Here is a 57,671-nt window from a genome sequence, read left to right as displayed (position 1 = left end):
CGCCTTGTCATTGGTGGTTACCATGCCACCTTCGCCACCAGTGGTCATGATTTTGTCCTGGCAGAACGACCAGGCGCCTACGTGACCAATGGAGCCGACCGAGCGCCCCTTGTACAACGCGCCGTGGGCCTGGGCGCAATCCTCGATGACCTTGAGCCCCTTTTCCGTGGCCAGCGCCATGATAGGGTCCATGTCACATGGCCAACCGGCCAGATGCACGCAGATGACCGCGCGAGTACGCTCAGTCAGTACAGCATGAATCGTCTCGGCGGTGATGTTCTGCGAATCGTGATCGACATCGGCAAACACCGGCACGGCACCGGCATTGACGATCGACGAGACCGAGGCCAGGAAGGTACGGGAAGTGACGATCACTTCGTCACCAGCGCCGATACCCAGAGCCTTGAGCGCAAGGTCCAGTGCGACCGTGCCATTGGCGACGGCAACGGCATGCTCACACTGCGCCCACTTGGCGAATTCCCGTTCGAACTCCCGACACTCCTGCCCGGTCCAGTAGTTGACCTTGTTGGAGAGAATCACGTCACGAACAGCATTGGCCTCTTCTTCGGTGAAGGATGGCCACGGAGAAAAAGCGGTATTCAACATAGCAATAAGTCCATTATTCGGTCAGCACCGGCACGCTCAGCCCGAGCTGGCCAGCGAACGTGCGGGAACGCCCACGGCAGTGATGCCGTCGGCTACAGGTTTGACGACTACGGCACCGGCACCTATCACCACGCGTGATCCGACCTGGATCATCTGACGGATGCAGGCACCAATGCCAACCCAAGTGAGATCGCCTATGGTCACACCACCAGCCAGGCGAGCACCGGGGCTCAAGTGAACGAAATCGCCCAGCAGATTATCATGATCGACGCTACAGCCTGTATTCAGGATGGCGCCATCGCCTATACGCGAATCGATGTTGACCACGACACCGCCCATTACCACGCTACCGATCCCTATCGCACTGCGCGGGCTGATTACAGCCTGCGGGTGGATCAACGAAACAATCGGCGCATCGACCGCAGCGAGCTGGCGCTGCTTGTCGTGGCGAACCTGATTGTTGCCGATGCCGACAATGACCCCCTCGACACTCGACAGCTGCGCGAGTAGCGCAGCGCTGTCACCGACAATGGGCCAATGGCCGTTAACCTGCCGCGCCGGCCAGGCATCGTCGTAGAACACGACTTCAGGCCAACCACACAGCTCGGCGATGTCGGCCAGTACCTTGCCATGCCCGCTGGCCCCCAGGATCGCCAGACGCTTCATGGCCGGTTCCCGGTGAACTTGCTCATGGTCACTTCGCCATCACCACTGATGCCGTCCTTCTTCACGACTTTCTTCACCGTGAGGAAAAGAATCTTGAGGTCAAGCCAGAAGTTTCGGTTATCTACATACCAGACGTCGAGCTTGAACTTGTCCTCCCAGCCAAGGGCATTTCTGCCATTGATCTGCGCCCACCCTGTCACCCCTGGGCGCACTTCATGGCGGCGGTACTGTTCAGGCGAATACAGTGGCAGGTATTCCATCAACAGCGGCCGGGGGCCGACCAGGCTCATCTCGCCCTTGAGCACATTCCACAGCTCTGGCAATTCGTCGAGGCTTGACGACCTCAGGAAGCCACCGAACGGCGTCATGCGCTGGGCATCAGGCAAAACATTCCCCTGCGCATCGACGGCATCGCGCATGGTACGGAACTTGACCATCTCGAACGGTTTGCCATCAAGCCCGGGGCGTTGCTGGCGGAACAGCACGGGCGCCCCCAGGTTCTTGCGTACCTTCCACGCCACCAAGGCGATGACAGGCGAAAGCAACAGCAAGGCAACGGCAGCGGCTGTGAGGTCGAAAAGACGTTTCAACATTACTTGACTCCTTCCAGCCACTGGACAAACTGCCCGGCCAGCAGTTTGCGATCGAAGCTGCGCGCCGCCAGCTGTCGGCCTCGTTCGCCCTTGGCCTTGAGTGCCGCGCGATCTGATGCTGCCTGCTCCAGGGCATCGGCGAACGCATCCGGATCTTCGGGCGCCACTGCAAATCCACAGTCCTCGCTGACGATCATCTCAGCGAGCCAACCTGGATAATTGTTGAGCACCGGCAGGCCCGAGGCAATGTAGTCGAAGAATTTGTTTGGCGAAGTCCCGAAGTAGAACGCCTTCACGTTGGCCAGTACCTGTAGCCCCAGATCGGCGCTGGCCATCAACCCGGCCAGCCGCTCCTTGTTCACCGGGTCATGGAAGACCACGTTGTCCAGGCCTTCGGCCTTGGCTCGGCTCACCAGCGCCGGCTTGAGCTTGCCCTGGCCAATCAGTACCAGGCGGATATCGTCACGGCCGCGGGCTTTCAACCGTGCAGCAGCATCCAGCACCGCATCGAGCTTGTTGGCCATGCCATGGGTACCGGCAAAAACCGCCATGAGATGGCTGTCGTCAACACCTTGCGGACGCCATGGCTGGGCCGGGGCATCGAAGATTTCAAGGTCACAGCCGTTGGGTATCATCGCCACTTTGGCAGGGTCGACCCCCCGCGAAACGATGCCTTCGACAATGCCGGGCGACAAGCCGACCAGGCGATGTGCCGAGCGATAGCTGGCCCACTCAAGTAACGACATGCCCCAGAGCACCAGGGGATTGCGGATCACACCCATGGCCTTTGGCAATTCAGGCCACAGGTCGCGCACTTCGAAGACAAAGGGCTTGTTGCGCAGCCAGCGTGCGAAGATACCTGGAATACCCGCCGTCAGTGGCGTAGTGGTCGCGAAGACCAGGTCATATTTGGCAGTCAGCGCCACCCCGATGCTGCGCAGGGCAAATTTGAGGAAACTGACAGCACGCTTGAGGAAACCATCACTGTTGGCGTAAGCGAGGTCGAACTCGATGACATCGATGCCTTCAACCTGGCCTTGACGCTTACCGGACAGGAAAGGCCCACTGAGCCCGGTATTACCGCCACCATAGCTGCCGCAGACCATGGTCACCTGATGACCCTGGGCAACCAGGCGTCGGGCCATCTCGTAGGAGCGAATTCCCGTGGCGCCCTTGGGGGTCGAGAAATGCTGATGAAAATAGAGAATTCTCATGGTTACCAGTGATACTCCGTAATCAAGACTCCAGCTGTTGCCACTTCGACTTCAAGCACTGGTACACGTGTTTTCTCAAGGTAGTAACGGGACTCCCACCCTTCCACCAGTTCACAGCGCACGATAGGCACGTCACTGGTCACCGATAGCCGCTGCGAACCGTTACTTACAGCGTTTTCCTGCAGCACCCAGTCGCCCGGTTCCAGCCTCCAGCGCAAGACGGCCCTGGAAGCGAAACCAGCCACCCGATCACGCACCTGCAAGCCGTCATCTCCCAGACTGACATGGCGTGAATGCTCGGCGCCCTTGCCATCCCGGTAGGCGGCAGTGCAGGTCGTAAAGCCATCCCCGCGGGCCAGCGGGTCAAGGCGACAGGTCTGCAGCCAGTCACCGAACAGGAACCGGCTGAGCTTGGGCATCTGGTCACGGTCATCGAACTGCACCGTGTTATGACTTCCAGTGCCTGGGAAGTAACGTAGCCACTTGGCCTCGACGTTGTAGCTGAAACTGCCAGCATCGCGCAGCAGGTTTCGCCCGTTGCGCCAAAGGTCCAAGTGCAGGGCGTCAGCCTGGCCAGGCCGGAAGCGAAAACGCGGATAACGCAACACTGCTGTACTGCCGCCTTGGCGCAGCACGGCATAGCCGCCCTGGTCGAATTGCTGGCTACCTGGTCGCTCGGCTTGCGCCAACGGTGCCTGCAGGCCTAGCCATTGCAGCGGGAGGTCCCAAGGCCCGGCCTCGGCATAGGCACGCTGACCGCAGAACAGCGCCATTGCCAATTGCACCGAAGGGCGGAAGTCGCGGTAGTCAGTGTCGGTCAAAGGCAGCAAGCGTGCGCCATCATTCGCCCCGATGTTGGGAGCGTCACCGCTAGCCTCGTCGACAAAGGTGAACAGCCAGTTCGCCGCAGCCCGCGCCTTTGCTTGAAAATCAGCGCTGAAAGCCGGAAGTTCGAGCTTGCGTCGCCAAACCTCGACCATTGAAAAGGTATCGAGCATCACCCGGTGGTAATTGACCGAATACTGGCTGAAACTGCCATCGCGCTCGATCAGGCGCGCAGCCCGATTCTCCAGCCAGCGGCGCCCGGCCAGGTACCAACGCTCACCGGCGGGGTGATTGTTCTTCATCAACCAACTACCACCGACGTACAACGCCGCTGCCTCTGAGGTTCCGTGGTTGTTGTCCTGGGCCATGGCGTAGCTGATGGTGGGCTTGATCCGCTTCAGATGCACTTCGATCATGGCCGCCAGGCCCGGCTGAATCTGCTCGTGCTGATCAAGCATGACAGCGCTCATGGCCAAGTGCAGGACACGAATGGACGCCTCCTGCCCGCACTTCCAGTTCGGCCCATGATAAGGCGGATTGTGCTCGCACCAATGCGCAAGCCATTGGTTCAACTGTGCAATGGCTGCATTGTCACCGTTGCAAGCGCGCTGGGTAAAAGCCAGTACCCAGTCGAGTCGCGAAGCTTCCCAGATGCTTTTGATGTCGCCGACAGCGGGATCGAAATCAGCGATACGCCACCACTCACGTTCCGGGGAAGGTACCCGAACCCCGGTCAGGGGGTTCAGGTGCCAGTCTGGCGGAGCCTCGCCCACGGTGACGGGCCACAGGCCATAGTAGCGGACCTCGCGCGCCCACTGGCCACTGCCCGGCAGGTTTTCTACCTGGCGCAAGGGCTGAGCGAAGAATGGCCCCGAGGGCACTTCGGCGGTAAGCCGGCGCACAGGGTTGAGCCCGGTCTTCACGCCCAGACGGTAACCCAGCGCCCGGCAAAGGTTGCCGGGGCCAAGCGCCAGCGCGGTTCTGGCTTTTACGATGAACAGACTCATTGCGCGCGAAGCATCCGCGCTACTTCGACACTCACCCGCGCCACTTCGAAGATTTCATCGCTCGGGATTGGCGTTGCCTTGCCCTGCCCTACCGCCGCGAGGAACGCTGCGGCACATTCGGATTGGCCCTTGTTCTGCTTCCACAGATTGAGCTTGCTGAACCCTGGCCAGCCAAAGCCCTTGAGTTTTCGGAAGTTGTCCAGTTGCAGCACGCGTCCGGCAGCGAACACCTCTACGCGCTCCTTGGGGAAGCTCGCAGCGCCGTTTGCCAGATAATGGATGGTGCCAAACGAGCCATCCTCGAAACCTAGCGTGATCGATGCCTTGTCTTCGGTGACGGCCACTGCGGGCGAGTCGCCCATGCGGCGTGCCTGGATCGAAACGATCGGGCTGCCCACCAGGAAGCGCATCAGATCGATGAAATGGCAGGCTTCGCCTATGATCCGCCCGCCGCCCACAGCTTCGTCCTGAGTCCAGTGATCCGCAGGAATGGCACCCGCGTTCATGGTCATTATCAGCGACTTGGGCTCTTTTACCGCAGTCAGAAGCGCCTTCATTTTTTGCACCTGAGGCGAGAAGCGGCGATTGAAGCCCACCATCAGGTGCGGCTTGAGCCCCTTCTGCACAGCCAGGTCGTACGCGGCCTGCACATCAGCCAAGCCCTGCTCATCGATTGCCAGAGGCTTCTCGACGAACACGTGCTTGCCGGCTTCCAGCACTTGGGACACGAAGCGTGCATGGCTGTCGTGCCGGGTGACGATAGCCACGGTGTTGATGGTCTGGTCGGCCAACACCGCGCCGACATCCGTGGAGGCATGGGCGAAACCGGCCTTGCTGCCGTGAATGACGCCATTGAGGCCACCGGCGGTGACAATGGTATGGAATTGTGCACCGGCGGCCTTGAACGCCGGAATCAGCATCCGCGATGCATAGTTGCCAGCACCGATGAATCCGACCACTGGTTTGACCGGGTCGAAAGCGATGTTCGACTGAGGCACCAGGGTGACATCTTTTACGTGCCGTTCCTGGGGAGCCGAGTGATACTCGAGTACGATACCCAGGGCCGAGTTATCGCTGGTCAGCGTCTGGTATGCATCCGCCGCATCTTCAAAGGCAAAGCGGTGGGAAATCAGTTGCCCGACATCCAGTTGGCCACTGGCAAGCATGTCCAGAACGGCCTCGAAATTGCGCTGTTCGGTCCAACGTACGAAGCCGATGGGGAAGTCGTTACCCTGCTCCTCGTAAGTAGGGTCGTAGCGGCCCGGACCGTAGGAGCACGAAACCTGGAAAGTCAGCTCCTTCTCGTAGAAGTCAGCTCGATTCAACTCCAGCCCAGTAACCCCTACCAAGACGATGCGGCCGCGCTTGCGGCACATGTTCGCCGCTTGGGTAACCGGGTCCGACGATTTCGTGGAGGCCGTGATGATGACGCCATCAACCCCTCGTGCCCGGCTGAAAGCCATGCCTGCAGCTACCGGATCTTCGCCCTTGCCTGGGTTGCAGGTCTCGGCGCCGTAGCTGCGCGCCAGCGCCAGCTTCTGTTCATCGAAATCGATGGCCAGCACGCGGCAACCTTGCGCCCGCAGCAGTTGCACGGTGACCAGGCCGATCAAGCCAACGCCGGTGACGACGAACGCCTCCCCCAAGGTCGGCTGTGCCAGCCGGATCCCTTGCAGGCCGATGCTGGCAAGGACTGTGAACGATGCAGCCTCATCGCTGACGGAATCCGGAATCAGCGCGCAAAGGTTCTTCGGCACCACCACGACATCAGCGTGCGGCCCATTGGAAACGACCCGGTCACCTGCCTTGAAGCCTGAAACACCCGCTCCGGTCGCCGCAACGACACCGACGTTGCAGTAGCCCAGTGGCAGCGGCTGGGCGAGCTTGGACTGCACCGCTTCGATAGTCGTGGCCAGGCCATCGGTCTGCACTTTTTGCAGCACCATGCGCACCTTGTCGGGTTGCTGGCGCGCTTTTTCTATCCAGTTGGCCTTGCCGAAACCTACCAGCATCCGCTCGGTACCGGCTGAAATCAGCGTGCGGCTGGTATTGATCTGCAACGCACCACTGCGCGCACCAGGCGCCGGGGCCTGAACCAGTGATGTCTCGCCGCTCGCCATGTTCTGAACAACTTGCTTCATGAAATGCCACCAATAAAGTTGAAATAACAGCACCTGAGGCCATGGCCGTCGGCAGGGCGCACGAACGTGCTCAACCTACCTGGGCCTGGCGCGACTACCTTAGCCGTCAAGCGCGAAATTGCCGTCCAGGTACTGCTTGCACCACAGCTCCATGCAGACGATGCCGAACAAGGTGTAGGCCGCGTCGATGCGCCCGGCACGGTCGGCGGCGATCAGCCGGGCAACCGCTTCTGGGTCGAAAATGCCACGTTTGCGCAGCGATGCAGGCGATAAGACTTCGTCGACCAGCGGTTTCAGGCGCCCTTGCAGCCAGTTGCGCAGTGGCACGCCAAACCCGGTTTTTGGGCGGTAGATAATGTCGTGTGGCAGGTAGGGTTCCATGGCCTTCTTGAAGATCCACTTGCCTTCTCGCCCTTTCTGCTTGACCTCGGACGGCAGCTTGCCAGCCAGGCGCACCAGATCCATGTCCAGCAGGGGCACCCGTACCTCAACACCAGTGGCCATGCCCATCTTGTCGGTGTAATTGAGGTTGTGGTCAGTCAGGAAATGCTTGCATTCAAGCGTCAGCATCTTGTCCAGCGGTGTTGCGCCTGCCGGCACGCGTGACAGGGTCTCGCGCAATGGTGCGAACAGTTCGTCCGCAGCTAACTGGCGACGCAGTTCCGGCGCCAGCAGGCCGTGAGCTTGTTCCGGCTCGAGCCAGAAAAAATAGCTGATCAGGCGGTCGTCTGCGGGCAGGTCGGCGTAGCGGAACGCCTTGCCCAGCCGGCGAGACAGCGGCGATGACGCCGGAAGAAGGTTGGCGCTGCTGGCCAGAACACTGCGCAAAGGTGTGGGCAAGCCACCCCACCAGCGCTCCTGGGACAACGCGAAGTGACGGCGGTAGCCAGTGAAAATGTCATCGCCACCAGCGCCCGATAGCAATACCTTGATACCATTCTGACTCGCCAGCTCGGATATGAACAATGCATTGAGGGCCGCCGGGTCCGGAGTAGGTTCATCCAGCAGGTAGACCATTTCCGGCAGGCGGTCCATCATCTCGTCGCCTACGCCAACCACATGCAGATCGACGCCCAAGTGCTTGGCTACTCGCTCGGCATAGGGCAAGTCGTCGGCGAAGCCTTCATTGGCGGTGGAACCATTGTCCACACGGATGCTGAAACACTGCAGCCGCTCCTTATCGCGCATTTCCTCGGCGGCGAAAGCAACGATCGCACTCGAATCAAGCCCCCCCGACAGGAACGAGCCCAGTGGAACGTCGGACACCAGCTGACGTTTGACAGCAGTGCGTACCGCATCGGCTACCGCATCTGCAGTCTGTTCGACCGTCTCAGTCAATGGCTGCTCACTGATCGGCAACTGGTAGTAGAACGATTTTTCCTCTACGCGGCCGTTGCGCACGCGCAGTACCTGACCCGGCAGCACCTTGCTGATGTCGCGCACGATGGTGCGCTCGCCCGGCGACCACAGGTAGCCCAAATGCGCCAAAACAGCATGTGGATCGATCTCGGGAGTGCTGAAACCGCCTCTGATCAAGCCTTTCATTTCGCTGGAAAATGCGAAACAGCCTCCATCATTGTACACATAGAGCGGCTTGACCCCGAGCTGGTCGCGCGCCACCCAGAGCGTCTGGGTATCACGTTCCCAGAACACCACGGCGAAAATACCGTTGAGGCGGTTGAGGCAGTCGATGCCCTCTCGGCAGAACAGTGCCAGCAGCACTTCCGAGTCGGACTGGCTGGTGAAGGTTTCGCCTTGAGCCTCGAGTTCGGCACGCAGTTCGCGGAAATTGTAGATTTCGCCATTGAAAACCATCACCACCCGGCCATCGCGGGACAGCATGGGCTGGTGCCCGGCCGATGTGGTGTCGAGGATGGACAGGCGAACCTGCCCCAACCATACGCCTACGTCGGTATCGGACCATATTCCCTGGTCATCCGGCCCGCGACGTCGAATGAATGAAAGCGCCGACGAAAAATCGATCGACGTCTTCGTTCCATTATGTAAATAACCCAAAATTCCGCACATGCCTGTATCTCTAGTTCGGGTGATTGACAGGCGCCGTGCGCCTGGAGCTCAAAAGCAGGAAGGGCAACCAGATGGAGGCCACCAATAGCAGCACGGAGGAAAGTTCCCCGCGGAACAGATGCAGCATGGAGGCGATTGCCAACGCATAGGCGCCCAACGCCCGGTCGTTATGCGGGTTGTTTATGACCGCCCCATACAGGCGTCCCCAGACGAAACCGAGTACCAGACCACCCAGCAGAACCCCGACAATACCGAAGTTCATGTAAAATTCGCCAAATACTCCCGGCGGCAACGTCGTGCCTTCCAGCAACCACTTGTCGGGCCAGAACGCCCCTGTGAACACACCCGCCGCAGTCAACGGTTTATCTGGAAACAGCGTCGACGGAATCAGGATCAGCACGATCATGAGCAAGGTCGATCCATTCTGCCAAGGCAGGCCATCAGGCATGGCGTCCACCAGCACGGTCATGGTCTGCAGCTGCATCAGGTTGCCGGTGAACTGGGTGATCAGGAAGTTGAAGAACGACAGCAACACACCTTGGTCGTCCTTGAGGAAAAAGAACTTGCCAGTGGCCAGGTATTCTTGCTTGAACACGTGGTATGCCATCAAGGAGACAAACATTACCACACCCAGAATCGCACCCTTGATCAGGTTGATTCGCTTGACCCGGTAATGCCGAATGACCATCAACGACAACACAGCAATGAATATCGTCGATTTCTGTCCTTGCAACGCACAGACAAACAATGCGCCGAGAAAATAGACCCAGAACATCAGTCGCTCGCCGTGGGCTCTTTTCTGTTCGCCAGTAAGGCGGATGTACCATGCCAACGAAACCGACAACAGAAGGTTCTGCAGCAGGAACAGGCCGTTGAGCCCGGCAAACGCCCTGATCCTGTCACTGGCGCCTTGGAGCAGCCCCGAAAGACCACCCAGCACGACCAGGATCATCCCGAACGCCAGCAGCCCCGCGAGCGTCAGGAGCAGCGAACGTTGCATGAGAAAGCGCGGCCTTACGATAAGCCTTGAACGGCTGGGGAAGTTGAGCTGAGACCTGCGTCCCAGGCTGGCACCCGCAAGCACGAACAGCAAGGCTGCGCCATAGATCAGCAGTGCCTCATTGACCGCACTATCCTTGTCGACGAAGCTGAAGTCCCAGAACAAGCTGAAACCGTCAATCGACATCAGGAACGGGTACAGCGGTACCAGCACACCCACACACCAGATGACGAAGAAAAAAAAGCTGGCCGAAAAACAATCAAAGCCTGTTTTCTTCCTTGCCGGTGTCACCTGCCATTGTTCCGAGCCATTACCTGCCTGCATCGTCGCCGTCTCCCTGGAGGTTGGCCACACGAATCTTCACCGCTGACAGCAGCAACGTCAGGGACAGCACCGTTCCCGCCACGTAAGCGACGACGCCAGCCCACCCACCGAATTCAGGGATGCCGAAGTAAAGGACCAGTAATACGAGTATCCCCTCGACGATATTGACCTTCAGACTTAGACCAAAGACCCTAAGCGCGACCAGCATGGTACCGCACGCCAGCACGACTGCCTTCAACGGCAGGCTTAGCGCCAGAACGACAACATACTTGGCTGCCATTTCATATTGACCACCAATCAGCAACAACCAGCCACCCGCTGCGATCACCAGGGCCGCAGCCATTGCCGATGAGACAAGCAACATCGACTTGATGAACGAATTGAATTTGGCAGACAGCGCTACCGGGTCATCCAGCAGTTCGACCAGATCGGGTATCGCGCGCTGGGCAATGATCGCCAGAGGCAGAAGGCCCAGAACCAGGCTGAGGTTCGCAAGACCAAAGAAACCAATCTCTTCGGTTCTGACATGGAGCGCCGTCAACATCAATATTGGCAGGCTGTCCACCAACAATCGCACGAACAGGCTGGCATTGATGGTCACCCCGGAGCCTGCCGTGGCAAGCAACTCGCTGCGGTTGACTTTGAACACCTGCAAGGCGGGCCCGACATGGCCCCGCAGGCGCCACCAGACAGCCGCCAAGCATACTGCCTCGGTGATATAGCGCGCAGCCATCCAGCCCTGTATTCCGTATTGCCGGGTCAATGCAACGGTCAGTATCACACCCGCGCCGGTCGCGAACATCAGCGCGAAGTAGATCTCGTTGATTACTTTCGCCCCTTGCGCATAACCCGTCGTGACACGTAGCAGGTTGGTTATCAGCACCAGCCCGCATGTCACGAACACATAGGAGCTGATGGCCGTCGTGAGCACGAACTCGTGCGCCAGAAAGATACCCAGTATGACCACTGCGGACGTGATACCGACCAGCATGAACACCCCGCGCAGCACCGCTTGCTGCGCGGACGGTTCAGCACAGGCGGCAGTATCGCGGATGGCGATGCTTTGCATACCGAGGCTACCGGCCAGCACGACCAATGCCACAATGGTTTCCAACGATCGGACAACACCGACTACAGCAGGCTCGACAAACGGTGCGATGAGAAACTGACTGATGATCACACCACCCTGGATGCAGGCGGTGACAACGAACAGCTGCAACAACCTCGAGCTCTCGAAAATTCTGATGAGGCGAGCTAACACACGGTTCCACCTTGTCTAATTGTTTTTTCGCTCAACACCGTTCTCGGGTCAGGCCAGAGAATCGAGAATGCGCTTGAGTGCCTGGCGGCGCGCGTTGATCGAGTAGTTCCCGGAAATCCAGCGGTGTCGGTCCATGGCGTCTTCGTGGCTCGACGGCGTGCTCAACACCTGCTTCATTGCAGCGGCGATATCCGCCGGGCTGTCGGGCTCGACCCAGTTGGCGAATGCACCCGCTACTTCCGGCACTGCCCCGCGTGGTGAGGTGATCACCCGTGCGCCGCATGCCAAGGCCTCACCTATGGCATGTCCAAACCCCTCATAAAGAGTCGGTTGCACATAAGCCAGGCAATTGCGGTAGTGATTGAGCTTTTCCTCATCGGAAATCATCCCGACGAACTGGACCTTTTCAGCCACACCCAAGCGTTGAGCAAGCTCCTGCAGTTGAGGCAGGTAGTCCCCATGTTTCCCCGCAATGACAAAACGAATCGTTGGGTTATCCTTGGCGAAGCGGGCGAACGCCTCAATGCTCGGGATCAATCCTTTACGAATCGCATTGGTGCGGCTGGTCCAGGTTACCGTGAAGAAGTAGTCAGATGGCTCCTGCGCCTGCACCACCGGCGAGTAGTAATCGGTGTCCACGGCCAAGGTGGCGTAAACAGGGTTACGAACCCCAAGGTTGCCGGTGACCTCGTCATACTCGGACCGGGAAATGAACAGGTTCCGGTCAGCCATCCGCAACGACGCCCGCAGCACCAGCTTCTGCCAAAGCGGCCGGTCCAGGTAGCACATACCTGGAATTTCCTTGCGGCATGTCGAATAGTCGAACGCACCTGTCACTACTACCGGCTTGCGCCGCAACTTGCCGGCCAGCAATGGGAAAGGCGAATGCCCCCACCACCAGCAGTAGTAGAGGTCTGCCTTCCAGTCGAGTGTCGAGGGAGACCCGGAAAGCACCACTTCGTGCCCCAGTTCTTTGAGAATCCGGATATCGACGCGATAGAACTCGACTTTGTCGAACATCTCACGCCAGTTGGCGTGAGCAGACATATTGGCAAAGAAACAAATGCGCACAGTTATACCAATCCGTTGAAAGTCACTTAGCTGGAGCCTGAAGGTTCCGTTCGTACATGGACAGCAGCGTTTCTCGCAAGTCGGGCACTGCGATGTCCCCTACGAGGTCGTACAGCCTGGCAGGGCTGCCATAAAGCTCCTTGACCTCGTCAGCCCGAACGAACGCAGGATCCACCTGCACTTGCGGGCGATAACCGGCAATATCGGCCATCACATCAATGACCTGGAGCAGGGACACACTACGGCCCGAACAGACATTCACAAACTGCCCTTCAGACTCGCACTCCAACAACCGTGCATAGGCTTCAGCGACGTAACGCACATCGGAAAGGTCGCGCGATACGTCCAGGTTGCCGAGCCTCAACTCATCCTGCCGGCGAGCAAATGCCGCGACGATCTTGGCGAAGACAAATGATTCCGATTGCCCAGGGCCTGTGTAGTTGAACGGCCTGGTCACCAGTATCGGGAAGCGTGCGAACCACTTGCGTACCAGCGCTTCCATGGTCAACTTGCTCAGCGCGTAGTGGTTCATCGGCCGAGGTTCGCTACTCTCGACGATTGGCGAAGCCAAGGCATTGCCATAGATGTTGGCGCTGCTGGCAATGATCACCTTCTGCACCGCAACGCCGCTGTCCTGCAGCGCCGTGAGCAAGCTTTCAGTACCGAGTACGTTCACTCGATAGTAGGAAAGTGCATCGCTACCCGTGACATGCGCCAAGGCTGCAAGATGGATCACATGGGTCGGCTCGACTTCACGGATCCATTCGGTCAGGCGCGCGGTATCGTTGAGATCCGCCTCTAGGTGCGCCACCTCGCAGTCCAGGCGACGACCGCCGAGCCCGGCGATACACCAGCCGTCGCTGGCAAGCCGGTGCGCAAGATGCGCACCAGTGAAACCCGAAAGGCCAGTGATCAGGACAGTCTTGTCAGAACGACGTGCCATGCTTGGCCCTCTTCAGATCGGCCTCGACCATCAACTGGCACAGTTGTTCAAGGGTGGTATCAGGCTGCCAGCCAAGACGTTCCTTGGCCAGAGAGGCATCACCGATCAGCAGCTCGACCTCTGCCGGGCGGTAGAACTGCGGGTTGACCTTGACGCGGGTCACTCCCGTACGTCGATCTACACCAAACTCCTTCTCGCCGGTTTCGCGCCACTCAATGTCGACGCCCACCGCCTTGAAGCTCATGCTGACAAAGTCTCGGACAGTTTCGGTGCGGTTGGTCGCCAGCACGAACGTATCCGGCTTATCGACCTGCAGCATCCGGTGCATACCGTCGACATACTCACGGGCATAACCCCAGTCACGCTTGGCATCCATGTTGCCGAGCTCGATCACCTGCTGGTTACCGACCTCGATGTTGGCCACCGCGTCGGTGATCTTGCGCGTGACGAACTCTTTGCCGCGCAGCGGAGACTCGTGGTTGAACAAGATGCCGCTGGTAGCAAAGATATTGTAGGACTCTCGGTAGTTGATCGTCGTCCAGTGCGCGAAGAGCTTGGCAACGCCATAGGGGCTGCGCGGATAGAACGGCGTGGATTCGGATTGAGGCACAGCCTGTACCAAGCCGAACATCTCAGACGTGGATGCCTGATAGAAGCGAATGCCCGGATTCACAAGGCGAATGGCTTCCAACAGGTTCAGCGCCCCCACACCAGTAATCTGTGCCGTGGTGATCGGTTGATCGAAGGAAACACCGACGAAGCTCTGCGCGGCAAGATTGTAGACCTCGTCCGGCTGAGCCTTCTGCAACAGCCGGATGGTACCCGCCAGGTCCGTCAGGTCGAACTCGACCAGGTGCAGGTTCTCGTGACCCAGCACGCCCAGCTCCTGCAAGCGCCAGAAGTTCACCGAACTGGTCCGGCGATAAGTGCCGTAGACCTTGTAACCCTTGCCGAGCAGCAACTCGACGAGATAAGCCCCGTCCTGCCCCGTGATACCCGTAATCAGCGCACTCTTTTGCATTTGCCACTCCACAATTCAAGCCTTAAACACGGCCATAGGTGTCATCGAACCTGACAATATCGTCTTCGCCCAGATAGCTCCCCGACTGTACCTCGATGATTTCAAGAGGGATGGTGCCAGGATTTGCCAGCCGATGGACATGGCCTACCGGTATGTAGGTACTTTGGTTCTCGTTCAACTGAAAAACCTGGTCTTCGCACGTCACCTCAGCTGTGCCGGATACGACGATCCAGTGCTCGGCCCGGTGATAATGCTTCTGCAAGCTAAGGGTTGCCTTAGGCTTGACCAGGATCCGCTTCACCTGAAAACGCGAGCCGCTATCAATGCTGTCATACCATCCCCAAGGCCTATGGACGCGCCGGTGAAGCCTCGACTCGCTGCGCGTATCACGACCCAGCGCTTCCACGATAGCCTTGACCCCTTGGCATTTCGCCTTGTCGGCAACCAATACGGCGTCAGGTGTCTCGACAATGACCATGTTATCCAGGCCCACGGCCGTCACCAGGCGATGGGAGGCGTACACCAGCGTGTCATTGCTGGAGTCGAGGATAACGTCACCGTGGGTGCTGTTATGATTGGCATCCTTGTCACCGGACCGCCAAACTGCATCCCATGCCCCAAGGTCGGACCAGCCAGCATCCATCGCCAGCATTTTCAGCTCCAACCCTTCCAGAGGCGAACGGGTGCAATGCTCGATTACTGCATAATCGATGGACTCCGCCGGAATGGCCTCAAAGGACTGTACCTGCGGCCGTACGAAACCATTGTCGGCAGTTCGTTCGGCCCAGGCCTTCTCGGTAGCCTCGAGGATGTCGCTACGATATTGCCCCAGAGCACGCAGCCAAACCGAAGCGCGCAGGATGAAGATGCCGCTGTTCCAGTAATAGCTGCCAGCCGCCAAGTATCGCTCGGCAGTGGCCAGGTCCGGTTTTTCAACGAATGAATCAACGCTTTTGACTTCGGCGGCATCCGTTGAATGAATGTAGCCATACCCGGTTTCCGGGCGGTCTGGCTGAATACCGAGGGTGACAATCGCACCTTGGCTGGCCGCTTCCACCGCCTTTTCCACCACTTTGGTGAAAGTCCCTACATCATGGATGGTCTGGTCCGCAGGAATGACCACCAGCACCGGATCAGACCCAGGCTCGACCGAATCCCGAGCATGCAGTGCTGCCAGTGTCAATGCCGGCGCGGTATTACGGCCTGCCGGCTCGAGAATCAGGGCGCCCTGCTCGACCTTGATCTCACGCAGTTGATCCAGGCACAGAAAACGATGCTCGTCATTGGCGACAATACATGGCGCCAACAGCTTGCAACCTGGCGGCTCGATCTTCATCAAACGATCGATAGCCTGCTGAAACAGGGTTTCCCGGCCGAAGATAGCCAGGAACTGCTTCGGATAGAGCGTCCTACTGAGTGGCCAGAGACGCGTCCCCGAACCCCCGGACATGATTACCGGGAGAATATTCATACGCGCCAGATTCCGCGGGTATCGACTATTTGCCGGCCCTGCAGCGCTTGCACCGGGACTTCCTTGAACGGCTTGTGATCTACCAGCAGCAACAGGATATCAGCCCGCTCGATTGCCTGACTCACGGAGCAAAGCTCGGCAGCCTCCAACGCGCTAGGAAGTGCCTTGATGTTCGGCTCGACCACAATCACTTTGCCAGCGTGGCGCTTGCTGACTTCCTTGGCAATCTCCAGCGCCGGGCTCTCGCGCAAGTCGTCGATATCTGGCTTGAAAGCCAGGCCAAAGCACGCGACGACGACATCCTTGGCGGTTTTACCGGGATTCTTGCTCAGATGCTCACCGATGGCAGCATGGAGCTTGTCGATAACCCAGGCTGGTTTGGAGTCGTTAACTTCGCGGGCGGTGCGGATGATTCGCGCCTGTTCAGGGGCGGAGTCAACAATGAACCACGGATCGACAGCGATGCAATGCCCGCCTACGCCAGGGCCAGGCTGGAGGATGTTTACACGGGGATGACGATTGGCCAGCTGAATCAGCTCCCAGACATCGACCTTGAGCTCCTCGCAGATGATCGACAGTTCGTTGGCAAATGCGATATTGACATCCCGGAAGCTGTTTTCGGTCAGCTTGCACATTTCGGCTGTACGGGCGGTGGTCAGTACACACTCGCCTTCCACGAACGTCTTGTACAGCGCGCGTGCCGCCAGCGAGCAGCGCTCGGTCATGCCACCAATGACCCGGTCATTCTGTACCAGCTCTCGCAGAACATGGCCAGGAAGCACTCGCTCCGGACAATGCGCAACGCGAATGTCAGACCCTTCACCGGCCTGCTGCGGGAAGCTGAGATCAGGACGGGCCTCGGCCAACCAGGCGGCCATCTGTTCAGTCGCACCCACTGGAGAAGTGGACTCAAGGATGACCAGATCGCCGGCCTTGAGCACGGGCGCAATCGCTTCGCTTGCCGACTTGATATAACTGAGGTCCGGCTTGAAGCCTTCCTTGAAAGGTGTCGGCACTGCAATGAGAAACGCATCTGCAGGCTCCGGGATGGTACTGGCTCGCAAGTACCCCTCTGTCACTGCAGCATGCACGACCATATCCAGATCGGGCTCGACGATATGGATTTGACCTCGATTGATGGTATCAACGCAGTGCTGGTTGACATCGATGCCAATGACTTCAATCTTGCGGGAGGCAAATACAGCGGCGGTAGGAAGGCCGATATAACCCAACCCAACGACGGACACCTTGGAAATACTCATAGCACTACCTTGTTTTGAAATTGGCAAGAACTTCAATAATACGGGCACACGCCTGCCCGTCTCCATACGGGTTGTGAGCAATGCTCATGCACTGGTAGGCGTCCTGATTCCCAAGCAATTCCTCAACATTGTCGATGATGGCCTGCAAGTCCGTGCCTACCAGACGTACAGTCCCGGCCTTGACCGCCTCAGGGCGTTCCGTCGTGTCACGCATGACCAGCACTGGCTTGCCCAGGGAGGGCGCTTCTTCTTGCACCCCCCCCGAATCGGTGAGAATCAGATAGGAGCGATTCATGAGATAGACAAAGGGCAGATAGTCCAGCGGCTCGATCAAATGAATGTTCTTGACGTTTTTAAGCAAGCGATTGACCGGTTCACGCACATTGGGATTCAAATGCACGGGATAGACAATCTCCACATCTGAACAGTCATTGGCAATTTGCACCAACGCTTGGCAGATCCTCTCGAATCCATCACCGAAGCTTTCACGGCGATGCCCAGTGACAAGCACCAGTCGCCGGGAGGGGTCGAGGTAGGAGAACTGCTCCGCCAGGGTGTTCGCCAAATCGGGTCGTTGCAACTTGCGCACGACTTCGAGCAAGGCATCAATGACCGTATTGCCGGTGACGTGAATCTGCGCCTCTGGCACCCCCTCAGCCAGGAGGTTGGCCTGCGACTGGCTGGTCGGGGCAAAGTGCAAATGGGCCAATGCCCCAGTCAGCTTGCGGTTTGCTTCTTCAGGCCATGGCGAGTAAAGATTACCCGTCCGCAGCCCTGCCTCCACATGGCCAACGGGAATCTGCTGATAGTAGGCTGCCAGCGACGCAGCAAAAGTTGTTGCCGTATCGCCGTGAACAAGCACGATATCCGGCTTGAATTCAGCCAGCACGACCTTCAACTTTTGCAGGATCGCCACGGTCACGTCGGTAAGATCCTGACCCGGCCGCATGATTTCGAGATCGTAATCGGGAGTAAGCTCGAACAGGTCAAGCACTTGATCCAGCATCTGCCGGTGCTGGCCGGTCACGCAGATTTTCGCCTCGAAGCGGTCATCAGCCTGCAACCCCAAAGCCAACGAAGCCATTTTGATGGCTTCGGGTCGAGTACCAAATACGCTTAATACTTTGAGCGCCATGCAACTACCATTTTTAAATAGAATGAATTTCGACAATTGGCGTGAGCGTTAGCAACACCGGATCAAAAAGCCATGAAAATCGGGATTCACCACAGACCTCGCCAATCCACACCGAACCCACCGACTCTAAAAACTTCTGCCCTGCGAACTAAACAACTTAGCTTGCATGAAGCTCAAGCGGCACCCCACTAGCCGAAGCATTTACCGTAGCATCAAGTTGGCAATTCCTATTATGAGACCGCCTCTACCCCTACCGCCGGCTACACGACCTGGAAACACCACCTTATTCGAATTCGACAGCCGCCTCAAACCCACCTGATCGGCGCTACGCATTCTAATGCCCTTGCTTGGCGCGCCCATCCCGGCCCTCAGGCAAGCTAATATTTGCCAGCCAGGAACGAGCGGCGCCACAATCATAGGCCGTTCAGCTGTGACACACCATAAGAGTTTTCAGCTGATATCAGCCCTAAACGCCATCAAAACAATATCACTCTCTTGCTACCTTGATCTGCGTCTCTGGTAACAGAACATTTACCTGGCGCGAGAGGTCCTCTGGCAAAACAGGCGCCACCCCACCTCCAACCTCAAGAACCCGCGAACGCCGCAGATGCTTCTTGAAAGCAGTACGCAGGAGCGCGACGATGACCCCTAGCAGCAGGCCGGCAACCAATGCGGCCATCACTATCAATGCTTTGCGCGGCTTCACTGGCTTGGTGGCCGGTACCGCCCGCTGGTCGATACTGACCAACTGCAAGCCTTGCAATTGGGTATCAATGGATCGCAAGCGCTCACGCTCAACCCGCAGTGCTTCAACACCCTCCAGGAAAGCCTGATCATTGGCCCGAGCCTTGATTGCTTCCACACTGCGGTTATTGGAAAGCAGCACAAGCTCTTTACGAATCTGGCCAATTCTTGGCTCTACAAAATCATCAGAGGTACGCTTGCGCAAGGCTGTACGCTCTGCCTCGAGCACCTCAGTCCCCATGAAGTAAAGCGGTACGGGCCTGCCGTTTACCTCAGTGCGAATGATGTTGCCATTGCCCGAGACTTCATCTGCCATCTGCGATGGCGTCGATGGCTTTTTCAATCCCAGGCTACGGGCAATTGCGATCGCCTCATCAAGCTCTGCCATGCGTGCCTCACGCTGCAACTTCAATTGCACCCGCAATGCCTTGAGCTCATCACTCAACTGCGCCCGCTTGATGGCGTCATCTTCTTCAAGGCGTGCAATACGCCCCTCGTTCCCTGCACGATATTCGGTGAGTGCCGAGTTCAGTTTCGTATCCACTTCAGCCAAGCGGTTTGCCAGGATAATTTGCATATCCTTTGATATCTGGGCACGCTCCCGCTCCATCGCATAATCAACGAAGTCATTAAGCACAGCCGCTCCGTCGACATCTTTCCCATAGCGCATCTTCAAACCAATGAAGTCGCTTAACAGATTGGTCTTCTTGGGGTCAGACTGAACGACACTAAGTGCAGTATTGTTGAAATCCTGAAAAGCCTGCTCGAAACTCTGCCCTTCACCCCGGAAGGCCTCAACAAGTTCGGGCCTGGAACGAAAATACTCCAGCCGCGCGCTGTAGGAATCCAACCTTGCGCCCACTCTTTTCAGCGCTTCTGCCGGAGGGAGGGAATAGATTTTAGTGCGATTCAAAGCATCCAGCTGATTGACCTCAACAGGTCGCAAGGTAGTGGAGGCTTCATATTCAGGGGGGATCAGGTAGGCAATCACGACACCAAAAATCGCAAAAATGGCGCCCACGACAGCGATGAACGCGCGCCTGCGCCAGATAGCCCGAAAAAGATCGAAGAGGTCTACTTCGGAGGTTGCGGCCATGTAGTGGCCGCGAGGATCAATGTTCACTATGTTTGCCTGCCTGCTAGCGGGGAGTCACCCAAGACAGGCAGGGTCGGCAAGCGCTTCGTGCACCTTCTTCCAGCTATCCATGTCATCGGCGTAGGGGGTGCATTGTTACACCTTCCGAACTCGACAACAACGCCTGTCGACCAGCCTTGGACAGCAAAGACCCTTCAAATGGTGCTTCGACGCCTCAGCCACAGATCACGACCTATGGCTACACATACACCTAACGCCACGCCAGCCAGCACTGAAAGCGCCATTATCATTAACTTGCGCGGCCTGACCGGCTTGTCAGGCGGGGAAACGGCCCCGTCCTGCTGATACATCGCGACCAGCGAGGGGTCAATTTTCAGATTGCGCAGAAAATTGAGCCGCTCCTGCTGCTCACGAAGTCTCGGAATGTACGGGTCATTCGATGGACGGGCTTCAAGGTTGGCTATTTCGGCCTCCAGTGCCTTGGTGCCGCGCATATAGGTGAGGGCCCCACCCATACCGGCAGACACTTCACTCGATAAGGTATTGGAGATGATTGGCGGCTTTTCCAGGCCTATGGACTTTGCGATGCGCAAAGCCTCGTTGAGCTGGGCAATCTGGTCTGAACGCTGATTGTTCGCACTGGCACGCGAGGCCCGAATCTGTTGCTCAAGGTTATCCGCCATGATCGTTAAGTCGCTACGCGTACCATCAAGCAGTTCGTCCTTCGCCCGCCCCGCAGCCATTTCCGCATAATTTGAGACCCAGACCGCTGCAAGCCGGGGATCTCCGACACTTGCGGTAATGACATATCGATCAGGCATTTCCTTGGACGCCTGAGCAATACTGAGCATGCCATTGAATTTGGCGTACAAGGCATCACGCGAGCCCTTGCGATCATCTTCGGTCAAGGCTGGCAGGAAGGTTTCTCGGAAAAACTTGTCACGCACCGCCTCGGACTGAAGCGAGCGGAGATAAACACTGTAAACATCCTTTGCACTCAACGCCGGGAGCCCCGTGTCTTTTCCACGACCAAAATTGAGCTGCGCAATCTCATTCTGGGTGGGGGGCTGGATGAAGAGTTTCGCCTCATACACAGGTGCAGCAAGCATTACATAAGCCAACCCTAAACCAATAACCGGCACCGCAACCAGCACCATCCAAAGCCTTTGCCGCCAAACCCCCTGTACAAGCTCAAACAAGTCAATCTCATCGCCACCACTCAGGCGCTCGCGTTCATTGCGCATTTAGTCTTTTTTTCCTTGGGTCCGTCTGATCACGTCAAAACAGGGGGGCCTCTTTGGGCCAAACAGCCCTACCAACCCCTCTCGAATCAAGCGTAGCGGCAATTTGCCAATCTGCTTGTCATCTTTCACTCACTTCGCGTTAACCAGCAGTAGAGAGGCCCCACCCGAGGAAGTTCCTCTCTTCTTTTCCAGACCCGACACCTTCCGCCTAACGGTCATTCTGCAATTGTGACACTCAGCGCATTTCCCGCCCGCGCGAACGCCTCCCTCAGCACTCGAGCCAGCACTTGTTTTGCCCGCCCCTCTCCATGCACCAACACTATCTGCCGCGCATTACAACCCTGCGCAAACCTCACCAACCCTGCCTGATCCGCATGCCCCGAATACCCACTCAGCGTTACCACCTTCGCCCGGACCTCGTACATATCCCCATCCAGATCAATCCGCACAAAACCTTCCGCCCCTTCGCTAGCCTGGATCACTGCACCTGGGGTGCCTTTGGCCTGGTAACCAACAAACACCACCTCATGCCGCAGCTCCGCCAGCATTGACTTGAGGTAACCGACAATCCGCCCACCTGAACACATGCCATTACCAGCAATGACAATCGCCGGCCGAACCGTGCTTTTCAGGTAATTGACCACTTGCCGATGGCGGGCATGAGTATCGATGCACACCAGCTGACTGAACCCCATCGGGTCGCGCCCCTGACTCAACCGCACCCTGGCTTCATCATTCCAGTAATCATGCAACTGTCTGTATGCACCGGTAATGCGTTGCGCCAGCGGAGAGTCGAGGATGATGGGTAGCTGCGACCACGCAAAGGTGTCATCGCCGGGCACCACAGCGGGGTCGCCAAGTAATGCCTTGCGGTAGAGGATATCTTCGAGTTCGAACAATAATTCCTGGGTGCGACCCAGGCTGAATGCGGGAATGAGTATGGTGCCGCGATCCTGCAGAGCGCGATCGATAACCCGCTCGAGCTGCTGCTGGCGATCACTGCGATCAGGGTGAAGACGGTCACCGTAGGTGCTCTCCAGCACCAGTACATCTGCCCGCTCCGGAGGCTGCACCTGGCGAAGCAGTGGATTACCTTCGTGACCAAGGTCACCAGAGAAGACGATACGCTGATTGACGCCCGCCATCTGGACATCACATTCCACGTATGCGGAGCCCAGTAAATGCCCTGCACGCTGCAAGCGGATCATGCACTTGAGCCCTGATTTTTCGACCACTGAGTGCCAGCGCCCAAAGGGAACGGGCACTACCAGGCCATCGATAATCTCAAGGTATCGCGCCACCTGACCAGGCTCGCTGCTGATGGTCAGCTTGTAGGCATCTTCCAGGACAAGCGGCAGCAACTTTGCCGATGGCTCGCTGCAAAGGATCGGGCCACGGTAACCCGCAGCAAGCAGTGCCGGGATTCGCCCGACATGGTCGAGATGCACGTGCGTGATCACCAGGGCCTGAATACCCTGAACTGCAAAATCGGGAGACAACAAGCCGGCACCCGGAGCTGCATCGGTGCCCTGCTCCACACCGCAATCAACCAGCAGACTGGTAGCTGAATCCAGATGAAGCCGGTGGCAAGACCCGGTTACGCCGCGGGTGCCACCGTGATGGGAAATACTGGGGAATTGCATAATGCAGCACGCTCGCCTGGGCTACTGAATGGATGCCTATTACTCCATTTCACCGGCTGCGTGCATAGGTGACGCCTTCCTACAAAGCTGTAGGCGCCTTCATCAATTGCTGCTCAGTACCGCCTGGCGTGCCGACTCGCGTATCTTGCGCTTGCTGCGCTGTACACCGTAAGCGCCGAGCAGCGGACCTACAGCGAGCCCCACAACCAGGGCAGCAAGCACAGGCACAGCCACCGGCAAGGCAGGGGCCGACCAACCGAAGAGCACCAGCGATACGGCCTGCTGGTTCTCCAATACGAAAAACAGCACCACAGCCGCCAACAGCAGCACGAACAACGCCGCCAGGGCGCGCTTCAGGTTACGCATCAGACTGCTCCTTCTGACTCAAGTGTGCTCGTGCTCTTCTTCATTGACCCGGTCACGTAACTCTTTGCCGGGCTTGAAGTGCGGCACGAACTTGCCTTCGAGCTCTACCGACTGACCGGTCTTGGGGTTGCGACCTACCCGCGGAGCGCGATAGTGCAGGGAGAAACTGCCGAAACCGCGGATCTCGATGCGATCTCCGGTGGCCAGGCATTGAGACATCTGCTCAAGCATGGTCTTGATGGCCAACTCCACGTCCTTGGACGAGAGCAGCCCCTGATGGGTGACAATACGTTCGATCAGCTCCGACTTCGTCATATTTTTCCCTTCGTTATCAAGCAGCTAGATCATTGCTTAATCAGTTTGTAGCACGCTCGGAGGGATTTGAACAGGGTGGTTCTTGACTTAATAAAAAAATTCAAGATTGGAGTGTTCGGAAATAAGCCCCCTGTGAACAGGGGCTGCTTCGCAGCCCATCGCAGGCAAGCCAGCTCCCACAGGGGTTGCGTATGCCAGGGATAGAATTGCAGGCATAAAAAAAGGGTGGCCCGAAGGCCACCCCTTTTTACCGATCAAACAGAACTCAGTTCTGCTTGGCCATTGCTTCGCGCAGCAGCGCAGCCATGGTGGTGTCGGCAGCCGCTTCCGGAGCGTTTTTCAGGCTCTGGATGGCTTCACGCTCTTCAGCGTCGTCTTTCGACTTGATCGACAGGCTGATGACGCGCGATTTGCGGTCAACGCTGATGATCTTGGCTTCGATCTCTTCGCCTTCTTTCAGGACGTTACGCGCGTCTTCAACGCGGTCACGGCTGATTTCGGAAGCTTTCAGAGTGGCTTCGATGTCGTCGGCCAGGGTGACGATGGCGCCCTTGGCGTCAACTTCTTTCACGATGCCCTTGACGATAGCGCCCTTGTCGTTGACAGCAACGAAGTTGGAGAACGGATCGTCTTCCAGCTGCTTGATGCCCAGGGAGATGCGCTCGCGCTCTGGGTCAACCGACAGGATGACGGTTTCCAGCTCGTCGCCCTTCTTGAAACGACGTACGGCTTCTTCGCCGGTTTCGTTCCAGGAGATGTCGGACAGGTGAACCAGGCCGTCGATGCCGCCGTCCAGACCAATGAAGATACCGAAGTCGGTGATCGACTTGATGGTACCGGTGATCTTGTCACCCTTGTTGAACTGGCCGGAGAAGTCTTCCCATGGGTTGGACTTGCACTGCTTGATGCCCAGGGAGATACGACGACGCTCTTCGTCGATGTCCAGAACCATGACTTCCACTTCGTCGCCAACCTGAACGACTTTCGACGGGTGGATGTTCTTGTTGGTCCAGTCCATTTCGGAAACGTGTACCAGACCTTCAACGCCTTCTTCCAGCTCAGCGAAGCAGCCGTAGTCGGTCAGGTTGGTAACGCGAGCCTGTACACGGGTACCTTCTGGGTAACGTGCAGTGATAGCTACCCACGGATCTTCGCCCATCTGCTTCAGACCCAGCGAAACGCGGTTGCGCTCACGGTCGAACTTCAGAACGCGTACGTCGACTTCGTCGCCAACGTTAACGATTTCCGATGGGTGCTTGATGCGCTTCCAGGCCATGTCGGTGATGTGCAGCAGGCCGTCGATACCGCCCAGGTCCACGAATGCGCCGTAGTCGGTGAGGTTCTTGACGATACCTTTGACTTGCTGGCCTTCCTGCAGGGTTTCCAGCAGGGCTTCGCGCTCGGCGGAGTTCTCGGCTTCCAGCACGCTGCGACGGGAAACGACAACGTTGTTGCGCTTCTGGTCCAGCTTGATGACCTTGAATTCCAGCTCTTTGCCTTCCAGGTGGGTGGTGTCGCGCACTGGGCGGACATCAACCAGGGAGCCCGGCAGGAACGCACGGATGCCGTTAACGTCGACAGTGAAGCCGCCCTTAACCTTACCGTTGATAACGCCCTTGACCACTTCTTCGGCGGCGAAAGCTGCTTCCAGAACAATCCAGCACTCGGCGCGCTTGGCTTTTTCACGGGACAGTTTGGTTTCGCCAAAGCCGTCTTCGACCGCGTCCAGCGCAACGTGAACTTCGTCACCGACCTTGATGGTCAGCTCGCCAGCTTCGTTGTAGAACTGCTCGAGCGGGATGACGCCCTCGGACTTCAGGCCAGCGTGTACGGTAACCCAGTCGCCGTCGATGTCGACAACGATACCGGAGATGATGGCACCCGGCTGAAGATTGAGGGTTTTCAGGCTTTCTTCAAAGAGTTCTGCAAAGCTTTCGCTCATTTTAATTCCTGTAGATTCGGGCGAAACAGACGCCCATCGCCACATTCCAGACAATGTGGGTTTGTTTTAAGTAAAGGAAAGCCGGCAGGACGTTGACTGGTGCCCCTGCCTGCTCTCCTGGCTATCAGACCAAGTCGCGCTGGGCGAGCTCGCTCCTGATACGTTGCAGCACCTGCTCGATGGACAACTCGGTAGAGTCCAGCTGAATGGCATCGACCGCTGGTTTCAGCGGGGCCACTGCACGCTGGGTGTCACGTTCATCACGCGCACGAATCTCATCTAGCAGACTCGACAGACTAACATCTTCACCCTTGCCCTTCAACTGCAGGTAGCGGCGACGGGCACGCTCCTCGGCACTGGCGGTGAGGAAAACCTTCAGCGGCGCGTCCGGAAACACCACGGTGCCCATGTCGCGACCATCGGCGATCAGGCCCGGCGCCTCACGGAAGGCGCGCTGACGCTGCAGCAACGCTTCACGCACCGCTGGCAGCGAGGCGACCATCGAGGCGCCGGCACCGACCGTTTCGGTACGGATGACGTTACTGACGTCCTCGCCTTCGAGGATGATTTGCTGAAGCTTACCCGGCTCGGCAGCGATGAACTGCACATCCAGATGGGCGGCCAACGCCTTGAGCAGTTCTTCGTTGGTCAGGTCGACGCCGTGGTTGCTGGCATTGAACGCCAGCAAGCGGTACAGCGCGCCGGAATCCAGCAGCTTCCAGCCCAGCTCGCGAGCGAGGATGCCGGCAACGGTACCCTTGCCCGAGCCGCTTGGGCCGTCGATGGTGATGACCGGTGCCTGCGAATTCACGACTTGCCCTCTTCGGCGACGCGGATACCGACATCGGCGCACAGCTTGAGGAAGTTCGGGAACGACGTGGCGACGTTGGCGCAATCATGGATGCGGATCGGCGCGCTGGCACGCAGCGAGGCAACGCTGAAGGCCATGGCGATACGGTGATCCCCGTGACCATGCACTTCGCCACCGCCGAGCTGGCCGCCGTCGATGATGATGCCGTCCGGGGTCGGCTCGCATTTGATGCCCAGGGTGATCAGGCCGTCGGCCATGACCTGGATGCGGTCGGACTCCTTCACCCGCAGCTCTTCGGCACCACGCAGCACGGTACGCCCTTCGGCGCAGGCAGCGGCAACGAACAGTACCGGGAACTCGTCGATCGCCAGCGGCACCAGCTCTTCAGGGATGTCGATGCCCTTGAGCTTGGCGCCACGCACGCGCAGGTCGGCCACTGGCTCGCCGCCGACTTCACGCTGGTTCTCCAGGGTGATGTCTCCGCCCATCAGGCGCAGGATGTCGATCACGCCGGTGCGGGTCGGGTTGATGCCGACGTGCTCGAGCACCAATTCGGAGCCTTCGGCAATCGATGCGGCCACCAGGAAGAACGCCGCCGAGGAGATATCTGCCGGCACTTCGATACGGGTGGCGGTGAGCTTGCCACCGGACTGCAGCGAAGCGACCGGGCCGTTGCTTTCGACCGAGTAACCGAAGCCGCGCAGCATGCGCTCGGTGTGGTCACGGGTCGGGGCTGGCTCGGTGACGGTGGTCTTGCCTTCGGCGTACAGGCCGGCCAGCAAGATGCAGGATTTGACCTGGGCGCTGGCCATCGGCAGCGTGTAGGTCAGCGCCTTCAGCTTGCTACCACCGCGAATGGTCAGCGGCGGACGGCCGTCCGGGCCAGTCTCGACCACCGCGCCCATCTCGCGCAGCGGGTTGGCCACGCGGTTCATCGGGCGCTTGGAAAGCGAGGCGTCGCCGGTCATGGTGACATCGAACGGCTGGCCGGCCAGCAGGCCGGAAAGCAGGCGCATCGAGGTGCCGGAGTTGCCGACGTAAAGCGGGCCAGGTGGCGGCTTGAGGCCGTGCAGGCCGACACCATGGATGGTCACGCGACCATGGTTCGGGCCTTCGATGACCACACCCATGTCGCGGAATGCCTGCAGGGTCGCCAGGGCGTCCTCGCCTTCAAGGAAACCTTCGACTTCGGTCGTGCCCTCGGCCAGCGAGCCGAGCATGATCGAACGGTGGGAAATCGACTTGTCGCCCGGTACGCGGATTCGCCCGGTCAGGCGGCCACCCGGTTGGGCCAGGAAAATCAGATCGTTGGCGTTCATAGCGTCCACATAGGCCCGGCGGGCCAGGATTTTACTGAAATGCTCGCGGGCAACGCGTGCACGGGTGAATACACCCAGCAGCTGGTGCCCGTCCCCAGCATCGACCGCGTCGCGCAAGGCGTCGAGGTCGCTGCGAAATGTGTCCAGGGTGCGCAGGACTGCCTCGCGGTTGGCGAGGAAGATGTCGTGCCACATGGTCGGGTCGCTACCGGCGATTCGCGTGAAATCGCGGAACCCTCCCGCAGCGTACCGGAAGATGTCGAGGTTTTCATTGCGCTTGGCAAGCGAATCGACCAGGCCAAAGGCCAGCAGGTGCGGCAGGTGGCTGGTGGCAGCCAGCACTTCGTCATGGCGCTCCACCGGCATGTGCTCGACATCGGCGCCCAACGCACGCCACAAACGGTCGACCAGCGCCAGTGCAGCCGGGTCGGTCTCTTCCAGCGGCGTGAGGATGACCTTGTGCCGACGGAACAGGGCGGCGTTGGAAGCCTCTACCCCGCTCTGCTCGGAGCCGGCGATGGGGTGGCCGGGAACGAAGCGCGGCAGGCGCTCTGCGAAGACGGCGCGCGCTTCACGCACGACATTGCCCTTGGCGCTGCCAACGTCGGTAATCACGGCAGTGCCGAGGTCGAGCAGAGCCAGGCGTGCCAGGACCTTTTCCATGGCCAGGATCGGCACGGCGAGCTGGATGACGTCGGCGCCGATGCAGGCGGCAGCGAGGTCTTCTTCGCACCGGTCGACCACGCCCAGCTCGACAGCCAGCTTGCGCGACGGGGCATCCAGGTCGACGCCGACCACTTCGCGGCACAGGCCGCTTTCACGCAAGCCCTTGGCAAAGGAGCCACCGATCAGGCCGAGGCCTACCACCACCAGGCGATTGATGATTGGCGCGGGTTTGGTTTTTGCTGCATTTACCACTGGTGCGAACCCTGTTCAGAAATCTAGGCAGCCTGTAAGACCGCAGGAGCCTGCTTTGCAGGCCATCGCCGGCAAGCGCGGCTCCCACAGGGGGCGCGAATCGGCCCCCGACAATCTCAAATCAAAGCACTGCCTTTGGATAGGAACCCAGCACCTTCAGCGCCACGGCCTCTTGGCTGATCTTCTCCAGCACCGCCTTGATCAGCGGGTCGCGGTGGTGGCCGACGAAGTCGATGAAGAATACGTAGGTCCACTTGCCGCTGCGCGACGGGCGGGTTTCGATACGGGTCAGGTCGATGCCGTTCTCGTGGAACGGCACCAGCAGCTCGTGCAGCGCACCCGGCTTGTTGCTCATCGAGACGATGATCGAGGTCTTGTCGTCGCCGGTCGGCGGCACTTCCTGCTGACCGATCATCAGGAAGCGCGTGGAGTTGTCCGGGCGGTCTTCGATCTTTTCAGCCAGGCGAGTCAGACCATACAGGTTGGCCGCCATGTCGCCGGCGATCGCCGCCGAGTTCCACTCGCCCTTGACCCGCTTGGCCGCCTCGGCGTTGCTCGAAACAGCAACGCGCTCGACGTTCGGGTAGTGCGCGTCCAGCCACTTGCGGCACTGGGCCAGCGACTGGGCGTGGGAGTAGATGCGGGTGATGCTGTTGGTCTTGGTGTTCTCGCCCACCAGCAGGTGATGGTGGATGCGCAGCTCGACTTCGCCGCAGATCACCATGTCGTGCTCGAGGAAGCTGTCCAGGGTGTGGCTGACCGCACCTTCGGTGGAGTTTTCCACCGGGACAACACCAAAGTTGACGGCACCGGCCGCCACTTCGCGGAACACTTCGTCGATGGCCGCCATCGGGCGGCTGACCACGGCGTGACCGAAGTGCTTCATGGCCGCAGCCTGGGTGAAGGTGCCCTCAGGGCCGAGGTAGGCGACCTTGAGCGGTTCCTCCAGGGCCAGGCAGGACGACATGATTTCGCGGAACAGGCGCGCCATCTCTTCGTTGCCCAGCGGGCCCTTGTTGCGCTCCATCACGCGCTTGAGCACGGCAGCTTCGCGCTCGGGGCGGTAGAACACCGGCTTTTCGCCTTCAGGCAGCGAAGCAGTCTTGACCCGCGCCACTTCTTCGGCGCAGCGGGCGCGATCGCTGATCAGCTCGAGAATTTTCTCGTCGAGGCTGTCGATGCGAACGCGCAGGGCTTTGAGTTCCTGTTCGGACATCAGCCGTGCTCCTTCTCGAATTCGGCCATGTAGGCCACCAGGCCTTCTACTGCTTCCAGGCCCAGGGCGTTGTAGATCGAGGCGCGCATGCCGCCAACCGAGCGGTGGCCCTTGAGGTTGAGCAGGCCACGGGCGTCGGCGCCGGCCAGGAAGGCCTTGTCCAGGCGCTCGTCAGCCAGGCGGAACGGCACGTTCATCCACGAGCGGGCATTGTGGGCGATCGGGTTGGTGTAGAACTCGCTGGCGTCGATGAAGCCGTACAGGCGGTCTTTCTTGGCGCGGTTGCGCTGCTCCATGGCCTCGACGCCACCCTGCTGCTTGAGCCACTCGAACACCAGGCCCGAGAGGTACCAGGAATAGGTGGCCGGGGTGTTGTACATCGAGCCATTGTCGGCTGCGACCTTGTAGTCGAGCATGGTCGGGCAGATGCTGCGGGCACGGCCGATCAGGTCTTCACGAACGATCACCACCACCAGGCCGCTCGGGCCGATGTTCTTCTGCGCGCCGGCGTAGATCATGCCGTACTGCGAGACGTCGATGGGGCGCGAGAGGATGTCGGAGGACATGTCGACCACCAGCGGGACGTCGCCGGTTTCGGGCACCCAGTCGAACTGCAGGCCACCGATGGTCTCGTTGGACGCATAGTGAACGTAGGCAGCGTTCTTGGTCAGCTTCCACTCGTTCTGGCCCGGAATGGCCAGGTAATCGTAGGGCTTGGCGCTGGCGGCAACATTGACGGTGCCGAAGCGACGCGCTTCCTCGATGGCCTTTTTCGACCAGATACCGGTTTCGACGTAGTCGGCAGTGCCGTTTTCCGGCAGCAGGTTCAGCGGAATTTCAGCGAACTGCTGGCTGGCACCGCCCTGCAGGAACAGGACCTTGTAGTTGGAGGGGACGGACAGCAGGTCACGCAGGTCCTGCTCGGCCTTTTCAGCGATGGCCACGTAGTCGTCGCTGCGATGGCTCATCTCCATCACCGACAAGCCCTTGCCGTTCCAGTCCAGCATCTCGGCCTGGGCACGCTGCAACACAGCGTCAGGAAGCGCGGCAGGGCCTGCGCAGAAGTTAAAGGCTCGTTTGCTCACATCCACTCTCGCTCTGCTCTTATCAGTCAAACGGGGCGACCTTGGTCGCCCCGCTCGGGTTCACGCTTGCTTATTCCTGCGGAGCCTCTTCGGCGCCTGCAGCTTCATCATCCGGCGCATCGGCCTCGACGCCCTCCTCGTCCGTCTCGATCACATCATCGAGTTCGTCCTCGGATGGCTCCTGGATTCGCTCCAGGCCCACCAGCGTTTCATCGGCAGCCAGCTTGATCAGGGTTACGCCCTGCGTATTTCGGCTCAGGCTGGACACCTCGCCAACCCGGGTACGAACCAACGTACCCTGGTCGGAAATCAACATGATCTCTTCGCCTTCCTGCACCTGAATGGCGCCGATCAGCAGACCATTGCGCCCCTTGGTACCCATGGCGATCACGCCCTGGCCACCACGGCCGCGGCGTGGGAACTTGGACAGCGGGGTGCGCTTGCCAAAACCACGCTCGGAGGCGGTGAGGATCTGCGAGCCGGACTCCGGAATCAGCATCGAGATGATCTGCTGCCCCTTGCCCAGCTTCATGCCACGCACACCACGGGCGTTACGGCCCATTTCACGCACCACGCTCTCGGCGAAGCGGATCACCTTGCCAGCGTCGGAGAACATCATGACTTCCTTGGCACCGTCAGTGATGGCCGCGGCAATCAGGGTGTCACCTTCCTTCAGCTTCAAGGCGATCAGGCCGTTGGAGCGCGGACGGGCGAACTGCACCAGCGGCGTCTTCTTGACGGTACCCGAGGCGGTGGCCATGAAGATGTACGCGCCGGTCGGCTCTGCAACCCACTCAGGGGTATCGCCGTCTTCTTCGTCGACTTCTTCGGCCTCTACCAGCTCACCCTCGAGCACGGTGTCTTCAGCCTCTTCCAGCTCTTCGTCCAGGTCGGCGTTCTGCTGCAGGGCTTCGAGGTCGATCTGCAGCATGGCGGTGATGCGCTCACCCTCCTCCAGCGGCAGCAGGTTGACCAGCGGGCGACCACGGGCAGCGCGGGACGCTTCCGGGATTTCGTAGGTTTTCTTCCAGTACACCTTGCCCTTGCTGGAGAACAGCAGCAGCGTGGCATGGCTGTTGGCGACCAGCAGGTGCTCGATGTAGTCCTCGTCCTTCACGCCGGTCGCCGACTTGCCCTTGCCGCCACGGCGCTGGGCCTGGTAAGCGGACAATGGCTGGGTCTTGGCATAACCACCATGGGAGATGGTTACCACGCGCTCTTCTTCCGGGATCATGTCGCCGTAGTTGAGGTCGTGGGTGGCATTGAGGATTTCGGTGCGACGCGCATCGCCGTACTCGGCACGGATCGCTTCGAGCTCTTCGCGGATCACTTCCATCAGGCGCTGGGCGCTGCTGAGGATGCGGATCAGTTCGCCGATCTGCTCGAGAATTTCCTGGTACTCGGCCAGCAGCTTCTCGTGCTCCAGGCCGGTCAGGCGGTGCAAGCGCAGGTCGAGGATGGCCTGAGCCTGCTCCGGCGACAGGTAATACTTGCCTTCACGCAGACCGTACTGCTCTGGCAGGTCTTCAGGGCGGCAGGAATCGGCGCCGGCGCGCTCGACCATGACCTGCACGGCACTGGATTCCCACGGGGTGGAAATCAGCGCTTCCTTGGCTTCGGACGGGGTCGGCGAGGCCTTGATCAGGGCGATGACCGGGTCGATGTTGGACAGCGCGACCGCCTGCCCCTCAAGGATGTGGCCACGCTCGCGGGCCTTGCGCAGCTCGAACACGGTACGACGGGTCACCACTTCGCGGCGGTGACGGACGAACGCTTCGAGCAGGTCCTTGAGGTTGAGCAGGCGCGGGCGGCCGTCGACCAGGGCAACCACGTTGATACCGAACACGCTCTGCAGCTGGGTCTGCTGGTAGAGGTTGTTGAGCACCACCTCCGGCACCTCGCCGCGGCGCAGCTCGATGACGATGCGCATGCCGTCCTTGTCGGACTCGTCGCGCAGCTCGGTGATGCCTTCGATCTTCTTCTCTTTGACCAGCTCGGCGATCTTCTCGATCAGTCGGGCCTTGTTCAGCTGGTACGGCAGCTCGGTAATGACGATCTGCTGGCGGCCACCGACCTTGTCGATGTCTTCGATCTCGGAGCGGGCGCGCATGTAGATGCGGCCACGGCCGGTGCGGTAGGCCTCGATAATGCCCTGGCGGCCGTTGATGATGCCGGCAGTCGGGAAGTCCGGGCCTGGGATGAACTGCATCAGCTCATCGATGGTGACTTCCGGGTTGTCGATCAGCGCCAGGCAACCGTCGATGACTTCACCGAGGTTGTGCGGCGGGATGTTGGTCGCCATGCCCACGGCGATACCGCTGGAACCGTTGACCAGCAGGTTGGGGATACGGGTCGGCATGACCGCCGGGATCTGCTCGGTGCCGTCGTAGTTGGGCACCCAGTCGACGGTTTCCTTGTGCAAGTCGGCCAGCAGCTCGTGGGCCAGCTTGGTCATGCGCACTTCGGTGTATCGCATGGCGGCGGCGTTGTCGCCGTCGACCGAACCGAAGTTGCCCTGGCCGTCGACCAGCAGGTAGCGCAGCGAGAACGGCTGGGCCATACGCACGATGGTGTCGTAGACCGCAGTGTCGCCGTGCGGGTGGTACTTACCGATCACGTCACCGACCACACGGGCGGATTTCTTGTACGGCTTGTTCCAGTCGTTGCCCAGTTCGCTCATCGCATAGAGAACGCGACGATGCACGGGCTTCAAGCCATCACGCGCATCGGGCAGCGCTCGCCCGACAATCACGCTCATCGCGTAGTCGAGGTAAGACTGTCTCAGTTCGTCTTCGATATTGACCGGGAGGATTTCTTTGGCCAGTTCGCCCATGAGAAGCCTGATTCCTTTTTCTGGTGAAACTTCGCAGCTCCATCAAGGGCCGAACGAAGCTCGCCGCCGCAGCGCATAGGGGTGCGACGACTTACGACAAATCAATGAGTTGTTGCATGGATCTGCGCAATGAAGGCCGCCTTCGTGGGCGGTCTTGGAAACTGCCGGATGTTATCATAAAGGCGGGGCGGTGGGGAGATAGGCGCGAGGGTGCTTGCCTTGAGTTTTGTGTTGCCCGGGAGACCGAGCGCCGCCCGCGCGGCGCATCGCGAGCAAGCTCGCTCCTACATTTGTTGCAACGTACCGAACCTGTTACGCCATGGTTGCCCGCCCTGGCGCATGCCGTGAGTCTTTCAAACAGGCTGACAACCATGACCTCACAGACATGGCCACGTTGCAACAAATGTAGGAGCGAGCTTGCTCGCGATGCGCCGCGCGGGCGGCGCTCGGTCTCACAAGCGCAGTAATTCCCCCGCCCTACCCCCCAATCAATGCAACCGCTTGCGACACATCAACTGGGCCAGCTTGGCGGTATCCGGCCGCTCGACGATGCCGCGCTCGGTGACGATCACGTCGATCAGGTCGGCCGGGGTCACGTCGAATACCGGGTTGAAGGCCTCTACCTGCGGCGCCACACGGGTACCGGCATAGTCCAGCAACTCATCAGCCTCACGCTCTTCCAGCGGAATGTCCTCACCGCTGGCCAGGTTGAGGTCGATGCTGGTGCTCGGCGCCACCACCATGAAGCGCACGCCGTGGTGCATGGCGCTGACGGCCAGCTGGTAAGTGCCGATCTTGCTCGCCACATCGCCATTGGCAGCAATGCAGTCGGCGCCAACCACCACCCAGGTGATCCCTTTGGTCTTCATCAGGTGAGCCAGCGCCGAATCGGCGCACAAGGTCACCGGGATGCCCTCTTTGGCCAGCTCCCAGGCCGTCAGGCGCGAGCCCTGTAGCCAAGGGCGGGTCTCACCGGCATACACCCGCTCGACCATCCCCTCCAGATAACCGGCGCGAATCACCCCCAGGGCCGTGCCGATACCGCCACTGGCCAGGGCGCCGGCGTTGCCGTAAGTCAGCAAGGTCTGCTCATTGCCCTGATGGCGACGGATCAGTTCGATACCGTGCTGGGCCATGGTCAGGTTGGCTTCGCGGTCACTTTCATGGATGGCAATCGCTTCGGCTTCCAGTGCGGCCAGCACGTCCTCTTCGCCACGCACACGCAGCAGGCGCTCGCGCATGCGGTTCAGCGCCCAGAACAGGTTGGCCGCGGTAGGCCGGGCTTCGGCCAGGCTGAGGAAGTCCTCTTCCAGGTCCATTTCCCAGTCGCCACCCTGGGCCAGGCGCTCTTCCAGGGCCAGCACCAGCCCATAGGCCGCAGCAATGCCAATGGCGGCGGCACCGCGCACGGCCATGTCGCGGATCGCCGCCACCACCTGCGCGACATTGTCGCAGGTCAGCCAGCGTTCTTCCGACGGCAGCAGGCGCTGGTCGAGCAGGTGCAGGGCGCCGCCTTGCCAGCGCATCCCGGTCACCTTCTCCGCCGCCAAAAGTCGCTCGCGCATTGCCTCTCCCCGTCGTTCGGATATCAAAAGCCGGCGATTATAGCGACCCTCGGCCGCAGACGCTCGGGTATACTGCGCCCCATTTGAAGTGCAAGTTCCAGAGGATTGTTCAATGAGCAACGTCGACCACGCCGAAATCGCCAAGTTCGAAGCCTTGGCCCACCGCTGGTGGGACCGCGAAAGCGAGTTCAAGCCGCTGCACGACATCAACCCGCTGCGCGTCAACTGGATCGACGAGCGCGTCGGCCTGGCGGGCAAGAAGGTGCTGGACGTTGGCTGCGGCGGCGGCATCCTCAGCGAGGCCATGGCCTTGCGCGGCGCCACCGTCACCGGTATCGACATGGGCGAAGCGCCATTGGCCGTTGCCCAGCTGCACCAACTGGAGTCGGGCGTCGAGGTCGAGTACCGGCAGATCACCGCCGAGGCCCTGGCCGAAGAGATGCCCGAGCAGTTCGACGTGGTCACCTGCCTGGAGATGCTCGAACACGTGCCCGACCCGTCCTCGGTGATCCGCGCCTGCTACCGCATGGTCAAGCCTGGCGGCCAGGTGTTCTTCTCGACCATCAACCGCAACCCCAAGGCCTACCTGCTGGCCATCGTCGGCGCCGAGTACATCCTCAAGATGCTGCCGCGCGGCACCCACGACTTCAAGAAGTTCATCCGCCCGTCCGAGCTCGGCGCCTGGAGCCGTGTCGCCGGCCTTGCGGTCAAGGACATCATCGGCCTGACCTACAACCCGCTGACCAAGCACTACAAGCTTAGCAGCGACGTTGACGTCAACTACATGATCCAGACCCTGCGCGAGGAATGAGCATGCGTTTGCGAGCAGTACTTTTCGACATGGACGGCACCCTGCTCGACACGGCGCCGGACTTCATCGCCATCTGCCAGGCCATGCTCGCCGAGCGCGGCCTGCCGAGCATCGATGACCAGCTGATCCGCGACGTGATCTCCGGCGGCGCCCGCGCCATGGTGGCGGCAACCTTCGCCATGGCCCCCGAGGCCGAAGGCTTCGAGGCCCTGCGCCTGGAGTTCCTCGAGCGCTACCAGCGTGACTGCGCGGTGCACAGCAAGCTGTTCGACGGCATGGGCGAGCTGCTGGCCGACATCGAAAAGGGCAACCTGCTGTGGGGCGTGGTGACCAACAAGCCGGTGCGCTTCGCCGAGCCGATCATGCAGCAGCTGGGCCTGGCCGAGCGTTCGGCACTGCTGATCTGCCCGGACCACGTGAAGAACAGCAAGCCCGACCCGGAGCCGCTGATCCTCGCCTGCAAGACCCTGGACCTGGACCCGGCCAGCGTGCTGTTCGTCGGTGACGACCTGCGCGACATCGAGTCTGGCCGCGACGCCGGCACCCGTACGGCCGCGGTGCGCTACGGCTATATTCATCCAGAGGACAACCCGAACAACTGGGGCGCCGATGTGGTGGTGGACCACCCGCTGGAACTGCGCAAGGTGATCGACAGCGCCCTGTGCGGCTGCTGACCTCCCCAGGCTCTACAAGGACACCTGACATGTTCGACTACACCGCCCGCCCCGGCCTGCTCGCCGGCCGCGTCATCCTGGTCACCGGCGCCGGCCGCGGCATCGGTGCCGCAGCCGCCAAGGCCTATGCCGCCCTGGGCGCCACCGTGCTGCTGCTGGGCAAGACCGAAGCCAACCTCAACGAGGTCTACGACCAGATCGAGGCCGCCGGCCACCCGCAGCCCGTGGTGATCCCGTTCAACCTGGAAACCGCCCTGCCGCACCAGTACGACGAGCTGGCGGTGATGATCGAGGAGCAGTTCGGCCGCCTCGACGGCCTGCTCAACAACGCCTCGATCATCGGCCCGCGCACACCACTGGAGCAGCTGTCGGGCGACAACTTCATGCGCGTGATGCACATCAACGTCAATGCCACCTTCATGCTCACCAGCACCCTGCTGCCGCTGCTCAAGCTGTCGGAGGACGCCTCGGTGGTGTTCACCTCCAGCAGCGTCGGGCGCAAGGGCCGGGCCTACTGGGGTGCCTACGGGGTGTCGAAGTTCGCCACCGAAGGGCTGATGCAGACCCTGGCCGACGAGCTGGAAGGCGTGGCGCCGGTACGCTCCAACAGCATCAACCCGGGCGCCACGCGCACGGCGATGCGGGCACAGGCGTATCCGAGCGAGAATCCGCAGAACAACCCGCTGCCGGAAGAAATCATGCCGGTCTATCTGTACCTGATGGGGCCGGATAGCAAAGATGTGAACGGGCAGGCGCTCAACGCCCAGTGAGCCTTGTGTCGCCTGTTCCGGCCTCTTCGCGGGCTTACCCGCGAAGAGGCCAGGACAGGACTCAGCCAGCGGCCAAGGCCGGGCGCATGCGCCCTTGCTGGCGCGCTTCCAGTTGCATGCACCGCTCCAGGAACAGGTACATGCAGTCATAGCTCTTGCAGATCGCCTTGCGCAGCTCGTTGCGCAGCCCCAGGGTCGGGTTCTCGCCCGCCAGCGTGCAGATGATCTCCAACGCCTCCCACGGGTGCGCATCATCGTACTGGGCATGCATCTTCAACCACTTCATCGCCCGCTTGCGCTGGTCCTCCGGGAAGCCCATGGCATAGGTGTCCTCGGCGCACACCACCGCCGACCACTCGCCGGTCGCCCCCTCGATCGCATAGTTGGTCGCCGCCATGGCAATCGCCAGCGACTCGGTGGTGCACACACGCCAGCACCAGTCGTTCAGCCCGTTCAGCTCTGGCGGTACATCCTGCGCCTGCAGATCATGCAGATGCACGCCATGGGCCTGGCACCAGTTGACCCAGTAGTCGGCATGGTTGAGCTCGACGCGGATGTTGCGCATCAGCCAACGCCGCGCCATGTCCTCGCCGGGGTGGCGGGCATAGCGGGTCTTGGTCAGGTTATGGGCCATGTACAGGGAAAACTGTTCGACCACCGGCCAGCCACCGATCAGGTACTGGCGAATGGTCGACTGGCGCAACTGGCCATCACGCAGGCGCTGGTAGAACGCGTGTTCGACCACCCGGCGCTTGCTTTCACGGCAATCCTCGATCAGTTGCTGGGCCCACTGGGGGTAACTGGCCGGGTCCATCAAGGGCCCGATACGTACGAATGCATCAATCACTTTCAGCTCCTTGATCCTTGTGATTTAGCGGACGTGTTTTCAGCGAAAAGTACCGGGCGCCCGATGCAGCAAGGGCCGCGCAGCAATCCGTTGGCGCTGCAGACTGTCGCAGGTGAACACCTGCGGTCGTTCAATCAGATAGCCCTGGGCGTAATCCACGCCGATCTCCTGCAAGGCCTGCTCGATCAACGGTGTTTCGACGAACTCGGCGATGGTCCGCTTGCCCATGACGTGGCCGATGTGATTGATCACCTCGACCATGGCACGGTTGACCGGGTCGTCGAGCATATCTTTGACAAAACTTCCGTCGATCTTCAAGAAGTCGACAGGTAAATGTTTCAAATAGGCGAATGACGACATTCCGGCGCAGAAGTCGTCCAGCGAGAACTTGCAACCCAGCCCTTTCAATTCGTTGATGAAACGGATGGCACTGCCGAGGTTGGCAATGGCGCTGGTTTCGGTGATCTCGAAGCAGATCATCCGGGGCGGAATGGCATACTCGACGAACAACCGCTGCAGGTAGTCGAGGAACTTGTCGTCGCCGATGCTGGTGCCCGAAAGGTTGATTGCACACATGGCCAGCGGCCCGTCCCGCTCTTCGTCCAGGCACTGGCGGATGACCTGAAACACATTGCGCACCACCCAGCGGTCAAGCGCCGTCATCAGGCCGTAGCGCTCGGCGGCCGGGATGAAACTGTCCGGAAGGATGGTGCGGCCGCTTTCATCATGCAGGCGCAGCAGGATCTCGATATGGCCGGGGCCTTCGATGGTCTTCAGCGCGGCGATTTCCTGGCAATAGAGGCAGAAGCGGTTTTCCTCCAGGGCAACATGCAGGCGCTGGATCCAGGCCATTTCGCCAAAGCGCATGGACAGCTCGCTGTCGTCGGCGTGGTAAACCTGCACCCGGTTACGGCCCTTTTCCTTGGCCATGTAGCAGGCCATGTCGGCAGCCCGCAACGAGGCCTCCAGCGTGCCGGGTGCCTGCGCAATGTGCACCAGGCCGATACTGACAGTGGTCACGAACGGCCTGCCCTTCCACACGAAGTGCAGGCTCTGCACGGCCTGGCGCAGGTTCTCGGCGATGCGCTCGGACTGTTCGGCCGGGCAGTTCTCCAGCAGCACGCCAAATTCATCGCCGCCCAGGCGCGCCAGGGTGTCGCCTTCGCGCAACCCTGACTGCAGCACCGCACAGATGTGCCTGAGCAGCTCGTCACCTGCCGCATGGCCGCTGGTGTCGTTGACCAGTTTGAACTGATCGAGGTCGAGGAACATCAGCGAATGTCGCCCGGCCTGGCGCACCAGGCCATTGAGCGCCTGTTCCAGGCGGTATTCGAATTCGCGGCGGTTGGCCAGGCCGGTCAAGGCGTCATGGGTGGCCTGCCACGACAGGTTGGCGATGTACTGGCGCTCCTGGGTCATGTCGTGCAGCACCAGCACGATACCGGCCACCTGGTCGTTGTTGATGATCGGCGAGCCAACCAGGTTGACCGACACCGTGCTGCCATCCAGGCGCTGAATCAGCCGGGCATGCTCGGCGCCGCCCTTGAGGCTGCCACTGAGCACCTGCTCGACCAGCGAGCAGCATTCGCCCTCTTCCTGGTCGTCGAGCAGGCTGAACAGCGCCCCCAGCGGCAAGCCCAGCGCCTGGCCGGACTGCCAGTGGGTCAGCTGCTCGGCAGCAGGGTTCATGTAACCGATATTGCCCTCGACATCGGCGGTGATCACTGCGTCGCCAATCGACTCAAGGGTGATCTGCGCCCGCTCCTTCTCTTCCCGCAGGGCATTGGCGAAGGCCTGGCGCTGGGCCAGCAGCTTGCTCGAACGGCGCCAGGCAATGGTGATGAGGAACAGCGCGGTCAGCAGGTTGGTGACCAGCAGCACCCGCAGCAGCATCCGCGAGCCTTCGCCCAAGGCATCACTGAAGGCCTTGGCGGCGGGCGTGACGCCTTCGTTGATCGCAACGATGCGGTTTTTCCAGTCATCGAGCTGGGCCGCGTTGACCTGCCCTGCAGCGAAACCAGAGTGCATTTCGCTGGCCAGCATATCGAGCTTGATCAGGTAGTCATCGCCGATGTTCCAGTAGTCGATCGCCGTCTGCATGTAGCTGACCTGGCGGAAATTACGGTAGAACCAGATGATCCGGTCGACATCGTCCGGGTGGTTGCCGCCCTGCAGCACGGCCTGGCGGGCGCCTTCCAGGTCCGGGCTGGCCTGGTCGAGCAGCTCTCGCAGCTCGTGGTCGCCCTGGGGCACGGCCATGGCCTGGCGATAGCGCTGATAGGTGCGCTCGTCTCGGTCATCGGCATACAGGTTGAGGTAATAGATGGCGTCTTTCTGGGCCTTGGACCAAAGGCTTTCACCGGCCACGTAGGCACGAACCGCCGACAATGTATAAAGGCTGAGGCTACCCAGCATCACCTGGAACACGACGACGGCGATGAAGGGCCAGATGATACCTACCAACCTTGGCGCTTCTTGAGTGCGATTTCCCTTCATTTAGTCCCTGTCGCAGAGCAGATAAGACTTTGAATCAACCCAGACAAGCACAGCGTAGGCCATTTGCCATCTAAGTGGAGGGGAATTTACGCCGGCAACGTTGGGGAGTTTGAGCAGGAGCAATCCAGGGGCATTGTCAGGTCTGCTGCAAATGCCCATACAACTTGGCATACAGCCCACCCTCGGCTATCAGCTGCTGATGGTCGCCATCCTCGGCCACGTGGCCACCGTCGAATACCAGTACCCGGTCGGCCTGCTTCACCGCCGACAGCCGGTGCGCAATGATCAGCGTGGTCCGGCCGCTGAGGAAGCGCGCCAGTGCCTGGTGCAGGTTGTACTCGGTGGCGGCATCCAGCGCCGAGGTGGCCTCATCGAGAATCACCACCTTGGGCTCGGCCAGAACCATGCGGGCAATCGCCAGGCGCTGGCGCTGGCCACCGGACAGGCGCACCCCCGAACGGCCAACCACGCTGTCCAGCCCTTGCGGCAAGGCGGCGATGGTGGCGTCCAGCTGGGCGATGCGCAGGGCCTGCCAGCAGGCTTCGTCGCCGCAGTCACGGCCCATGGTCAGGTTGGCGCGCACACTGTCGTTGAACAGCGATGGGTGCTGCAGCACCACCGCGACGTTTTCGCGCAGTGTCTCAAGGCCGATTTCCTGCAGGCTGGCACCGCCAAAGCGGATGGTCCCGGCCTGAGCGCTGTACAGGCCCAGCAGCAATTGCACCAGGGTGCTCTTGCCGCCACCACTGGCGCCAACGATGGCCACCTTCTCACCGGGAGCGATGGCCAGGTTCAGCTGGTCCAGCACCGGCTCGTCGGCGTAGGCGAAGCGCAGGTCGCGCACCTCGATGCCCACCGTCTCGCGGCCGGCGAACGGGTCGCTGGCGGCCGGGTACTGCGGCTCGTCAGCACGCGACAGCAGCTCGTTGAGCCGGCTCAGCGCACCGCCGGCGGCGTAGTAGGCATATTGCAGGTTGAGCAACTGCTCCACCGGGCCGATCATGAACCACAGGTAGCTGAACACCGCCAGCATCTGCCCGATCGACAGGTCGGAGAACAGCACGGTCAACATCGCCGCCGCACGGAAAATATCGATGCCGAACTGGAACAGCAGGCCACTGGCGCGGCCACTGGCATCGCTCTTCCATTGCGACTCCACGGCATAGTCGCGTACTTCACGGGCCCGCAGGCCGAGGCGGCCGAGGAAGTAGCCCTGGCGATTGCCGGCACGGATTTCCTGGATGGCATCCAGGGTTTCCGACAGCGCCTGGGTAAAGCGCGAGGTGCTGTCGTTCTCGAGTTTTTTCAGGTGTTTGACGCGTTTGCCCAACTGCACGGTGAAGTAGATCACCAGCGGGTTGAACAACAGGATCAGCAACGCCAGCTTCCAGTGCATCCAGAGCAGGATCGCCGCCGTGCCGGTGAGGGTCAGCATGGCCACCAGGAAGCGGCTCAGGGTCTCGCCGACGAACTTGTCGAGGGTATCCAGGTCGGTGACCAGGTGCGTGGTCACGGTGCCGCTGCCGAGGCTTTCGTATTCCTTGAGCGAGATGCGCTTGAGGCGCTCGATCAGGCGAATGCGCAGGCGGTAGACGATGTCCTTGGCCAGCCCGGCGAACAGCTTGGCCTGCACCACGTTGAAGGCCAGAGCCGCCAGGCGCAGGCACAGCGTAGCCGCCAGCATCAGGCCGATGTAGCCGGCCGCCACTTGCCAGCCGCTCGGCAGCAGTTGGTTCATCCATTTCAGCGCGGCGTCGCCGTGGCCCAGCAGCACTTCGTCGACCAGCAACGGCAGCAGCAACGGGATCGGCACGGCGCAGCAGGCCGCCAGTACGGCAACCAGATTGGCGGTCCAGAGGTTTTTCTTGTGATGCAGGGCCAGGCGGCGGATTTCCGCCCAGCTCAGGCGATCGGGCGCAGCGGCGGGCTTCCCTGGCACAGGGTCTGGCGACCCTGGCAGATCAAGCACAGACGGCCTGCTGTAGCCAGCGGCCAAGCAGGGGTTGCAGGCTGTCCAGCGGCTGGTAGCCGTTGGTCAGCAAGGCCAGTTGGCCGTTGCGCTCGGCCAGCAGGGTCGGGAAGCCGGCGATGCCGAGGTCCTGCACCCAGCTGAAGTCCGCGCTGGTGGCGGCGCGGATGTCATGGCTGGCGAACTGCTGGGCGAAGCGCTCGCGGTCGAAGCCGGCCTGTTCGGCCAGCTCGACCAGTTGCGGGGCACGGGTGACATCCACGCCCTGCTCGTAGAACGAACGCTGGATCAGCGCCAGCAGCGGCCAGACACGCTCGGCATCCAGCTCGCGGGCAGTGACCAGGGCGCGGCAGGCCGGCTCGGTGTCGTAGACAAAGCCGTCAGGCATGGCGCCCTCGAAACGGAACGGTTGCCCGGTGGCCTCGGCCACCGCCTGCCAGTGCTCGAGGATGTACTTGCGGGTCGAAGCATCCAGCGCGCTGCCGCCGCTGCGCAGGCCGCCCGGCACCAGGCGAGTGCTGACGCCCGCCTCGGCGGCCTGTGCGATCAGCGCCGCGGCCACTGGCGCGAAACCCCAGCACCAGGAGCACATCGGGTCCATCACATAGATCAGGCGGGCGGTCATGGCTCAAGCCTCGGCTTTGTAGTTGTAACCAATCGGGTGCGGCTGGTTGCGGGCCTTGGCCAGCTCGATCTGCTTCTGCCGGTCGATGGCGCTGCGCCGGGTCTTCTCGCTCAGGGTGTCCCAGCAATGCGGGCAGCTCACGCCTGGCGAATAGTGCTCGGACTCGCGGTCCTTGGCATCGACCGGGTGGCGGCAGGCATGGCACTGGTCGTACTCGCCTTCGCTCAGGTCATGGCGCACCGTGACGCGGTTGTCGAAGACGAAGCAGTCGCCGTCCCAGAGGCTTTCTTCCTGAGGCACTTCCTCGAAGTATTTCAGGACGCCACCCTTAAGATGATAGACCTCCTCGAAGCCTTCACCGAGCATGTAGCTGGAAGCTTTTTCGCAACGGATGCCGCCGGTGCAGAACATCGCGACCTTCTTGTGCTTGCTCGGGTCGAAGTTGGCCTTGATGTACTCGGGGAACTCGCGGAAGGTCTCGGTCTTCGGGTCGATGGCGCCCTTGAAGGTGCCGATGGCCACTTCGTAGTCGTTGCGGGTATCGATCAGCAGTACTTCCGGGTCGCTGATCAGGGCGTTCCAGTCCTTGGGCTCGACATAGGTGCCGACGGCCTGGTTCGGGTCGACGCCCGGCACACCGAGGGTGACGATCTCTTTCTTGAGCTTGACCTTGGTGCGGTAGAACGGCTGCTCGTCGCAGTAGGATTCCTTGTGGTCGACATCGACCAGGCGCGGGTCGTTGCGCAGCCAGGCGAGCAGGCCGTCGATGCCTTCGCGGGTGGCCGAAACGGTGCCATTGATGCCTTCTTGAGCCAGCAGCAAGGTGCCTTTGACGCCGTTGTCGAGCATGGCCTTGAGCAGTGGCTCACGCAGCTCGACGTAGTCTTCCAGGGTGACGAACTTGTACAGCGCCGCCACGACGATAGCTTGGGACATGAAATCGGTTCTCCAGGTGGTCACCCTCGTAAGGGGCGGACCGGAATGACAAATAAAAACGCGCCGACAAGCGGCGCGTTGTGCAGTCTACCAGAATGCCGGAAAGGATTCAGTGCCCGCCGCCAGCACACACCGGTGAGGCCGGCGCCACGCCCACCCTGGCCCACTCTTCGGCCGTGTAGGTGTGAATCGCCAGGGCATGGATCTCGCCCATCAGCTCACCCATGCTGGCGTAGACCTTCTGGTGGCGCTTGACGCTGTTGAGCCCGGCGAACTGCTCGCTGACAATCACCGCCTTGTAGTGGGTCTCCTGGCCACGGCTGTGCATGTGGCTTTCGTTGAGCACTTCAAGGTGTTGCGGGGCCAGCGCGGCCAGTTGCTGCTCGATGCGTTGCTGCATGCTCATCGGGTGTTACTCACTTCTTGGCCGGGGCGGCGGCCTTGCCAGCGTTCGGGTCCAGCTCCTTGGTCATGTCGTCGAGCAGCTTGTTGACCACCGGTACAGCCGGTTCCAGGCTGGTCTGGGTCAGCTGGGCCGACTGCTGGGTGACCTTGGGCATTTCACGCAGGACTTTCTTGCCCAGCGGCGACTCGTAGAACTTGACCAGGTCCTTGAGCTCCTGCTCGGTGAATGTCTGGGTGTACAGGTCGACCATCTTCGGCTTCAGCTTGTTCCAGCCGATGGCATTGTCCAGGGCGGCGTTGGCCTTGGCCTGGTAGCTCTCGAGCACCGGCTGCTTGGAGGCCGGGGCCTTGGTCTGGGCGAAACGCTGGGCGAACATCTGCTGGACCTGCATGTACACCGGAGTGCCCAGTTTGTCGGCATTGGCCAGGGTCAGGAATTTCTCGGCGGCAGCGTTGTGGCTAGGAGTGGCAGCGAGTACCTGGCCGCTGGCACAGGCCAGGGCAACGGCAGCACAGAGGACACGGAGACGGGTCATTGCATTTCCTTCAAGGAGGGGGAGGCGGTACCTCAGAGTAGAGCATTCTGCTCCCGCAGGGGCGCAGCGCTCAAGTGGCACGACGAGGGAATGAACCGCTCGAACGCATGAGGGCCTAAACTGCTGATTCTGACTGACAAAGGAGTGAACGCAGCATGAGCCGTATCGAGACAGACAGCCTGGGCCCGGTCGAAGTTCCTGAGGACGCCTACTGGGGCGCGCAGACCCAGCGCTCGCTGATCAACTTTGCCATTGGCAAGGAACGCATGCCGCTCGCGGTGCTGCACGCCCTGGCACTCATCAAGAAAGCCGCCGCGCGGGTCAACGACCGCAACGGCGACCTGCCCGCCGACATCGCCCGCCTGATCGAACAGGCCGCCGACGAAGTGCTCGATGGCGAGCATGACGACCAGTTCCCGCTGGTCGTCTGGCAGACCGGCAGCGGCACCCAGAGCAACATGAACGTCAACGAGGTGATCGCCGGGCGCGCCAACGAGCTGGCCGGCAAGGGCCGTGGTGGCAAGGCGCCAGTGCACCCCAATGATCACGTCAACCGCTCGCAGAGCTCCAACGACTGCTTCCCCACCGCCATGCACATCGCCGCCGCCCAGGCCGTGCACGACAAGCTGCTGCCGGCGATAGCCGAGCTGTCGTCGGGCCTGGCCGAGCTGTCGGCGCGCCACGGCAAGCTGGTCAAGACCGGCCGCACGCACATGATGGACGCCACGCCGATCACCTTCGGCCAGGAGGTGTCGGCCTTCGTCGCCCAGCTCGACTACGCCCAGCGCGCCATCCGCGCCACCTTGCCGGCGGTGTGCGAGCTGGCCCAGGGCGGTACGGCCGTGGGCACCGGGCTCAACGCCCCGCATGGTTTTGCCGAAGCCGTGGCGGCCGAGCTGGCTGCCCTCTCCGGCCTGCCCTTCATTACGGCCCCCAACAAGTTCGCCGCCCTCGCCGGCCATGAGCCGCTGACCAGCCTGGCCGGTGCACTGAAGACCCTGGCGGTGGCGCTGATGAAGATCGCCAACGACCTGCGCCTGCTCGGTTCCGGCCCGCGTGCGGGGCTGGCCGAAGTGCGCCTGCCGGCCAACGAGCCGGGCAGCTCGATCATGCCCGGCAAGGTCAACCCGACCCAGTGCGAGGCGCTGTCGATGCTGGCCTGCCAGGTACTGGGCAACGACGCGGCCATCGGCTTTGCCGCCAGCCAGGGGCACCTGCAGCTGAACGTGTTCAAGCCGGTGATCATCCATAACCTGCTGCAGTCGATCGAGCTGCTGGCCGATGGCTGCCGCAACTTCCAGCAGCATTGCGTGGCCGGGATCGAGCCGGATGCCGGGCAGATGGCGGCGCACCTGGAGCGCGGGCTGATGCTGGTGACGGCGCTAAACCCGCACATTGGCTATGACAAGGCGGCGGAGATTGCCAAGAAGGCCTACAGCGAGGGCAAGACCTTGCGCGAAGCAGCGCTGGAGCTGAAGTACCTGACCAATGAGCAGTTCGACCAGTGGGTGAGGCCGGAGAACATGCTGGCGCCCGGTGGCAAGGGCTGATTCGGTTTCTTGAAGCTGGCGCGATTCCTTGTGGGAGCCGCGCTTGCCGGCGATGGGCCGCAAAGCGGCCCCGGCGATTTATGCAGCAATCTTGAAATCGTGGGGCCGCTTCGCGGCCCATCGCCGGCAAGCGCGGCTCCCACAAGGACAGCGCACGCCAGTTGGAGCGCGTAGTCTTATGCCAGGCGCGCCCTTCTGGCCTTCCACCCGGCCACCAGCGAAGGCCCCAGGGCCACCAGGGTCGACCCCGCCACCACCGTCACCGCCCCTATATAGCCCAGGGTATTGATGTCCTCGGCATGGACATACTCCGGCCACACCACAGCCGCCAGCGCCACCGCAACGAAGGTGACCAGCGGCGTCAATGCCAGCGTGGCACTCACCCGCGACGCCTCCCAATGCGCCAGCGCTTCGGCAAACGCGCCGTACGCCACCAGGGTGTTCAGGCAACAGGCCAGCAACAGCCAACCCTGCACCGGGGTCAATTGCAGCGCCTCCAGCGGATGTACCCAAGGCGTCAGCAGGGCCGCGCAGCTCAGGTAGATGACCATCATCACCTGCTGCGAATGCCACACCGTCAGCAACTGCTTCTGGCTCAGGGCATAGAACACCCAGATGCTGGTGGCCAGGAGAATGGTCAGAACACCGGTAGTGTAAGCACCCAGCGAGGTCAGCAGCTCTTCCAGGCGCTGGTTGAAGAACAGGCAGAACCCGCCCAGCAACACCAGCAGGCCGATGCCCTGCCCCAGGCTGAAACGCTCCTTGAACACGAACACGCTGGCCACCAGCAACAGCACCGGGCCGATCTGCACCACCAGCTGGGCGGTGCCCGGGCTCAACAGGTTCAGGCCGATCAGGTACAACACGTAGTTGCCCATCAACCCAAACACGGCCACCGCGACCAAGGCTCTGCCCTTGGGCGCCAGCTTGCGCAGCGAAGGCAGGCGCCGCTGGGCCGCCAGCCAGGCGAACAGCACGCCACCGGAGACCAGCAGGCGGTACCAGGTAACGGTCACCGGATCGACCACCTGCAATACCTGCTTGAGCTTGATCGGCAGGATGCCCCAGAGCAGCGCGGTCAGCAGTGCCAGGAACAGGCCATAGCCCCAGCGGCCGGAAGTTGTGTGCATACAGTCCTCGAATTAGCCCGTGGTGGGGGTAACCGAAGTCTAAGGGCTTGCAGCACCGGGCCGGAGGAAAAAGCCGGGAAATTAATTCATCGGGTCATTCCCTGACGGCATGCCTGGTCATTTCTTGTCCTTGGCGAACGCCGCCTCGATGGCTTCGTTGATGGTGCGCAGCACCTTCACCCGTGCCCAGCGCTTGTCGTTGGCTTCGACCAGGGTCCAGGGTGCGATCTCGCTGCTGGTACGGTCGACCATGTCGCCCACGGCCTGGCTGTAGTCGTCCCATTTTTCACGGTTGCGCCAGTCGTCTTCGGTGATCTTGTAGCGCTTGAACGGGATCTGCTCGCGCTCTTCAAAACGCTCCAGCTGGGTCTGCTGGTCGATCGCCAGCCAGAACTTGACCAATACCACACCGGCATTCACCAATTGCTCTTCGAAGTCGTTGATTTCGCCGTAGGCCCGCATCCAGTCAGCCGGGCTGCAGAAGCCCTCCACCCGCTCCACCAGCACCCGGCCATACCAGGAGCGGTCGAAGATGGTGAATTTGCCGCGCGCCGGGATGTGCCGCCAGAACCGCCACAGGTAAGGCTGCGCACGCTCTTCTTCAGTGGGTGCGGCAATCGGCACGATGCGGTACTGGCGCGGGTCCAGCGCTGCCGCCACGCGGCGGATGGCACCGCCCTTGCCGGCGGCGTCGTTGCCTTCGAACACCGCCACCAGGGCATGCCGACGCATGCGCTTGTCACGCAACAGGCCGGCCAGGCGGGCCTGCTCGCTGACCAGCTGCTCCTGATAGTCGGGCTTGTCCAGGCGCAAGGTCATGTCCAGGGCGCCGAGCAGGCTGCGCTGGTCGATACTCTGGCCCAGCGGGGCGACGTTGCCCTGGTGCTTGCCCTTGGGGTTGTTGGCCAGCGCCGCCTGCAGGCTGTCCAGCAGGATGCGCCCCACCGCCAGGCTGCGGTAGTTCGGGTCGACCCCTTCGACAATGTGCCACGGCGCGTAATCGCGGCTGGTGCGGCGCAGCACGCGTTCGCCGAAGCGCACGAAACGGTCGTAGGTTTCCGACTGCTGCCAGTCCAGCGGGCTGATCTTCCAGCTGTGCAGCGGGTCGTCCTTGAGCGATTTCAGGCGCGCCTTCATCTGCTTCTTGGACAGGTGGAACCAGAACTTGATGATCAGGGCGCCTTCGTCGCAGAGCATCTGCTCAAGCCGTTCGGCACCGGTGATGGCCTGGTCGAGCACGGCGTCCTTGAACTGGCCATGGACCCGCCCCTGGAGCATCTGGCTGTACCAGTTGCCGAAGAACACGCCCATCCGCCCTTTGGGTGGCAGCGCCCGCCAGTAGCGCCAGGCCGGTGGCCGGGCCAGTTCTTCATCGGTCTGCTGGTCGAAGGTGAGCACGTCGATCATGCGCGGGTCCATCCACTCGTTGAGCAGCTTGACCGTCTCGCCCTTGCCGGCGCCTTCGATACCGTTGATCAGCACGATCACCGGGAACCGCGCCTGCTGCTTGAGTTCGTACTGGGCCTCCAGCAGCGCCTCGCGCAAGGCGGGGACTTCGGCGTCGTAGGTTTCCTTGTCGATGCTGTGACCGATTTCTGCAGATTCGAACATGCACTGGCTCCTTCATTGGATAAGCAAGACTAGCGGATTTGCGCAGTGCCTGTGCAAACCCGGCAGATGACATAAAATCCGCACATCCGCTGCAACCGAGCCAACCATGTCCACCCTCCTCCAGCATGCCCAGATCGACTGGGACGACCAGGGCCGCCCCCACTCGCGGCAGTACGACGACGTCTATTTCTCCAAGAATGAAGGCACCGACGAAACCCGCTACGTGTTCCTCGAACAGACCCGCCTGGCCCAGCGCTTCGCCGACCTGGCGCCACACCGCAGCCTGGTGATCGGCGAGACCGGCTTCGGCACCGGCATGAACTTCTTCTGCGCCTGGCAGCTGTTCGCCGAGCAGGCCCATGCCGACGCGCGCCTGCATTTCATCAGCGTCGAGAAGTACCCGCTCGGCCAGGACGACATGGCCCGCGCCATGCGCCTGTGGCCGGAGATGGCGGCCTTCACCGAGCCGTTCCTGGCGCAGTACGTAGCGGTCCACCCGGGCTTCCAGCAGTTCAGCTTCGACAATGGCCGGGTCACCCTGACCCTGCTGATCGGCGACGTACTGGAGCAACTGCCGCAGCTCGACGCCAGCATCGACGTGTGGTTCCTCGACGGCTTCGCGCCCGCGAAGAACCCCGACATGTGGACCCCCGAGCTGTTCGCGCAACTGGCACGGCTGGCCCACCCCGGCACCGCGTTGGGGACCTTCACCACCACCGGTTGGGTACGCCGCGGGCTGATCGATGCCGGCTTCACCATGAAGAAGATCCCAGGCATCGGCAAGAAGTGGGAGGTGATGAGTGGTGAATACAGCGGGCAGCCATCGCCGGCCGGCGCGGCGCCCTGGTACGCCCGCCCAGCCCCCGTGGCAGGCCCGCGCCAGGCACTGGTGATCGGTGCCGGCCTGGCGGGCAGTGCCAGCGCCGCCAGCCTGGCCGCTCGCGGCTGGCAGGTGACGGTGCTGGAGCGCCACGCGGCGCCCGCGCAGGAGGCTTCGGGCAACCCGCAGGGCGTGCTGTACCTGAAGTTGTCCGCCCATGGTACCGCCCTGTCGCAGATGATCCTGGCCGGTTTCGGCTACACCCGGCGCCAGCTCGAACGGTTGCAGCGTGGCCGCGATTGGGACGCTTGCGGCGTACTGCAGCTGGCCTTCGACAGCAAGGAAGGCGAGCGCCAGGCCAAGCTTGCCGAGGCCTTCGACAGCAGCCTGCTGCGGGCACTGGAGCAGCCTGAGGCCGAGGCGATTGCCGGGGTGGCGCTGCCTGCGGGCGGCCTGTTCTACCCCGAAGGTGGCTGGGTGCACCCACCTGCCTTGTGCCAGGCGCAACTGCAGCACCCGAACATTCGCGTTCAACTTCATCAGGACGTGGTCGAGCTGCGCAAGGCCGACGGCCTGTGGCAGGCGTGGGATGGCGAGCGGCTGCTGGCCAGTGCGCCGCTGGTGGTGCTGGCCGGGGCTGCCGATGTGCGCCGCTTCGAGCCTTGCGCGCAATTGCCACTCAAGCGTATCCGCGGGCAGATCACCCGCCTGCCGGCCACCCCGGCCAGCCGTGCATTGCGCACCGTGGTTTGTGCCGATGGCTACGTCGCACCGCCCCGGGGTGATGAGCACACCCTGGGCGCCAGTTTCGATTTCCACAACGACGACCTGACGCCCACGGTCGCCGAGCATCAGGGCAACCTGGCGTTGCTGGACGAGATTTCCACCGACCTGGCCTCGCGCCTGGGTGCAGAGGCACTCGATGCCGAGCAGTTGCAGGGGCGTGCGGCGTTTCGTTGCACCAGCCCCGACTACCTGCCGATTGTCGGGCCGGTCGCCGACCCGGCATTGTTTGCCGAGGCTTATGCCGTGCTCGGCAAGGATGCACGGCAGGTGCCGGAGGTGGCGTGCCCGTGGTTGGACGGGTTGTATGTGAACAGTGGGCATGGGTCGCGGGGGTTGATTACCGCGCCGTTGAGTGGCGAGTTGATTGCGGCCTGGGCCAGTGGTGAGCCGTTGCCGTTGCCACGGGTGGTGGCTGAGGCCTGCCATCCGAACCGGTTCATGCTGCGCAGGCTGATTCGCGGGAAGTGAGGTGGCTGGGGGCGTATGGCGATGGATTTGCAGCGCCTGTGAAATCGAGCGCCGCCCGCGCGGCGCATCGCGAGCAAGCTCGCTCCTACATTTGTTGCAACGTGGCCATGCCTGTGAGGCCATGGTTGTCAGCCTGGTGCGCACGACGGGATTTTGAGGTGGGCATTGATGCCGCCTCACCTGACTTGAGACTTGCACCCAGGCGGGCAACGCGGGACTGTCAGACATGACCACGTTGCAACAAATGTAGGAGCGAGCTTGCTCGCGATGCGCCGCGCGGACGGCGCTCGATCTCAATGCCCACACAAATTCATCGGCATACACTCCAGGCCTCCCCCTTGTTATAACAGATTGATCTAAAACTCCCACAAACCTCACAGGTCAGTTCCTTACAGGGTGCCCTAATCCGGGGCACTCATTCCCCAACGGAAAAACCGGTAAGGACCTATGTGCGGATTAGCAGGAGAGTTACGTTTCACCCCCATCGACCAAGCCCCTCGCCCAGCCGACCTGGCTGCGGTAGAGCGCATCACCCACCACCTGGCGCCCCGTGGGCCCGACGCCTGGGGCTTCCATAGCCAAGGCCCGATCGCCCTCGGCCACCGCCGGCTGAAGATCATGGACCTGTCCGACGGCTCGGCGCAGCCGATGGTCGACAACACCCTCGGCCTGTCGCTGGCCTTCAACGGCGCCATCTACAACTTCCCCGAGCTGCGCCAGGAGCTGCAGGCCCTGGGCTACAGCTTCTGGTCCGAAGGCGACACCGAAGTGTTGCTCAAGGGCTACCACGCCTGGGGCGCGGCCTTGCTGCCCAAGCTCAACGGCATGTTCGCCCTGGCCATCTGGGAGCGTGACAGCCAGCGCCTGTTCCTGGCCCGTGACCGTCTCGGCGTCAAGCCACTGTACCTGTCGCGCAACGGCGAACGCCTGCGCTTCGCCTCGACCCTGCCGGCGCTGCTCAAGGGCGGCGACATCGACCCGATGATCGACCCGGTGGCGCTCAATCACTACCTCAACTTCCATGCCGTAGTGCCTGCGCCGCGCACGTTGCTGGCCAATGTGCAGAAGCTCGAACCCGGCACCTGGATGCGCGTCGATCGCCACGGTGAAGTCGAGCGCCAGACCTGGTGGCAACTGCATTACGGCCCCAACCCGGACGAACGCGACCTCGATCTGGAAGGCTGGACCACCCGCGTGCTCGACGCCACCCGCGATGCCGTGGCGATCCGCCAGCGCGCCGCCGTGGACGTCGGCGTGCTGCTGTCTGGCGGTGTCGATTCCAGCCTGCTGGTCGGCCTGCTGCGCGAGGTCGGCGTGGACGACCTGTCGACCTTCTCCATCGGCTTCGAGGATGCCGGGGGCGAGCGCGGTGACGAGTTCCAGTATTCCGACCTGATCGCCAAGCATTACGGCACCCGCCACCACCAGCTGCGCATCGCCGAGCACGAGATCATCGAGCAGCTGCCGGCCGCCTTCCGTGCCATGAGCGAGCCGATGGTCAGCCACGATTGCATCGCGTTCTACCTGCTGTCGCGGGAAGTGGCCAAGCATTGCAAGGGCGTGCAGAGCGGCCAGGGCGCCGACGAGCTGTTCGCCGGCTACCACTGGTACCCGAAAGTGGACGGCGCCGAGGATGCCTTCGCCGCCTACCGTGGCGCCTTCTTCGACCGCAGCCACGACGAATACCGCGATACCGTCCAGGCCCCCTGGCTGCTGGAAACCGACGCCGCCGGCGACTTCGTCCGCGAGCACTTCGCCCGCCCCGGCGCCCCTGATGCCGTGGACAAGGCGCTGCGCCTGGACAGCACGGTGATGCTGGTCGACGACCCGGTCAAACGGGTCGACAACATGACCATGGCCTGGGGCCTGGAGGCGCGCACGCCGTTCCTCGACTACCGCCTGGTCGAGCTGTCGGCGCGCATCCCGGCACGCTTCAAGCTGCCTGACGGTGGCAAACAGGTACTCAAGCAGGCCGCACGGCGGGTGATCCCGCACGAGGTGATCGACCGCAAGAAGGGCTACTTCCCGGTGCCCGGCCTGAAGCACCTGGACGGTGCGACGCTGGGCTGGGTGCGCGAGCTGCTGACCGACCCAAGCCAGGACCGTGGCCTGTTCAATCCGGCCATGCTCGACCGCCTGCTGAGCAACCCGCACGGCCAGCTCACCCCACTGCGCGGCTCCAAGCTGTGGCAGCTGGCGGCCCTGAACCTGTGGCTCAGCGAACAAGGAATCTGACCGATGAAAGCCCACGAGATCGCATACGGTCAGCGCCTGCTGCGCGGCCAGGCGCCGTCCTACGAGCGCCTGCAGGCGCGCCTGGCCGGCGACGGCAGCGAGCCCCACGACCAGCCGCGGGCCTTGCACTGTGGCTGGGGGCGGCTGTTGATCGGCCACACCTACCCGGACGCCGCCAGCCTGGCCGCCGCGTTGCAGGACGAACGACCCGGCGAGCGCGACATCGCCTTGTACGTGGCCGCCCCCCAGCAGCTGCTGGCCCAGGCACCACAGCAGCTGTTCCTCGACCCCTCCGACACCCTGCGCCTGTGGTTCACCGACTACCGCCCGGCGCAGCGCGTGTTCCGCGGCTTCCGTGTGCGCCGGGCGCAGAACCCTGGCGACTGGCAGGCGATCAACACCCTGTACCAGGCGCGCGGCATGCTGCCGGTCGACCCCGAGCGGGTCACCCCGCGCCACCTCGGTGGCCCGGTGTACTGGCTGGCCGAGGATGAAGACAGCGGCGCGGTGATCGGCAGTGTCATGGGCCTGAACCACAGCCAGGCGTTCGACGACCCCGAACACGGCAGCAGCCTGTGGTGCCTGGCCGTGGACCCACAGTGCACCCGTCCGGGCGTCGGCGAGGTGCTGGTACGCCACTTGGTCGAGCACTTCATGAGCCGTGGCCTGGCCTACCTCGACCTGTCGGTACTGCATGACAACCGCCAGGCCAAGCGCCTGTACGAGAAACTCGGTTTCCGCAACCTGCCGACCTTCGCGGTCAAGCGCAGGAATGGCATCAACCAGCAGCTGTTCCTTGGTCCTGGCCCGGAAGCCGGCCTGAACCCCTATGCCCGCATCATCGTCGACGAGGCCTTGCGCCGTGGCATCGAAGTGCACGTCGACGATGCCGCTGGCGGGCTGTTCACCCTCAGCCTGGGCGGGCGCCGGATTCGCTGCCGCGAGTCGCTGAGCGACCTGACCAGCGCCGTGACCATGACCCTGTGCCAGGACAAGCGCCTGACCCGGCATGCCCTGCACAACGCCGGGCTGCAGGTGCCGGCGCAACAGCTGGCCGGCAATGCCGACGACAACCTGGCGTTTCTCGACGAGCATGGCGCGGTGGTGGTCAAGCCGGTGGACGGCGAACAGGGCCAGGGGGTGGCCGTGAACCTCACCCGCATCGAGGAGGTGACCCAGGCCGTGGAAAACGCCCGTCGCTTCGACAGCCGTGTGCTGCTGGAGAGCTTCCATGCCGGCAGCGACCTGCGCATTCTGGTGATCGGCTATGAGGTGGTGGCGGCGGCGATTCGCCACCCGGCTCAAGTGATCGGTGATGGCAAGCACAGCATTCGTCAGCTGATCGAGGCGCAGAGCCGTCGGCGCCAGGCGGCAACCGGGGGCGAAAGCCGCATTCCGCTGGACGACGAAACCGAGCGCACCCTGCACGGCGTTGGCCTGGGCTACGACGATGTGCTGCCGGCCGGCCAGCGCCTGGCAGTGCGACGCACGGCCAACCTGCATACCGGCGGCACCCTGGAAGACGTCACCGAACGCCTGCACCCGGTGCTGGCCGATGCTGCGGTACGGGCGGCGCGGGCGCTGGAGATTCCGGTGGTGGGCCTGGACTTCATGGTCCGCGACGCCGAGCAACCGGATTACGTGATCATTGAAGCCAACGAGCGCGCCGGCCTGGCCAACCATGAGCCGCAGCCGACGGCTGAGCGGTTTGTCGATTTGCTGTTCCCGCATAGCCGGGCTTTGCCATGACTCTGTGTTGGGGCCTTCGCGGCACGCCCGCAAAGGCCCCAACACAGAAACCCAGGAGTACCCATGACTGAACGACTCCCCGAACCCGACCTCGACTACATGAAGCGCGTCCTGCTGGAGATGCTTGCCATCCCCAGCCCGACCGGTTTCACCGACACCATCGTGCGCTACGTGGCCGAACGCCTGGACGAACTGGGCATTCCCTTCGAACTGACCCGCCGCGGCACCATCCGCGCCACCCTCAAGGGCCGGCAGAGCTCGCCCGACCGTGCAGTCTCGGCCCACCTCGATACCATCGGCGCCAGCGTGCGCCAGCTACAGGACAACGGCCGCCTGGCCCTGGCCCCGGTAGGCTGCTGGTCGAGCCGCTTCGCCGAGGGCAGCCGGGTCAGCGTGTTCACCGACACCGGCGTATTCCGTGGCAGCGTGCTGCCGCTGATGGCCAGCGGGCACGCCTTCAACACCGCGATCGACCAGATGCCGATCAGCTGGGAACACGTCGAGGTACGTCTGGATGCCTACTGCACCACCCGCGCCGATTGTGAAGCGCTGGGCATTGCCATCGGTGACTTCGTCGCCTTCGACCCGCTGCCGGAGTTCACCGAAAGCGGCCACATCAGCGCCCGCCACCTGGACGACAAGGCCGGCGTGGCAGCCCTGCTGGCCGCACTCAAGGCGGTGGTGGAAAGCGGTCGCCAGCCACTGATCGACTGCCACCCGCTGTTCACCATCACCGAGGAAACCGGCTCCGGTGCCGCTGCGGCCCTGCCCTGGGACGTCAGCGAGTTCGTCGGCATCGACATCGCCCCGGTCGCTCCCGGCCAGGCGTCCAGCGAGCATGCGGTGAGCGTGGCCATGCAGGATTCTTCCGGGCCGTATGACTACCACCTGTCACGCCACCTGCTGAAGCTGGCAGGTGACCAGGACGTGCCGGTGCGCCGCGACCTGTTCCGCTATTACTTCAGCGATGCGCACTCGGCCGTGACCGCCGGGCATGACATCCGCACCGCGCTGGTGGCGTTCGGCTGCGATGCCACCCATGGCTACGAACGTACCCATATCGACAGCCTGGCCGCGCTCAGCCGCCTGCTTTCGGCCTACCTGCTCAGCCCACCGGTGTTCGCCAGCGACTCGCAACCGGCCAATGCTTCGCTGGAGCGCTTCAGCCACCAGCTGGAGCACGATGCGCAGATGGAGAGCGACACCCGGGTGCCGGCCGTGGACAGCCTGGTAGGAAACAAAAGCTGATGGCCGTGGAATCGCGTAGCATGCAGGCCATCATGAACAAGACTGTGCACTGCCCATGCTGATCCCCTACGACCAACTGCAAGCCGAAACCCTGACCCGCCTGATCGAGGACTTCGTCACCCGCGACGGCACCGACAACGGCGACGATACCCCGCTGGAAACCCGTGTACTGCGGGTGCGCCAGGCGTTGGCCAAGGGCCAGGCGTTCATCCTGTTCGACCTGGAGAGCCAACAGTGCCAGTTGCTGGCCAAGCATGACGTGCCTCGCGAGCTGCTCGACTGACAGGCCCGGCCACATAGCGGGGGTAGCCCCGAAGAGGCCGGGACAGGCTGATAAGGG

The 57,671-nt window shown here is 61.7% G+C and carries 45 protein-coding genes (1 of these 45 running past the window's edge); 9 read left to right on the top strand and 36 right to left on the bottom strand.

The window, feature by feature from the left end:
• The 27 genes from ABE528_RS19605 to mtnA form a co-directional block, all read right to left on the bottom strand.
• Positions 1-606 carry the 5' portion of a DegT/DnrJ/EryC1/StrS aminotransferase family protein gene (locus tag ABE528_RS19605; protein ID WP_346653833.1) on the bottom strand. The gene continues 573 nt to the left of window position 1, outside the view, so only the first 606 of its 1,179 coding nucleotides appear in the window; its start codon is at positions 604-606; the stop codon falls past the left edge of the window.
• Positions 607-642: 36 nt separating this feature from the next.
• On the bottom strand, positions 643-1,272 hold the full coding sequence (locus tag ABE528_RS19600; protein ID WP_346653832.1) for an acetyltransferase: 630 nt from the start codon (positions 1,270-1,272) through the stop codon (positions 643-645).
• Entirely contained in the window at positions 1,269-1,865 is a 597-nt protein-coding gene (locus tag ABE528_RS19595; RefSeq protein WP_346653831.1) for a sugar transferase, read from the bottom strand. The genes ABE528_RS19600 and ABE528_RS19595 overlap by 4 nt, the downstream gene beginning before the upstream one ends.
• Positions 1,865-3,079 (bottom strand): glycosyltransferase family 4 protein, encoded by a 1,215-nt coding sequence (locus tag ABE528_RS19590; protein ID WP_346653830.1) that lies wholly within the window; start codon positions 3,077-3,079, stop codon positions 1,865-1,867. Before ABE528_RS19590 ends, ABE528_RS19595 begins: the two co-directional genes overlap by 1 nt.
• Positions 3,080-3,081: 2 nt before the next feature.
• Entirely contained in the window at positions 3,082-4,911 is a 1,830-nt protein-coding gene (locus ABE528_RS19585; protein WP_346653829.1) for a heparinase II/III-family protein, read from the bottom strand.
• Positions 4,908-7,052 carry a bi-domain-containing oxidoreductase gene (locus tag ABE528_RS19580; protein WP_346653861.1) on the bottom strand — a complete coding sequence of 715 codons (2,145 nt, stop codon included), beginning with the start codon at positions 7,050-7,052 and terminating at the stop codon, positions 4,908-4,910. Before ABE528_RS19580 ends, ABE528_RS19585 begins: the two co-directional genes overlap by 4 nt.
• Before the next feature lie 99 nt (positions 7,053-7,151).
• The gene (gene asnB / locus ABE528_RS19575; protein ID WP_346653828.1) at positions 7,152-9,080 is read right to left on the bottom strand and encodes an asparagine synthase (glutamine-hydrolyzing); all 1,929 of its coding nucleotides are present in this window, start codon (positions 9,078-9,080) and stop codon (positions 7,152-7,154) included.
• 10 nt (positions 9,081-9,090) lie between these two features.
• Positions 9,091-10,404 (bottom strand): oligosaccharide repeat unit polymerase, encoded by a 1,314-nt coding sequence (locus tag ABE528_RS19570; protein WP_346653827.1) that lies wholly within the window; start codon positions 10,402-10,404, stop codon positions 9,091-9,093.
• Positions 10,391-11,626: a hypothetical protein gene (locus ABE528_RS19565; RefSeq protein WP_346653826.1), complete on the bottom strand. Its 1,236-nt coding sequence runs from the start codon at positions 11,624-11,626 to the stop codon at positions 10,391-10,393. Before ABE528_RS19565 ends, ABE528_RS19570 begins: the two co-directional genes overlap by 14 nt.
• Before the next feature lie 87 nt (positions 11,627-11,713).
• Positions 11,714-12,685, bottom strand: a complete 972-nt coding sequence (locus ABE528_RS19560) for a glycosyltransferase (protein WP_346653825.1) — start codon at positions 12,683-12,685, stop codon at positions 11,714-11,716.
• A 73-nt stretch (positions 12,686-12,758) separates the two neighbouring features.
• The gene (locus ABE528_RS19555; protein ID WP_346653824.1) at positions 12,759-13,679 is read right to left on the bottom strand and encodes a GDP-mannose 4,6-dehydratase; all 921 of its coding nucleotides are present in this window, start codon (positions 13,677-13,679) and stop codon (positions 12,759-12,761) included.
• A complete protein-coding gene (gmd, locus tag ABE528_RS19550; RefSeq protein ID WP_346653823.1) occupies positions 13,663-14,700 on the bottom strand; it encodes a GDP-mannose 4,6-dehydratase in 1,038 nt (345 codons plus the stop codon). Before gmd ends, ABE528_RS19555 begins: the two co-directional genes overlap by 17 nt.
• A 22-nt stretch (positions 14,701-14,722) precedes the next feature.
• Positions 14,723-16,171 (bottom strand): mannose-1-phosphate guanylyltransferase/mannose-6-phosphate isomerase, encoded by a 1,449-nt coding sequence (locus tag ABE528_RS19545; RefSeq protein WP_346653822.1) that lies wholly within the window; start codon positions 16,169-16,171, stop codon positions 14,723-14,725.
• Positions 16,168-17,433, bottom strand: coding sequence for a UDP-N-acetyl-D-mannosamine dehydrogenase (gene wecC, locus ABE528_RS19540; RefSeq protein WP_346653821.1), 1,266 nt, complete (start codon positions 17,431-17,433; stop codon positions 16,168-16,170). The genes ABE528_RS19545 and wecC overlap by 4 nt, the downstream gene beginning before the upstream one ends.
• Before the next feature lie 4 nt (positions 17,434-17,437).
• On the bottom strand, positions 17,438-18,568 hold the full coding sequence (gene wecB / locus ABE528_RS19535) for a UDP-N-acetylglucosamine 2-epimerase (non-hydrolyzing) (protein WP_346653820.1): 1,131 nt from the start codon (positions 18,566-18,568) through the stop codon (positions 17,438-17,440).
• Between the two features lie 487 nt (positions 18,569-19,055).
• Entirely contained in the window at positions 19,056-20,435 is a 1,380-nt protein-coding gene (locus ABE528_RS19530; RefSeq protein ID WP_346653819.1) for a Wzz/FepE/Etk N-terminal domain-containing protein, read from the bottom strand.
• A gap of 167 nt (positions 20,436-20,602) precedes the next feature.
• Positions 20,603-21,652 carry a Wzz/FepE/Etk N-terminal domain-containing protein gene (locus ABE528_RS19525; RefSeq protein WP_346653818.1) on the bottom strand — a complete coding sequence of 350 codons (1,050 nt, stop codon included), beginning with the start codon at positions 21,650-21,652 and terminating at the stop codon, positions 20,603-20,605.
• Positions 21,653-21,867: 215 nt separating this feature from the next.
• On the bottom strand, positions 21,868-23,295 hold the full coding sequence (locus ABE528_RS19520; RefSeq protein WP_346653817.1) for an MBL fold metallo-hydrolase: 1,428 nt from the start codon (positions 23,293-23,295) through the stop codon (positions 21,868-21,870).
• A gap of 102 nt (positions 23,296-23,397) precedes the next feature.
• Entirely contained in the window at positions 23,398-23,661 is a 264-nt protein-coding gene (locus ABE528_RS19515) for a LapA family protein (protein ID WP_346653816.1), read from the bottom strand.
• Between the two features lie 18 nt (positions 23,662-23,679).
• Complete coding sequence (ihfB, locus tag ABE528_RS19510) at positions 23,680-23,976, bottom strand: integration host factor subunit beta (RefSeq protein ID WP_054886605.1); 297 nt, start codon at positions 23,974-23,976, stop codon at positions 23,680-23,682.
• Between the two features lie 265 nt (positions 23,977-24,241).
• A complete protein-coding gene (gene rpsA / locus ABE528_RS19505; protein WP_012313291.1) occupies positions 24,242-25,918 on the bottom strand; it encodes a 30S ribosomal protein S1 in 1,677 nt (558 codons plus the stop codon).
• 124 nt (positions 25,919-26,042) lie between these two features.
• The gene (gene cmk, locus ABE528_RS19500; protein ID WP_343598987.1) at positions 26,043-26,729 is read right to left on the bottom strand and encodes a (d)CMP kinase; all 687 of its coding nucleotides are present in this window, start codon (positions 26,727-26,729) and stop codon (positions 26,043-26,045) included.
• On the bottom strand, positions 26,726-28,933 hold the full coding sequence (locus ABE528_RS19495) for a bifunctional prephenate dehydrogenase/3-phosphoshikimate 1-carboxyvinyltransferase (protein ID WP_346653860.1): 2,208 nt from the start codon (positions 28,931-28,933) through the stop codon (positions 26,726-26,728). Before ABE528_RS19495 ends, cmk begins: the two co-directional genes overlap by 4 nt.
• Positions 28,934-29,087: 154 nt before the next feature.
• Positions 29,088-30,182: a prephenate dehydratase gene (pheA, locus tag ABE528_RS19490; RefSeq protein WP_060508965.1), complete on the bottom strand. Its 1,095-nt coding sequence runs from the start codon at positions 30,180-30,182 to the stop codon at positions 29,088-29,090.
• Positions 30,182-31,267 carry a 3-phosphoserine/phosphohydroxythreonine transaminase gene (serC, locus tag ABE528_RS19485; protein WP_346653815.1) on the bottom strand — a complete coding sequence of 362 codons (1,086 nt, stop codon included), beginning with the start codon at positions 31,265-31,267 and terminating at the stop codon, positions 30,182-30,184. The genes pheA and serC overlap by 1 nt, the downstream gene beginning before the upstream one ends.
• Before the next feature lie 70 nt (positions 31,268-31,337).
• On the bottom strand, positions 31,338-34,100 hold the full coding sequence (gene gyrA, locus ABE528_RS19480) for a DNA gyrase subunit A (RefSeq protein WP_152954191.1): 2,763 nt from the start codon (positions 34,098-34,100) through the stop codon (positions 31,338-31,340).
• A 488-nt stretch (positions 34,101-34,588) separates the two neighbouring features.
• Positions 34,589-35,665 (bottom strand): S-methyl-5-thioribose-1-phosphate isomerase, encoded by a 1,077-nt coding sequence (gene mtnA / locus ABE528_RS19475; protein WP_152954192.1) that lies wholly within the window; start codon positions 35,663-35,665, stop codon positions 34,589-34,591.
• 112 nt (positions 35,666-35,777) lie between these two features.
• On the opposite strand from mtnA, the gene ubiG reads away from it, so the two are divergent.
• From ubiG to ABE528_RS19460, 3 genes are read left to right on the top strand one after another with little or no spacing between them, the layout of a single operon-like run.
• Positions 35,778-36,476: a bifunctional 2-polyprenyl-6-hydroxyphenol methylase/3-demethylubiquinol 3-O-methyltransferase UbiG gene (gene ubiG, locus ABE528_RS19470; RefSeq protein WP_152954193.1), complete on the top strand. Its 699-nt coding sequence runs from the start codon at positions 35,778-35,780 to the stop codon at positions 36,474-36,476.
• A gap of 2 nt (positions 36,477-36,478) precedes the next feature.
• Complete coding sequence (gene mupP / locus ABE528_RS19465; protein WP_152954194.1) at positions 36,479-37,150, top strand: N-acetylmuramic acid 6-phosphate phosphatase MupP; 672 nt, start codon at positions 36,479-36,481, stop codon at positions 37,148-37,150.
• 29 nt (positions 37,151-37,179) lie between these two features.
• Complete coding sequence (locus ABE528_RS19460) at positions 37,180-37,920, top strand: YciK family oxidoreductase (protein ID WP_103449589.1); 741 nt, start codon at positions 37,180-37,182, stop codon at positions 37,918-37,920.
• A gap of 61 nt (positions 37,921-37,981) precedes the next feature.
• On the opposite strand, the gene ABE528_RS19455 is transcribed toward ABE528_RS19460, so the two are convergent.
• The 7 genes from ABE528_RS19455 to ABE528_RS19425 all read right to left on the bottom strand — a co-directional run bounded on the left by ABE528_RS19455 (position 37,982) and on the right by ABE528_RS19425 (position 45,734).
• The gene (locus ABE528_RS19455) at positions 37,982-38,767 is read right to left on the bottom strand and encodes an iron-containing redox enzyme family protein (protein WP_346653814.1); all 786 of its coding nucleotides are present in this window, start codon (positions 38,765-38,767) and stop codon (positions 37,982-37,984) included.
• A 39-nt stretch (positions 38,768-38,806) separates the two neighbouring features.
• Positions 38,807-41,263 (bottom strand): EAL domain-containing protein, encoded by a 2,457-nt coding sequence (locus tag ABE528_RS19450; RefSeq protein ID WP_152954195.1) that lies wholly within the window; start codon positions 41,261-41,263, stop codon positions 38,807-38,809.
• A 136-nt stretch (positions 41,264-41,399) separates the two neighbouring features.
• Positions 41,400-43,232: an ABC transporter ATP-binding protein gene (locus tag ABE528_RS19445; RefSeq protein WP_346653813.1), complete on the bottom strand. Its 1,833-nt coding sequence runs from the start codon at positions 43,230-43,232 to the stop codon at positions 41,400-41,402.
• The gene (locus tag ABE528_RS19440) at positions 43,225-43,857 is read right to left on the bottom strand and encodes a DsbA family protein (RefSeq protein ID WP_152954196.1); all 633 of its coding nucleotides are present in this window, start codon (positions 43,855-43,857) and stop codon (positions 43,225-43,227) included. The genes ABE528_RS19445 and ABE528_RS19440 overlap by 8 nt, the downstream gene beginning before the upstream one ends.
• 3 nt (positions 43,858-43,860) lie before the next feature.
• The gene (locus ABE528_RS19435; protein WP_152954197.1) at positions 43,861-44,793 is read right to left on the bottom strand and encodes a rhodanese-related sulfurtransferase; all 933 of its coding nucleotides are present in this window, start codon (positions 44,791-44,793) and stop codon (positions 43,861-43,863) included.
• Between the two features lie 109 nt (positions 44,794-44,902).
• A complete protein-coding gene (locus ABE528_RS19430; protein WP_346653812.1) occupies positions 44,903-45,199 on the bottom strand; it encodes a BolA family protein in 297 nt (98 codons plus the stop codon).
• A 10-nt stretch (positions 45,200-45,209) separates the two neighbouring features.
• Entirely contained in the window at positions 45,210-45,734 is a 525-nt protein-coding gene (locus ABE528_RS19425; RefSeq protein ID WP_152954199.1) for a DUF2059 domain-containing protein, read from the bottom strand.
• Positions 45,735-45,889: 155 nt separating this feature from the next.
• On the opposite strand from ABE528_RS19425, the gene ABE528_RS19420 reads away from it, so the two are divergent.
• Positions 45,890-47,284 carry a class II fumarate hydratase gene (locus ABE528_RS19420; protein WP_152954200.1) on the top strand — a complete coding sequence of 465 codons (1,395 nt, stop codon included), beginning with the start codon at positions 45,890-45,892 and terminating at the stop codon, positions 47,282-47,284.
• A 176-nt stretch (positions 47,285-47,460) separates the two neighbouring features.
• Here the strand turns inward: ABE528_RS19420 and ABE528_RS19415 are convergent, their stop codons facing one another.
• Together ABE528_RS19415 and pap are read right to left on the bottom strand one after the other, a co-directional pair.
• A complete protein-coding gene (locus tag ABE528_RS19415) occupies positions 47,461-48,414 on the bottom strand; it encodes a DMT family transporter (RefSeq protein WP_346653811.1) in 954 nt (317 codons plus the stop codon).
• A 117-nt stretch (positions 48,415-48,531) separates the two neighbouring features.
• Positions 48,532-50,025 (bottom strand): polyphosphate:AMP phosphotransferase, encoded by a 1,494-nt coding sequence (pap, locus tag ABE528_RS19410; RefSeq protein ID WP_152954202.1) that lies wholly within the window; start codon positions 50,023-50,025, stop codon positions 48,532-48,534.
• Between the two features lie 106 nt (positions 50,026-50,131).
• Between pap and mnmC the strand changes: the two genes are divergently transcribed.
• The 5 genes from mnmC to ABE528_RS19385 all read left to right on the top strand — a co-directional run bounded on the left by mnmC (position 50,132) and on the right by ABE528_RS19385 (position 57,614).
• Positions 50,132-52,099 carry a bifunctional tRNA (5-methylaminomethyl-2-thiouridine)(34)-methyltransferase MnmD/FAD-dependent 5-carboxymethylaminomethyl-2-thiouridine(34) oxidoreductase MnmC gene (mnmC, locus tag ABE528_RS19405; protein WP_346653810.1) on the top strand — a complete coding sequence of 656 codons (1,968 nt, stop codon included), beginning with the start codon at positions 50,132-50,134 and terminating at the stop codon, positions 52,097-52,099.
• Positions 52,100-52,546: 447 nt separating this feature from the next.
• A complete protein-coding gene (locus tag ABE528_RS19400; protein ID WP_152954204.1) occupies positions 52,547-54,334 on the top strand; it encodes an N-acetylglutaminylglutamine amidotransferase in 1,788 nt (595 codons plus the stop codon).
• A 3-nt stretch (positions 54,335-54,337) separates the two neighbouring features.
• On the top strand, positions 54,338-56,083 hold the full coding sequence (gene ngg, locus ABE528_RS19395; protein ID WP_346653809.1) for an N-acetylglutaminylglutamine synthetase: 1,746 nt from the start codon (positions 54,338-54,340) through the stop codon (positions 56,081-56,083).
• Between the two features lie 63 nt (positions 56,084-56,146).
• Positions 56,147-57,331 (top strand): osmoprotectant NAGGN system M42 family peptidase, encoded by a 1,185-nt coding sequence (locus ABE528_RS19390; protein ID WP_110639583.1) that lies wholly within the window; start codon positions 56,147-56,149, stop codon positions 57,329-57,331.
• A gap of 55 nt (positions 57,332-57,386) precedes the next feature.
• Complete coding sequence (locus ABE528_RS19385) at positions 57,387-57,614, top strand: YheU family protein (protein WP_003252629.1); 228 nt, start codon at positions 57,387-57,389, stop codon at positions 57,612-57,614.
• Positions 57,615-57,671 lie beyond the last annotated feature (57 nt).

It is taken from the genome of Pseudomonas sp. TWI628, assembly GCF_039673865.1.
GTDB lineage: Bacteria > Pseudomonadota > Gammaproteobacteria > Pseudomonadales > Pseudomonadaceae > Aquipseudomonas.
This window is presented reverse-complemented; position numbering and strand designations above follow the sequence as displayed.

Coding starts and splice junctions, on each gene's coding strand:
- rpsA (WP_012313291.1), bottom strand. CDS start 25,918: ATGAGCGAAAGCTTTGCAGAACTCTTTGAAGAAAGCCTGAAAACCCTC.
- ABE528_RS19525 (WP_346653818.1), bottom strand. CDS start 21,652: ATGCGCAATGAACGCGAGCGCCTGAGTGGTGGCGATGAGATTGACTTG.
- ABE528_RS19385 (WP_003252629.1), top strand. CDS start 57,387: ATGCTGATCCCCTACGACCAACTGCAAGCCGAAACCCTGACCCGCCTG.
- ihfB (WP_054886605.1), bottom strand. CDS start 23,976: ATGACGAAGTCGGAGCTGATCGAACGTATTGTCACCCATCAGGGGCTG.
- ubiG (WP_152954193.1), top strand. CDS start 35,778: ATGAGCAACGTCGACCACGCCGAAATCGCCAAGTTCGAAGCCTTGGCC.
- ABE528_RS19570 (WP_346653827.1), bottom strand. CDS start 10,404: ATGCAGGCAGGTAATGGCTCGGAACAATGGCAGGTGACACCGGCAAGG.
- ABE528_RS19560 (WP_346653825.1), bottom strand. CDS start 12,685: ATGTTCGACAAAGTCGAGTTCTATCGCGTCGATATCCGGATTCTCAAA.
- ngg (WP_346653809.1), top strand. CDS start 54,338: ATGAAAGCCCACGAGATCGCATACGGTCAGCGCCTGCTGCGCGGCCAG.
- asnB (WP_346653828.1), bottom strand. CDS start 9,080: ATGTGCGGAATTTTGGGTTATTTACATAATGGAACGAAGACGTCGATC.
- ABE528_RS19520 (WP_346653817.1), bottom strand. CDS start 23,295: ATGCAATTCCCCAGTATTTCCCATCACGGTGGCACCCGCGGCGTAACC.
- ABE528_RS19400 (WP_152954204.1), top strand. CDS start 52,547: ATGTGCGGATTAGCAGGAGAGTTACGTTTCACCCCCATCGACCAAGCC.
- pap (WP_152954202.1), bottom strand. CDS start 50,025: ATGTTCGAATCTGCAGAAATCGGTCACAGCATCGACAAGGAAACCTAC.
- wecB (WP_346653820.1), bottom strand. CDS start 18,568: ATGGCGCTCAAAGTATTAAGCGTATTTGGTACTCGACCCGAAGCCATC.
- gyrA (WP_152954191.1), bottom strand. CDS start 34,100: ATGGGCGAACTGGCCAAAGAAATCCTCCCGGTCAATATCGAAGACGAA.
- ABE528_RS19590 (WP_346653830.1), bottom strand. CDS start 3,079: ATGAGAATTCTCTATTTTCATCAGCATTTCTCGACCCCCAAGGGCGCC.
- ABE528_RS19545 (WP_346653822.1), bottom strand. CDS start 16,171: ATGAATATTCTCCCGGTAATCATGTCCGGGGGTTCGGGGACGCGTCTC.
- ABE528_RS19555 (WP_346653824.1), bottom strand. CDS start 13,679: ATGGCACGTCGTTCTGACAAGACTGTCCTGATCACTGGCCTTTCGGGT.
- ABE528_RS19450 (WP_152954195.1), bottom strand. CDS start 41,263: ATGAAGGGAAATCGCACTCAAGAAGCGCCAAGGTTGGTAGGTATCATC.
- ABE528_RS19440 (WP_152954196.1), bottom strand. CDS start 43,857: ATGACCGCCCGCCTGATCTATGTGATGGACCCGATGTGCTCCTGGTGC.
- ABE528_RS19420 (WP_152954200.1), top strand. CDS start 45,890: ATGAGCCGTATCGAGACAGACAGCCTGGGCCCGGTCGAAGTTCCTGAG.
- pheA (WP_060508965.1), bottom strand. CDS start 30,182: ATGTCCGAACAGGAACTCAAAGCCCTGCGCGTTCGCATCGACAGCCTC.
- mnmC (WP_346653810.1), top strand. CDS start 50,132: ATGTCCACCCTCCTCCAGCATGCCCAGATCGACTGGGACGACCAGGGC.
- ABE528_RS19430 (WP_346653812.1), bottom strand. CDS start 45,199: ATGAGCATGCAGCAACGCATCGAGCAGCAACTGGCCGCGCTGGCCCCG.
- ABE528_RS19435 (WP_152954197.1), bottom strand. CDS start 44,793: ATGTCCCAAGCTATCGTCGTGGCGGCGCTGTACAAGTTCGTCACCCTG.
- ABE528_RS19595 (WP_346653831.1), bottom strand. CDS start 1,865: ATGTTGAAACGTCTTTTCGACCTCACAGCCGCTGCCGTTGCCTTGCTG.
- ABE528_RS19515 (WP_346653816.1), bottom strand. CDS start 23,661: ATGCGTAACCTGAAGCGCGCCCTGGCGGCGTTGTTCGTGCTGCTGTTG.
- ABE528_RS19585 (WP_346653829.1), bottom strand. CDS start 4,911: ATGAGTCTGTTCATCGTAAAAGCCAGAACCGCGCTGGCGCTTGGCCCC.
- mupP (WP_152954194.1), top strand. CDS start 36,479: ATGCGTTTGCGAGCAGTACTTTTCGACATGGACGGCACCCTGCTCGAC.
- mtnA (WP_152954192.1), bottom strand. CDS start 35,665: ATGCGCGAGCGACTTTTGGCGGCGGAGAAGGTGACCGGGATGCGCTGG.
- ABE528_RS19580 (WP_346653861.1), bottom strand. CDS start 7,052: ATGAAGCAAGTTGTTCAGAACATGGCGAGCGGCGAGACATCACTGGTT.
- ABE528_RS19390 (WP_110639583.1), top strand. CDS start 56,147: ATGACTGAACGACTCCCCGAACCCGACCTCGACTACATGAAGCGCGTC.
- ABE528_RS19415 (WP_346653811.1), bottom strand. CDS start 48,414: ATGCACACAACTTCCGGCCGCTGGGGCTATGGCCTGTTCCTGGCACTG.
- ABE528_RS19600 (WP_346653832.1), bottom strand. CDS start 1,272: ATGAAGCGTCTGGCGATCCTGGGGGCCAGCGGGCATGGCAAGGTACTG.
- ABE528_RS19460 (WP_103449589.1), top strand. CDS start 37,180: ATGTTCGACTACACCGCCCGCCCCGGCCTGCTCGCCGGCCGCGTCATC.
- wecC (WP_346653821.1), bottom strand. CDS start 17,433: ATGAGTATTTCCAAGGTGTCCGTCGTTGGGTTGGGTTATATCGGCCTT.
- ABE528_RS19425 (WP_152954199.1), bottom strand. CDS start 45,734: ATGACCCGTCTCCGTGTCCTCTGTGCTGCCGTTGCCCTGGCCTGTGCC.
- gmd (WP_346653823.1), bottom strand. CDS start 14,700: ATGCAAAAGAGTGCGCTGATTACGGGTATCACGGGGCAGGACGGGGCT.